Source organism: Streptomyces sp. LUP47B (assembly GCF_001746295.1).
Classification (GTDB): Bacteria; Actinomycetota; Actinomycetes; order Streptomycetales; family Streptomycetaceae; genus Streptomyces.
Map to the genome: position 1 here is coordinate 933,700 of NZ_MJAH01000006.1, position 57,671 is coordinate 991,370.

At 69.4% G+C, this 57,671-nt stretch carries 40 protein-coding genes and 1 pseudogene (2 of these 41 only partly in view); 28 read left to right on the plus strand and 13 right to left on the minus strand.

The annotated features are described in order from the left end of the window. Positions 1–1,600, minus strand: partial view of a putative T7SS-secreted protein gene (locus BFN33_RS22195; protein ID WP_069761813.1) — the 5' portion only. It extends 479 nt beyond the left edge of the window; only the first 1,600 of its 2,079 coding nucleotides appear in the window; its start codon is at positions 1,598–1,600; its stop codon lies off the left edge, out of view. Between the two features lie 158 nt (positions 1,601–1,758). On the opposite strand from BFN33_RS22195, the gene BFN33_RS22200 reads away from it, so the two are divergent. The 7 genes and pseudogenes from BFN33_RS22200 (at position 1,759) to BFN33_RS22230 (ending at position 11,508) form a co-directional block, all read left to right on the plus strand. Continuing rightward, entirely contained in the window at positions 1,759–3,201 is a 1,443-nt protein-coding gene (locus BFN33_RS22200; RefSeq protein ID WP_141757981.1) for a hypothetical protein, read from the plus strand. A gap of 61 nt (positions 3,202–3,262) precedes the next feature. Further along, positions 3,263–3,562, plus strand: a pseudogene (locus tag BFN33_RS22205) (integrase core domain-containing protein); the annotation flags it as partial. 402 nt (positions 3,563–3,964) lie between these two features. Further along, positions 3,965–4,690, plus strand: coding sequence for a response regulator transcription factor (locus BFN33_RS22210; protein WP_069761815.1), 726 nt, complete (start codon positions 3,965–3,967; stop codon positions 4,688–4,690). After that, on the plus strand, positions 4,687–6,192 hold the full coding sequence (locus BFN33_RS22215) for a cell wall metabolism sensor histidine kinase WalK (RefSeq protein WP_069761816.1): 1,506 nt from the start codon (positions 4,687–4,689) through the stop codon (positions 6,190–6,192). Before BFN33_RS22210 ends, BFN33_RS22215 begins: the two co-directional genes overlap by 4 nt. 246 nt (positions 6,193–6,438) lie before the next feature. Continuing rightward, on the plus strand, positions 6,439–6,645 hold the full coding sequence (locus BFN33_RS22220) for a hypothetical protein (protein ID WP_069761817.1): 207 nt from the start codon (positions 6,439–6,441) through the stop codon (positions 6,643–6,645). Between the two features lie 175 nt (positions 6,646–6,820). Next, on the plus strand, positions 6,821–7,885 hold the full coding sequence (locus BFN33_RS22225) for a lytic polysaccharide monooxygenase (protein ID WP_176742437.1): 1,065 nt from the start codon (positions 6,821–6,823) through the stop codon (positions 7,883–7,885). Between the two features lie 353 nt (positions 7,886–8,238). After that, positions 8,239–11,508: a GH92 family glycosyl hydrolase gene (locus BFN33_RS22230; protein WP_069761819.1), complete on the plus strand. Its 3,270-nt coding sequence runs from the start codon at positions 8,239–8,241 to the stop codon at positions 11,506–11,508. On the opposite strand, the gene BFN33_RS22235 is transcribed toward BFN33_RS22230, so the two are convergent. Further along, positions 11,489–12,502: an acetylxylan esterase gene (locus BFN33_RS22235; protein WP_069761820.1), complete on the minus strand. Its 1,014-nt coding sequence runs from the start codon at positions 12,500–12,502 to the stop codon at positions 11,489–11,491. The genes BFN33_RS22230 and BFN33_RS22235 overlap by 20 nt on opposite strands. A gap of 203 nt (positions 12,503–12,705) precedes the next feature. Between BFN33_RS22235 and BFN33_RS22240 the strand changes: the two genes are divergently transcribed. The 6 genes from BFN33_RS22240 to BFN33_RS22265 all read left to right on the plus strand — a co-directional run bounded on the left by BFN33_RS22240 (position 12,706) and on the right by BFN33_RS22265 (position 20,793). Next, on the plus strand, positions 12,706–13,686 hold the full coding sequence (locus BFN33_RS22240; protein WP_069761821.1) for a sugar ABC transporter permease: 981 nt from the start codon (positions 12,706–12,708) through the stop codon (positions 13,684–13,686). Next, positions 13,680–14,552 (plus strand): carbohydrate ABC transporter permease, encoded by an 873-nt coding sequence (locus BFN33_RS22245; RefSeq protein ID WP_069761822.1) that lies wholly within the window; start codon positions 13,680–13,682, stop codon positions 14,550–14,552. The genes BFN33_RS22240 and BFN33_RS22245 overlap by 7 nt, the downstream gene beginning before the upstream one ends. A gap of 37 nt (positions 14,553–14,589) precedes the next feature. Next, positions 14,590–16,245: an extracellular solute-binding protein gene (locus tag BFN33_RS22250; RefSeq protein ID WP_069761823.1), complete on the plus strand. Its 1,656-nt coding sequence runs from the start codon at positions 14,590–14,592 to the stop codon at positions 16,243–16,245. Next, positions 16,245–17,756, plus strand: coding sequence for a xylan 1,4-beta-xylosidase (locus BFN33_RS22255; RefSeq protein ID WP_069761911.1), 1,512 nt, complete (start codon positions 16,245–16,247; stop codon positions 17,754–17,756). The genes BFN33_RS22250 and BFN33_RS22255 overlap by 1 nt, the downstream gene beginning before the upstream one ends. Positions 17,757–18,076: 320 nt before the next feature. Further along, complete coding sequence (locus BFN33_RS22260; protein WP_069761912.1) at positions 18,077–18,787, plus strand: DUF624 domain-containing protein; 711 nt, start codon at positions 18,077–18,079, stop codon at positions 18,785–18,787. Beyond that, positions 18,784–20,793 (plus strand): beta-galactosidase, encoded by a 2,010-nt coding sequence (locus BFN33_RS22265; RefSeq protein ID WP_069761824.1) that lies wholly within the window; start codon positions 18,784–18,786, stop codon positions 20,791–20,793. The genes BFN33_RS22260 and BFN33_RS22265 overlap by 4 nt, the downstream gene beginning before the upstream one ends. Here the strand turns inward: BFN33_RS22265 and BFN33_RS22270 are convergent. Further along, a complete protein-coding gene (locus tag BFN33_RS22270) occupies positions 20,787–22,730 on the minus strand; it encodes an alpha-glucuronidase (RefSeq protein ID WP_069761825.1) in 1,944 nt (647 codons plus the stop codon). The genes BFN33_RS22265 and BFN33_RS22270 overlap by 7 nt on opposite strands. 20 nt (positions 22,731–22,750) lie before the next feature. Next, positions 22,751–26,479, minus strand: coding sequence for a GH92 family glycosyl hydrolase (locus BFN33_RS22275; protein ID WP_069761826.1), 3,729 nt, complete (start codon positions 26,477–26,479; stop codon positions 22,751–22,753). Positions 26,480–26,887: 408 nt separating this feature from the next. Between BFN33_RS22275 and ngcE the strand changes: the two genes are divergently transcribed. The 10 genes from ngcE (at position 26,888) to BFN33_RS22325 (ending at position 40,424) form a co-directional block, all read left to right on the plus strand. After that, positions 26,888–28,348, plus strand: a complete 1,461-nt coding sequence (ngcE, locus tag BFN33_RS22280) for an N-acetylglucosamine/diacetylchitobiose ABC transporter substrate-binding protein (protein WP_069761827.1) — start codon at positions 26,888–26,890, stop codon at positions 28,346–28,348. 16 nt (positions 28,349–28,364) lie between these two features. Then, a complete protein-coding gene (locus tag BFN33_RS22285) occupies positions 28,365–29,291 on the plus strand; it encodes a carbohydrate ABC transporter permease (protein WP_069761828.1) in 927 nt (308 codons plus the stop codon). Positions 29,292–29,295: 4 nt separating this feature from the next. Next, entirely contained in the window at positions 29,296–30,219 is a 924-nt protein-coding gene (locus BFN33_RS22290) for a carbohydrate ABC transporter permease (RefSeq protein ID WP_069761829.1), read from the plus strand. Between the two features lie 192 nt (positions 30,220–30,411). Beyond that, positions 30,412–31,611 (plus strand): ROK family transcriptional regulator, encoded by a 1,200-nt coding sequence (locus BFN33_RS22295; RefSeq protein ID WP_069761830.1) that lies wholly within the window; start codon positions 30,412–30,414, stop codon positions 31,609–31,611. A gap of 133 nt (positions 31,612–31,744) precedes the next feature. Beyond that, complete coding sequence (locus BFN33_RS22300) at positions 31,745–32,833, plus strand: sugar ABC transporter substrate-binding protein (protein ID WP_069761913.1); 1,089 nt, start codon at positions 31,745–31,747, stop codon at positions 32,831–32,833. A gap of 273 nt (positions 32,834–33,106) precedes the next feature. Then, complete coding sequence (locus BFN33_RS22305; RefSeq protein ID WP_069761831.1) at positions 33,107–33,898, plus strand: ATP-binding cassette domain-containing protein; 792 nt, start codon at positions 33,107–33,109, stop codon at positions 33,896–33,898. Beyond that, on the plus strand, positions 33,895–35,226 hold the full coding sequence (locus BFN33_RS22310) for a sugar ABC transporter permease (protein ID WP_069761832.1): 1,332 nt from the start codon (positions 33,895–33,897) through the stop codon (positions 35,224–35,226). The genes BFN33_RS22305 and BFN33_RS22310 overlap by 4 nt, the downstream gene beginning before the upstream one ends. A 131-nt stretch (positions 35,227–35,357) precedes the next feature. Then, positions 35,358–37,283, plus strand: coding sequence for a 1-deoxy-D-xylulose-5-phosphate synthase (gene dxs / locus BFN33_RS22315; protein WP_069761833.1), 1,926 nt, complete (start codon positions 35,358–35,360; stop codon positions 37,281–37,283). 136 nt (positions 37,284–37,419) lie between these two features. Then, complete coding sequence (locus tag BFN33_RS22320) at positions 37,420–38,919, plus strand: amino acid permease (RefSeq protein ID WP_069761834.1); 1,500 nt, start codon at positions 37,420–37,422, stop codon at positions 38,917–38,919. Positions 38,920–38,993: 74 nt separating this feature from the next. Continuing rightward, positions 38,994–40,424 carry a glycosyltransferase family 39 protein gene (locus tag BFN33_RS22325; protein WP_069761835.1) on the plus strand — a complete coding sequence of 477 codons (1,431 nt, stop codon included), beginning with the start codon at positions 38,994–38,996 and terminating at the stop codon, positions 40,422–40,424. A 175-nt stretch (positions 40,425–40,599) separates the two neighbouring features. Here BFN33_RS22325 and BFN33_RS22330 read toward each other — a convergent pair whose 3' ends face one another. Then, positions 40,600–40,965, minus strand: coding sequence for an NTP pyrophosphohydrolase (locus BFN33_RS22330; RefSeq protein WP_069761836.1), 366 nt, complete (start codon positions 40,963–40,965; stop codon positions 40,600–40,602). 70 nt (positions 40,966–41,035) lie between these two features. On the opposite strand from BFN33_RS22330, the gene BFN33_RS22335 reads away from it, so the two are divergent. Beyond that, positions 41,036–42,064 (plus strand): hypothetical protein, encoded by a 1,029-nt coding sequence (locus tag BFN33_RS22335; protein ID WP_079140927.1) that lies wholly within the window; start codon positions 41,036–41,038, stop codon positions 42,062–42,064. Positions 42,065–42,148: 84 nt separating this feature from the next. On the opposite strand, the gene BFN33_RS22340 is transcribed toward BFN33_RS22335, so the two are convergent. The 4 genes from BFN33_RS22340 to BFN33_RS22355 all read right to left on the minus strand — a co-directional run bounded on the left by BFN33_RS22340 (position 42,149) and on the right by BFN33_RS22355 (position 49,455). Next, a complete protein-coding gene (locus BFN33_RS22340) occupies positions 42,149–44,275 on the minus strand; it encodes a 3-hydroxyacyl-CoA dehydrogenase NAD-binding domain-containing protein (protein WP_069761837.1) in 2,127 nt (708 codons plus the stop codon). Then, a complete protein-coding gene (locus tag BFN33_RS22345; RefSeq protein ID WP_062036163.1) occupies positions 44,272–45,498 on the minus strand; it encodes an acetyl-CoA C-acyltransferase in 1,227 nt (408 codons plus the stop codon). Before BFN33_RS22345 ends, BFN33_RS22340 begins: the two co-directional genes overlap by 4 nt. A gap of 118 nt (positions 45,499–45,616) precedes the next feature. Continuing rightward, entirely contained in the window at positions 45,617–46,654 is a 1,038-nt protein-coding gene (locus tag BFN33_RS22350) for a LacI family DNA-binding transcriptional regulator (RefSeq protein WP_069761838.1), read from the minus strand. Then, positions 46,651–49,455, minus strand: coding sequence for a glycoside hydrolase family 2 protein (locus BFN33_RS22355; RefSeq protein WP_069761839.1), 2,805 nt, complete (start codon positions 49,453–49,455; stop codon positions 46,651–46,653). Before BFN33_RS22355 ends, BFN33_RS22350 begins: the two co-directional genes overlap by 4 nt. A gap of 163 nt (positions 49,456–49,618) precedes the next feature. Here BFN33_RS22355 and BFN33_RS22360 point away from each other — a divergent pair, with 163 nt between their 5' ends. The 3 genes from BFN33_RS22360 to BFN33_RS22370 are packed head-to-tail and all read left to right on the plus strand — an operon-like array spanning position 49,619 to position 52,700. Beyond that, positions 49,619–50,932 carry an ABC transporter substrate-binding protein gene (locus tag BFN33_RS22360; RefSeq protein ID WP_069761840.1) on the plus strand — a complete coding sequence of 438 codons (1,314 nt, stop codon included), beginning with the start codon at positions 49,619–49,621 and terminating at the stop codon, positions 50,930–50,932. Then, complete coding sequence (locus tag BFN33_RS22365; protein WP_069761841.1) at positions 50,932–51,873, plus strand: carbohydrate ABC transporter permease; 942 nt, start codon at positions 50,932–50,934, stop codon at positions 51,871–51,873. Before BFN33_RS22360 ends, BFN33_RS22365 begins: the two co-directional genes overlap by 1 nt. Then, on the plus strand, positions 51,870–52,700 hold the full coding sequence (locus BFN33_RS22370; protein ID WP_069761842.1) for a carbohydrate ABC transporter permease: 831 nt from the start codon (positions 51,870–51,872) through the stop codon (positions 52,698–52,700). Before BFN33_RS22365 ends, BFN33_RS22370 begins: the two co-directional genes overlap by 4 nt. Positions 52,701–52,782: 82 nt before the next feature. On the opposite strand, the gene BFN33_RS22375 is transcribed toward BFN33_RS22370, so the two are convergent. The 3 genes from BFN33_RS22375 to BFN33_RS22385 form a co-directional block, all read right to left on the minus strand. Next, positions 52,783–54,063, minus strand: coding sequence for a ribonuclease D (locus BFN33_RS22375; RefSeq protein WP_079140928.1), 1,281 nt, complete (start codon positions 54,061–54,063; stop codon positions 52,783–52,785). Positions 54,064–54,196: 133 nt separating this feature from the next. Next, on the minus strand, positions 54,197–54,859 hold the full coding sequence (locus BFN33_RS22380) for a response regulator transcription factor (RefSeq protein ID WP_019073943.1): 663 nt from the start codon (positions 54,857–54,859) through the stop codon (positions 54,197–54,199). A 211-nt stretch (positions 54,860–55,070) separates the two neighbouring features. Further along, complete coding sequence (locus BFN33_RS22385) at positions 55,071–55,739, minus strand: DUF3000 domain-containing protein (RefSeq protein ID WP_079140929.1); 669 nt, start codon at positions 55,737–55,739, stop codon at positions 55,071–55,073. 116 nt (positions 55,740–55,855) lie between these two features. Between BFN33_RS22385 and hemE the strand changes: the two genes are divergently transcribed. Continuing rightward, complete coding sequence (gene hemE / locus BFN33_RS22390; RefSeq protein WP_069761845.1) at positions 55,856–56,911, plus strand: uroporphyrinogen decarboxylase; 1,056 nt, start codon at positions 55,856–55,858, stop codon at positions 56,909–56,911. A gap of 1 nt (position 56,912) precedes the next feature. Here hemE and BFN33_RS22395 read toward each other — a convergent pair whose 3' ends face one another. Further along, positions 56,913–57,671: the 3' portion of a rhomboid family intramembrane serine protease gene (locus tag BFN33_RS22395; RefSeq protein ID WP_069761915.1), read on the minus strand. 69 nt of this gene lie beyond the right edge of the window; 759 of the gene's 828 nt are visible here — the last part of the coding sequence; its start codon lies beyond the right edge, outside the window; the stop codon is at positions 56,913–56,915.

Here is a 57,671-nt window from a genome sequence, read left to right on the forward strand (position 1 = left end):
GCCGTGTATCCACTGGAGACGGCGGAGGAGTCACCGGACTCGCGGGCCGCGTATCCACCGGAGACGGCACAGGAGTCGGAGTCACCGGACTCGCAGGCCGCGGGCCTGTCGGGGACGCCGGCGGGGTGACGTCCGGCGGAGTCGCCGCGGGCGCGGCATCCGGTCGGGGACGTCCCTTGAAGGGGATCTTGTCGGCGATGCTGTCGACGCCACGGCCCAGGCCGGCTTTGCCGAGCGCGCCCACAGCGAGTTTCGAGGCGCCATTGGCGATCTCCCCGGCCGCGACATCCTTGGCATCGCCGCCCTGAGCAACGCCGACCCCGATCTTCGTTCCGACGCTGGCGCCCTCCTCGAGGAAGCTGCCCAGTTGGTCGGACACCTTCTTGCCGAGGGAGTCGCCCACCGCGGGCGTCGTCGTGTTGCCGAACCGGCCACTCTGGCCTTCTTCCACCGACGGGACGCCCCGGTTTTTGCCGATGGTGCCCACCCCGCCCTTGAAGAGGGCTCCGGCAACAGCACCGGCTGCGGCTCCGCCGAGCACGCCGGCAAACGTGAGCTCGTCGTTGTTGGCTCTCTTGGCGGCCGCCTCGATGCCGGCGTTGACGGCGAATTTCTTGCCGGCGTCGACGAGGGCATCGCCGATGAACTTGCCGACGGGATTGCCGAGGAAGCCCCCGACAACCCTGTTGTCGGTGAGCGACTTGCCGATGTCGCCGATGCTGCCCGTGGCCTTTTTGATCAAGGGAAGGTTCTTCACTGTGGCGGCAAGGGCGGGACTGATGGCCTCCGCGACGCGGCCGCCGAACTTGAGGAGCGCGCCGCCGGGGATGATGCCCAGCAGGCCGGTGACGAAGTCACCGGCCTTGATTCCGCCTGTCTGACTTGCGACTACTTGGTTGAAGACGAACAACAGACCACCGAGCAGGGCTCCGACCACGGGGAAGAAGACCGCGAGAATCGCCACGAAGGCGGCCACCAGGACCTGCACGAACGGAAATTCCTTGAAGAAGTCGGCGATCTTCTGGAAGATGTTCCGCTCCGGGATCGCCTCCTCCGCTGCCCGGTCCAGCACCTGGGCGAGCCGGCGCTGCGCACTCTCCCGCAGCGTCCTCGCCTGCTCCGCCAGACTCCGGGCCGCACCCATCTCGGCCTGGCCCGCGTCGATGGAATCCTGGGACGAACGCGCCTGCGCCCTCTCCTCGTCGGTCGCGTCGGCGCCCAACTGCCGCGCAGTCTGGTTGGCTTGCGGCGCGGCGGCTCGCGCCCGGTCCACGGCCTGGTCGAAGACGCCCTGCGCCTCCTCCAGCCGGGGAACGTACTCGCTGTAGGCCTGAGCCGCGTCGTGGTACGACGTCTTGGTCTTGGTCAGCTTGTCCGGCAGGTCGTCGCCGACCTTCGCCCTGAGCGCGTCCATCGCGTCACCGGTGCCCTCGGAGATCGCCCCGTCCCGCTTCACGATGTTGAGCGCCCGCTCCGCGTCATCGCCGATGCTCCGGTAGCGCTGCACGATCTTCAAGATGATGTCGGGGTCGCCCGGTGCCGGGTCCGAGTCCATCCCGAGAAGCTGGAAGTCCTCGGGGCTGGCGTGCCGCCGTGCCATTGCGATTCCCCCGGTCCGGTGCGTTGACGTGCGATCGCGAGGTACACGGGGCCGGGCTCGCGGAAGGTTCAACAAATTCCGCGTCAGGTTCGAACTTTTTGGCCGGGCGGTCCCGTGTAGTCGGTGCAACGCAACACCGGACGACATGGGTGGACACGATGAGCAACTGCGCGGGCCAGGTGCCCGACCCTCGACCGAGAACCGTCACGGCACACCGCATCCCGCAGGCACTGCTGTTCGCCCTGACAACTCTGTTGGCGGCGTTCCTGGTGGCGATCGGCGCAGCCGGTTCCGCCGGGGCGGCAGCCCCCGGCGACGATCTGATCAAGGTGTTCGTGGTCCAGGATCCGGCGCAGACCGGCGGGCAGCTCGCCACTTTGCAGTCGATCGCCGCGACCACACTGGGAGACGCGGCGCGGGCCGACGAGATCTTCGACCTCAACCGCGGCCTGACGCAGAAGGACGGAGGTGCCCTGAGCAGTCCCGGCGACCAGCTGCACCCGGGCTGGGTACTGCGACTGCCGAAGGACGCCTCAGGACCCGGCGTGCAACTGGCCAGAGACACCGGAGGCCAAGGCAACGCCTCCACTTCCCCGGCCTCCGGGTCCACGGCTCCGCCGGGCACGGGCGACGAGCGGTCCACCACGCTCACCATCCCCCTGGCCGCCGCGATCGCGACACTCGGCGCCATCCTGCTCGCCCTGGTCACCGCGGGCATCGTGGGCCGGCGGAAGGTGCGTGCCGGATTCGCCGCCGTCCGCCGGGGTCTGAACAAACTGGGCGAGCCCGCACGCCGGCGCCGCAGGCTGGCGCAACGACAGGCGACCAGCCGCTGGTTCGACGCGGACGTCGACGCGGTACGGCGTGCCTACGGCACCCTCGGCGAGTTCGCCGCCACGGACCGGGAGCCCGAGAGGCCGGTGCACGCGCTGAGCGTCGACGACGCCGGCGTGACGGTGTGGCTGTCGGCGTCCGATGCGGCCGGCGCACCATGGACGAGCATCGACAGCACGCGCTGGCGCCGTCCCGCTGCCGTGCCGGGCCGGCCGGTCCCGGGCGACAGCGGCGTGAGCGAACCCGCTGTTCTCTCCGCGGCCTGTCTGGTCCGGCCAGGCACGGACGCCGACGGCCGGCCCGTGTTCGTCGACCTCAGCCGCCTGGACGGCGTCCTCAGCGTGACCGGTGAGAAGGTGGTGGCCCGTGACGTCGTGCAGAACCTGCTGGCGGAGATCGCCCGTACCCGTCCCGGCACTCCCGTGACCGTGCTGCGGGGAACAGCCGACGCTCCGTCGCTCGCCGTACCGCCGAGCCTCCAGCAGCTGCCGCAGGTCACCCCTCAGGCCGTGGCCGTTCCGGTCCCGGCGCAGTCGACGATCCGCGGCGCCGCCGCGCGCCGGCCACTCAGGGGACTGGTCGTGGTGGCGGGTACGCCGGGCTCGCGAGAGGCCGCCGAACTGGCAACCTTGTGCGGCCCGGGCGGTGCGGGTTGGACCGGACTCGTCTACGGGGAAGCCCAGGACGCGCACTGGCGCTGGTACACCGACAGTGACGGCCGCGTCGACATCCCCGTACTGGACCTGAAACTCACGGTGCCGGCCTGAGTAGGGTTCCGACCCGTCACCGGTGGCCGTCGTGATCTTCCGGCAGCGGGCTGGCACCATCACCGACAACGGCGCCGGGTTCCAGTCCGCCTTCCACTGGCATGCCCTGGACAAGGGCATCGCCCACACGTACATCAAGCCCCGCACCCCGCGGCTGAACGGCAAAGTCGAACGCTCCCACCGCATCGACGCCGAAGAGTTCTACCGGCTCCTCGACGGCGTCATCATCGACGACGCCGAGGTCTTCGACGACAAACTGCGCGGGTGGGAGGACTACTACAACTGCCATCGCCCTCACGGCGGCTTCGGCGGCCAGACCCCTTACGAACGCCTCAAGCAGAAGACCACGACCCAGGCGTAATCGGTGATCGTCAGTGGCGCATCGACACGGAACACGGGGCAACCGCCAACGAAGCACGTTGACTTGCCGTGCAGCGCGTGTCGAGTTGCTGCGTTAGCGGTAGGAAAACTCAGTCAGATGCGCTCTGCACGCCCGGAATCCATGGTCATTGCGGCGATCTGATGCGAGGATCACTGACAAAACGCCATCATCCTCGAAACCCCGCCGAACTACCGGGCAAGCGGCAGCACGTCTCAGTACGTGCTGCGCAGCCTGATCCGCAAGTAAGTCCTTACGGGCGCCTGAGGGCCGCACTCCCGGTGACGGGGGTGCGGCCCTTCGCCGTACCCCGTCACCGCAGGTCATCACCCACCCTCAGGTGGAGCACAGGATTCCCTCAGCCCTCGGGGACACGATCGGTACATGACTGGCAGCTCCGGGTCCCGAACCGGCCACGTAAGAGTGCTCATCGTCGACGACGAGCCCGCACTCAACGAAGTGCTGTCCGTCGCCGTCACCGAGGCGGGCTGGCGCCCCTATCCGGCGCTCGACGGGCGCAGCGCACTGAACACGGCGCGCGGCTGCGCACCGCACGCCGTCGTGCTCGACGGGATGCTGCCCGACCTGGACGGCCTCCAGGTGCTGCGCCGGCTGCGCCACGAGAACCCGAAGCTGCCCGTCCTCATGCTCACCGCCCGCGACGCCCTCGAACACCGCCTCGACGGCCTGGAGGCAGGCGCCGACGACTACGTCACCAAGCCCTTCTCCCTGGAAGAGGTCGTGCTGCGGCTGCGCGGACTGCTGCGCCGGGCCGCGTCCCGGGACGGCACCACCGACGACTCCGTCCATGTGCTCGGCGACCTCGTCATGACCGGGGACACCCGCGAGGTGCGCCGGGCCGGTGTGCCCGTCCAGCTCACCGCGAAGGAGTTCGACCTGCTCGGCCTGCTGCTCGGCCATCCACGCCAGGTGCTCAGCAAGGCGCAGATCCTCGACCACGTCTGGAGCAGCTCCTTCGACGGCGGCGGCAATCTCGTCGAGGTCTACATCTCCAGTCTGCGCAGGAAGATCGACAAGGGACGGGCACCGATGATCCACACCGTGCGCGGCCTCGGCTACGCCATCAGGGCCGCGGAGGACGGGAGATGAGCCGCCGGCCGAACGCGAGGTCGCGCACCCGGTCCATCCGTACCCGCCTGCTCGTCTTCGTCACCGCCACCCTGGTCGTCGTCTGTGTCGCCATGGGCCTGATCACCACGCTCTTCCAGCACGCCTATCTGATGGGCACCATGGACGACCGCGTCCTCGACACCGCCGAACGCGCCCTGGGAGGAGCCTCGTTGCACCGAGAGATCGAGGACGATCTGACGTTCCTGAGAGAGACCGGGCAGCCCGCCGGAATGCTCGCCGCCCGGCTCGACGAGGACGGCGCCATCGTCTCCGCTGCCGTCGTCGTCCAGGACGCCCCCACCCAGAGCCTCGGCACCGGCCAGCGTGCCGCCCTGGCCGGGATCGGGGCCGACGGCGCGATGCACACCCGGACCGTGCCCGGCCTCGGCACCTATCGGGTCACCGTCCTCGAGGACGGAGGCGTCCGGGTCCTCGCCGGCCTGCCCATGGACGACGTCCAGGACATGATCAGCGGACTCGTGATGATCGAGACGGGCGTCGCGGTGGCCGGGCTCGCCGCCGCCGGCTGCGTCTGCGCGGTGGTCATACGACGCCAACTGCGCCCCCTCGGCCGGGTCGCCGCCACCGCCGCCGAGGTCTCCCGCGCCCCGCTCGGACACGGCGAGGTCACCGGCCTGACCCGGGTGCCGGAACGGGACACCGACCCCGACAGCGAGGCCGGCCAGGTCGGCGCCGCGCTCAACCATCTGCTCGACCACGTGGAGTCCTCCCTGGCCGAACGGCAGCGCAGCGAGGAGCGGATGCGGCGGTTCCTGGCCGACGCCAGCCACGAACTCCGTACGCCCCTCGCCTCGATCGCCGGATACGCCGAGCTGATGAACCGGGGCACCGACCGGATCGAGCCGGTGCTGGCCTGGCGCCGGGTCTCGGCGGAGTCGGCACGGATGACGGGTCTGGTGGAGGACCTGCTCCTGCTCGCCCGCCTCGACGAGGGCCGCCCTCTTCAGTCCCGCGAGGTCGACCTGGCGGCGCTGGTCGCGGAGGCGGTGTGGGACGCGCGGGCGGCAGCCGGCGGTCACGACTGGCAGCTCGAACTGAGCCTGGATACACCGGTGTTGGTCACCGGCGACGAGGCCCGCCTGCACCAGGTGGTGGCCAACCTGCTGTCCAACGCGAGGATGCACACGCCGCGTGGCACGAGGGTGGTGGCGTCGGTGGAGTCGACGGACGAGCGCTGCGTGATCCGAGTCCGGGACGACGGCCCGGGCATACCGCCCGCCCTCCTCCCCACGGTCTTCGAACGCTTCACCCGAGCGGACACGTCCCGTTCCCGCGCCGACGCCAAGTCCGGTGGCTCCGGCCTCGGTCTGGCCATCGCGGCAGCGATCACGGGCGCCCACGGCGGCCGCATCCGGGTGGACAGTACCCCGGGCCGCACGGAGTTCACGATCGAACTTCCGACGGCTGTGGCAGCCGGGCTGGAGGAGTGGACGGTGCCAGGAAAACCTGCGTCGGTGTGACCCACCCGGGGGCGCGGAGCCGCACTCTGCCGCGGTGTTCGGCCCACGCGGCGCCGAGGTGAGGGCCTGGGCGGGCCGCTCGCCTGGCGGACTCACCGCCCAGCTCCACCGGAGTGCGTACTGCACCCAGTCAGAAGGCCCGCGCCCGCGGATCGGACCGGGCAGACCGCGCACGAAGCCTGACCGCCTCGCCGCCGACAGGGCTTACGGCAACCGCCCCTGCGCGCATGGCCTGCGGTTCCCGAAGTGTGGCTGGAAGCGATCTCGCAGAAGTACGCCTGTCTCACGCCGACGGTCAATTCCCGGGACCTCTACCAGGACGGACCGTCGCGGGACCACACGGTTCACGTGCAGGCCCGGGACCGGACCGGCGAGCAGATCGCCCGCGTCCACTGGCTCGCCGCTCAAGTGGGCGGCCGGTTCACCGGGAGGGTGGAGTTGGCGCCGCTGTAACGACCAAGGACCGTCAACTGTTTACAGTCGCCCCGGTTCGCGCTACCTTCCGCAACACGTGGGGTGGGAGCGCTCCCATACTGACGGACCGGAACCCGCCCGTATGCCGCCCCCACCCCACGGCTATCTCACACACCCGCAACGGCCCGTACCTCAAGGAACGGACTGCTCCGTCATGATCCTGACAAAGTTATCGAGGGTGACCCGCGCCAGAGCCCTCTTCCTGGTCCTCGTCTCCCTGCTCGCCACCATCCCCGCCCTCAGTCTCGTCCTCACCGCCGGCGGCAGGGCCGAGGCCCACGGCACCCCGATGAAGCCCGCCAGCCGCACCTTCCTGTGCTGGCAGGACGGGCTGACCGACACCGGTGAGATCAAGCCGGTCAACCCGGCCTGCAAGAACGCGCAGGCGGTCAGCGGCACCACACCGTTCTACAACTGGTTCTCCGTGCTCCGCTCTGACGGCGCCGGCCGCACCCGCGGCTTCGTGCCGGACGGCGAGCTGTGCAGCGGCGGCAACACCAACTTCACCGGCTTCAACGCCGCCCGCGACGACTGGCCGCTCACCCACCTCACGTCGGGCAAGACGGTCGACTTCTCCTACAACGCCTGGGCCGCCCACCCGGGTTGGTTCTACGTCTACGTCACCAAGGACGGCTTCGACCCGAAGAAGACGCTCACCTGGGACGACATGGAGGCCCAGCCGTTCCTGAGCGTCGACCACCCGCCGCTCAACGGCAGCCCGGGCACGGTCGAGGCCAACTACTCCTGGACGGGGCAGCTTCCGGCGAACAAGTCCGGCCGCCACATCATCTACATGGTCTGGCAGCGTTCGGACAGCGCGGAGACCTTCTACTCCTGCTCCGACGTCGTCTTCGACGGCGGCAACGGCGAGGTCACCGGCATCCACGAGCCGGGCAACCCGACCGAACCGGTGCCCGGCACCTGCACCGCCACCCGTAGGACCACGGGCACCTGGAGCGGCGGCTACCAGTCCGAGGTGACCGTCACCAACTCCGGCGACGTCCCGATGCTGGGCTGGATGGTCGACTGGGCCCTGCCTGCCGGCCAGAAGGTCGACAGTCTCTGGAACGGCAACGCCACCTACACCGGCCAGGACGTGATGGTCCACAACGCCAACTGGAACGGCTCGCTCAGTCCGGGGCAGAGTACGACGTTCGGCTACGTCGTCACCGGTTCCGGAGGCGACACGGCCACGACGCTTCCCTGTCGGGTCGGCTGAGTCACCGTCGGAACGCGCTCGGATCCTCCGCTCAGGGCGGACCCGGTGGCTGTGCGCCACCGGGTCCGCGAGCCGGGCCGGCGCAGGGGGGTGGTGGCCGGCACGGATGATGCATGGCTTGTGACGACGCGACGCGCGACAACGTTGTCGAGTGGTCTGTACATGACTCTACCGCCTCAACGGACAACGATGTCAAATAAGTTGGGGCAATCGGCTGGACCCGGCCGGGTGAACCCCCCGCGCGTTCCTTCGGCCGTGCGCGGTCTTCCGTGATACGCGTGGCGCACGTTACTGTCCCAGCGGCTTGTGCGACCTGTGGTGCGCGACCCGTCCGAAGGAGGAGGGGCCGCGTCATGCGTTTCCGTCCCACGTCCCTGCTGCTGGCTGCTGTACTCGCGGTCACCGGTGCCACCCCCGCCCTCGCGGCCACAGCCGCACCCCCCGGTCTCATCGGCGACCCGACCGCCTACGTGAACCCGCTCATCGGCACGGAGAACGGCGGCAACGTCTTCCCCGGCGCCGTCACCCCCTTCGGCATGTTCTCCCTCAGCCCCGAGAACACCCGCGGCGACGCCACCCGGACCGCGGCTCCCGGCGGTTATCTGTACGGCGCCACCCGCGTCCGCGGCTTCAGCCTCACCCACATGTCCGGCACGGGCTGCGCGGGTGGCAGCGGCGACATCCCGCTCCTCCCGTTCGCCGGCGAGGTCACCTCGTCCCCGGCGAGTGACACCAAGGACGCGGTGTACGCGGCCGACTTCAGCCACGCCGACGAGACCGCTGAGCCCGGCCACTACAAGGTGGGCCTCGCCTCCGGCGTCACCGCCGACCTCACCGCCACCGCCCGCACCGGATCGGCCCGCTTCACCTACCCCGCCGACAAGCCGGCCTCGCTGCTGTTCCGAACCGCCAACTCCGAGGTGGGCTCCACCGCGTCGACGGTCGAGATCGACCCGACGACCCGGACGGTCTCCGGCTCGGTCACCTCCGGCAACTTCTGCGGCTACCTCGACCCCGAAGGCCAACGCGCCTACTACACCGTTCACTTCACCGCCCACTTCGACCGCCCCTTCACGGCCACGGGTACCTGGCAGGACGACAGGCTCAGCCCCGGCTCGCTGGAGGCGTCCGGCGGCACGGGCGGCTTCTCGCAGGGCGGGCGTCCCGTGGCGGGCAAGGGGGCGGGCGGATACGTCCGGTTCGCGCCCGGCACCGAGCAGGTAGGCGTCAAGATCGGCATCTCGTACGTCAGCCGGGCGGGCGCCGAGGCCAACCTCGCCGCCGAGAACCCGCCCCGGCGCTCCTTCGACTCGGTGCGCGACGCGGCCCGCCGCGCCTGGCGCGACCGGCTCCGGGCGATCCGGGTAGGCGGCGGCACCGACGAGGACCGCACCACCTTCTACACCGCGCTCTACCACGCCCTCCTCCACCCCAACGTCATCAGCGACGCCGACGGCAGATACCGGGGGAGCGACGACGAGGTGCACCGCGTCGCCCGCGGGCACCGCGCCCAGTACGGCACCTTCTCCGGTTGGGACGTCTACCGCAGCCAGGTGCAACTGCTGACCCTGCTCGACCCGCGCACCGGCTCTGACGTGGCGCAGTCCCTGTACGAACTGGCCCGGCAGAACGGCGGCGTGTGGGACCGCTGGCTGCATGGCGCGAGCGGCACCCACGTCATGAACGGCGACCCCTCACCCATCGCCCTGGCCGGCATCCACGCCTTCGGCGGCACCGACTTCGACCTGCGCGGCGCACTGGACTCACTCGTCGAGGCGGCCACGGTTCCGACGGCACAGGACCTTTCGTCGGCGGGGAAGCCGGTGCTGTCCGTCGGTCAACGCCCCTCCCTCGACAAGTACCTGAAACTGCACTACATGCCGTCCGTCTCCAACGCCTGGGGCGGCGCCGCCGAGACCCTGGAGATGTCCGGCGCCGACTTCGCGCTCTCTCAACTGGCCCGCTCAGCAGGGGAGAAGGGCACTGCCGCGGCCTTCGCCAAGAGATCCCAGTGGTGGCAGAACAACTTCAACATCGCCGCCGACCCGAGCGGCGGTTACCTCGCCAACCGCAAGGCGGACGGCAGCTGGGTCACCGGTTTCACCCCGGCCACCGGCAACGGCTTCGTCGAGGGGACCGCGGCCCAGTACACCTGGATGGTCCAGCACGACCCGGCGGGCCTGTTCGCCGCGATGGGCGGCCGCGACAAGGCTCTCGCCCGCCTGGACACCTTCTTCCACGACGACAAGGGCGACTGGGCCTTCACGGGCAACGGCGGCGAGAAGTCCGAGCTGGACAACGAGCCGTCGACCAACGTCCCCTACCTGTACGCCTACGCGGGCGCCCCGTACAAGACACAGCAGACCGTCCGCGCCGCCATGCGGCAGCTCTGGTCGACCCGGCCGGGCGGCATCCCCGGCAACGACGACCTCGGCGCGATGTCCGCCTGGTACGTCTTCTCCGCGCTCGGCATGTATCCCCAGGTGCCGTCCCGGTCCGAACTGGTCCTCGCCTCACCGATGTTCCCGCGCATCGAGATCACCCGGCCCTCCGGAAACAACATCTCCGTACACGCGGAGGGCGCAGCCGCCGACGCGCCGTACGTCCACGGCCTGAAGGTCAACGGCCGCACGAGCCAAGCCCCTTGGCTGCCCGCCTCCTTCGTGCGGGACGGCGGCCGACTGGACTACACGCTGTCCACCGAGCCCGATCCCGCCTGGGGAGCGGACGCGGCCCCGCCGTCGTTCCGCGAGGGAGAGCAGCCGTACCAGATCGGCGTCGGCCCGACCACGGCGACGATCGCGCCGGGCGGCAGCACGAAGGTCGGCGTCCGCGCGCTGGCGCTGAGCGGCGACGGCACCGGCCCGCAGGTCCGCTTCCATGTCGAGGCACCCGGGGGCATCACGGCAACCCCGAGCGAGGGCACGGTGGCCGACGGCTCCCAGGAGATCACCCTGAGCTCCGCCGAGGGCACCGAGCAGGGCTTCTACGACGTCACGATCGCCGTCACCTCGGACGACACCGCGTACGAGCAACCCGTGTCCCTCACGGTTGCCGCACCCGGGACCCTACTCGCCGCCTACGACAGCACCGGAATCTCGGACGACTCCGGCGACCACGCCGAGGCCGACTACGACGGTGGCGGCTGGAGCTACTCCCGTCAGGCACTGGCGGCCGCGGGGCTCACCCCGGGCGCGCGGGGCACGGTGAACGGCCTGACGTTCACCTGGCCGAACTCGCCGGGCGGCCGGCCCGACAACGCCACTGCATCCGGCCAGACCGTGCAACTCAGCTCACCGACCGACCAGTTGTCCTTCGTCGGCAGTGCCGTCAACGGCAACCAGCAGAGCCGGGCCACGGTCACCTACACCGACGGCAGCACCGACACGATCGAGCTCGCCTTCACCGACTGGACGGTCGGCGGCGGGGGCGGCACCGTCCAGTACGGCAACGAGGTGGTCGCCCGCGCCGCCTATCGCAACGTCGCGGGAGCGGACCGGGACCCGGTGGCGACGTACGTCTTCGCCACGAAGCCGTTCAAGGCACCGGAAGGCAAGAGCATCGCCGGAGTGAAGCTGCCGGACGACACGGACCTGCACGTGTTCACCCTGGCTGTGAGCTGACCGGGCCGGGGCCCAAAGCCTCGGCCAGCCAGTCGAGTTGGCGTCGCACCTGCACCGCGTCGCCTCCCTCGTGGCCGTTGTAGGGATAGGCGTGGATCTCCTTGCGGGGGTCCACGCCGGTCAGCTCGCCGTAGCGGTTGAAGGCCGCGTACGCCCCGCTCGGCGGGCACACCGTGTCGCGCAGGCCGACCCCGAAGTGGGCCGGGGCGGCGGCGCGCCGTGCGAAGGAGACGCCCTCCATGTACGCGAGGGTGCGGTACGCGGCCTCCTCCAGGCCCCGGTGCACGGAGAGGTACGCGCTGATCTCGCCGTAAGGACTCGCGTCGGTCAGCTCCAGAGCCCGTCGGATACCGCACAGGAAAGGCGCGGTGACCAGGACCGCCGCCAGGTCCGGCACCAGTCCCGCGACGGCCAGCGCCAGCCCGCCGCCCTGGCTGTTGCCGACGGCCGCGACGCGGGACGCGTCCACACCCGGAAGGGCGCGCACAGCGGCCACCGCGCGCACCGCGTCCGTGATCAGCCGCCGGTAGTGGTAGTCGCGGGGGTCGGGCAGGCCGCGTGCCGCCGGTCCCGGGCCGCCCGGTGCCGAGGCGTGCGGGTCGGGGGTGGCTCCGCCGTTGCCGTACTGGTCGCCCTGCCCGCGGTTGTCCATCAGCAGATGGGCGTACCCGGCGTTCACCCAGGTCAGCCGCTCGTGCGGCAGGCCGCGCCCGCGGCCGTAACCGGCGTACTCGACGACCGCGGGCAGCGGCTCGCCCACTCCGGCCGGTCTGCTGTACCAGGCGCGCACGGGATCGCCGGCGAAGCCCCGGAACGTCACGTCCCAGGTCCGTGTCAGCCGCAGCCCGCTCTCCGCCGGGCGCACCGACACCAACACGTCGGCTTGTGCGGCCTCTTTGAGCGTGTCACGCCAGAACCCGTCGAAATCCGGGGGCTCCTGGACCTCGGGACGGTACCGCTCCAGCTCCCTCGTCGACAGGTCGAACGCAGGCACAGGGCACCTCGCATGAGTCGGTACAGACAATGAAACTTGCGGATGTCGCTGGGTCTTGGTCTCTCCGTCCTACCCCACTCCCGTCCCAGGTATCTCATGTCTGACCCATTGACAGCGCTTTCTTCGTGCCTCTAAGTTGCCGCGCAGTTACCGGTAAGAGCTCGAAAGTTTCGGTTCCGTGCCTCCGTCTGAGAGGACCGAGCATGAGCACCTCCGTCAAGTCGGCCTCTCCACCACCCGGCGTCGAGGACCCGCCCGCGGCAGTCGCCCGCCCGGCGCCGCGCAGTGGATGGCGCCGCGCCCTGCGCCGCGACTGGCAGCTGTACTCGCTGGCGGTCCTGCCGCTGCTGTTCTTCCTGGTCTTCCGCTATCTGCCGATGATCGGCAACGTGATCGCGTTCCGGCGCTTCGAGCCCGGCGGCTCGATGTTCGGCGAGGACTGGGTGGGGCTGCGCTATGTGCGCATGTTCCTCAGCGACCCGACCTTCTGGCAGGTGTTCCGCAACACCCTGTGGCTCGGCGGGCTCACGCTCGTGTTCTGCTTCCCGATCCCGATCGTCCTCGCCCTGCTGCTGAACGAGGTGCGCCGGCGCTCCCTGAAGCGGTTCGTGCAGTCGGTGTCGTACCTCCCGCACTTCCTGTCGATCGTGATCGTCGCGGGCCTCACCCTGCAGATGCTCGCCACGGACGGCCCGGTCAACCACGCCCTCGGATGGCTCGGCCACGACGAGATCCGCTTCATCCAGGAACCCGGCTGGTTCCGCACGATCTACGTCGGCTCGGAGATCTGGCAGACCGCGGGCTGGGGCACGATCCTCTACCTGGCCGCACTCACCACCATCGACGAGGACCTGTACGAGGCCGCGCGCATCGACGGAGCCAATCGCTGGCGGCAGATCTGGCACGTCACCCTGCCCGGTATCCGCCCCACCATGATCACGCTGCTGATCCTCAACGTCGGCACGTTCATGGCGGTCGGCTTCGAGAAGGTCCTGCTCCTGTACAACCCGCTGACCTACCCGACCGCCGACGTGATCTCGACGTATGTGTACCGGGCGGGCGTGGAGTCCAACAGCTTCAGCTACGCCGCCGCCATCGGGCTGTTCGAGGCGGTCATCGGCCTGGTCCTGATCACCACCGCCAACACGCTCTCGCGCCGCACAGTGGGGACCAGCCTGTGGTGAAGCCGAGCCGTTCCTACCGGGTCTTCCAGGGCGTCAACGGGGTGATCCTCACCCTCGTCGTGCTCGTGACCCTGTACCCCTTCGTGAACATCGTCGCGAGGTCGTTCAGCGGCGAGCGGCAGATCCGGGCCGGTGAAGTGACCCTGTGGCCCAAAGGGTTCAACCTCACCACATACAGGATCGTGTTCCAGGACTCGATGTTCTGGCGGAACTACGGCAACACCGTGTTCTACACCGTCGTGTCCACCGTCGTGGCCATGGTTCTGACGACCTGTTACGCCTACGTCCTGTCGAAGAAGCACCTCAGGGGGCGCGGACTGCTCGTCGGCGTCGCCGTGTTCACGATGTTCTTCACCGGCGGCCTGATCCCCAACTACATCCTGGTCACCGAGCTCGGACTGAAGAACAGCGTCTGGGCGATCGCGCTGCCCAACGCGATCAGCGTCTTCAACCTGCTGGTGATGAAGGCCTTCTTCGAGAGCCTGCCGACCGAGCTGGAGGAGGCCGCGCAGATCGACGGCCTCAGCACCTACGGCACCCTGCTCAGGATCGTGCTGCCGCTGTCCAAGGCGGTGGTGGCGACCATGGTGCTCTTCTACACGGTGTCCTTCTGGAACTCCTGGTTCAGCGCGTTCCTCTACATGGACCACTCCGACCTGATGCCGGTCACCGTCTATCTGCGCAATCTCATCGCGGGCGCCATCGGCGGCGGCAACGCGGGCGCCGGCACCGCGGAGCTCAGCCAGGTCGGCGCGAGCATCCAGGCCGTCACGATCGTGCTCACCGCGCTGCCGATCATCTGCGTGTACCCGTTCGTCCAGCGCTTCTTCGTCTCGGGCGTGATGCTCGGCGCGGTCAAGGGCTGACAGCCCGTCATCTCACTTACGGAACAAGGGAGTATCCGTGGAGAACACCGGACAGCTGTCACGGCGTCAGATCCTGGCCGCCGCAGGCTTTGTCGGACTCGCCACCCTCACCGGGTGCGGCAGCGGCGAGGACGGAGGCGACTCCAAGGACCTTTCCAAGAAGCAGAACGGCGCGATGAAGGAGTACCGGGCCGGCCAGCAGTTCAAGGCCACCAAGGCGCTGTCCTTCTCCATGCTGCACAACGACAACCCGGTCTACCCCCTCAAGAACGACTGGCTGTTCTGGAAGGAGGTCACCAAGCGCACCGGCATCACCGTCAAACCCCTCGACGTCCCGCTGGCCGACTACGAGAAGAAGCGCAGCGTCCTCATCGGCGCGGGTGACGCACCCTTTCTGATCCCGAAGACGTACCACCCCGCTGAGGTGGCGTTCGTGTCCTCCGGCGCGATCCTCCCGGTCAGCGAGTACGTCGACCTGATGCCCAACTTCCGCGACAAGGTGAGGAAGTGGCGGCTCGAGCCCGAGCTCGACTCCATCCGCCAGTCCGACGGCAAGTACTACCTGCTGCCCGGCCTGCACGAGCGGCCCAAGGCCGGCTACTCGCTGTCCTTCCGCACGGACATCCTCGACAAGCACGGACTGGCCCTGCCCACGACGTGGGACGAGGTGTACGACGTCCTCAAGGCGCTCAGGGCGGAGTACCCCGACAAATACCCCTGGACCGATCGCTGGAGCACCAACACCCCGTTCCCGTGTGGCGCGTTGTTCAGTTACCTCGGCCAGGCGTACGGCGTCAAAGCCGGGTGGTCGTACGACAACATCAGCTTCGACACCAAGGCGCAGAAGTTCGTCTTCACCGCGGCCCAGGACGCCTACCGGCAGATGATCGAGTACCTGAGAAAGATCGTCGCCGAGAAGCTGCTGGACCCCGAGAGCTTCACCCAGCAGGACGACCAGGCCATCCAGAAGCTGCTGGCCGAGAAGTCCTATGTGATCAGCGCCAATCCGCAGGAGCTGGTGCAGAACTACCGCTACAACCTGGGCAAGCAGGTCAAGGGCTCGAAGATCGAGATGGTCCCGGTGCCCCTCGGTCCGGCCGGTCCGATTCTGCTGAGCGGCATCCGGCTGGAGAACGGCGTCATGATCTCCAGCAAGGCCCTCAAGAGTGCCGACTTCGTCGCGATGATGCAGTTCGTGGACTGGCTCTGGTACTCCGACGAGGGCCAGAAGTTCTGCAAGTGGGGCGTGGAGGGCGTCACCTACACCGAGTCCGGCGGCACGTACACGCTGAAGCCCGGGATCTCACTCATGGGCTCCGACCCGGACGCCCCGAAGGACCTCCAGAAGGACTACGGCTTCTTCAACGGTGTGTTCACGTACGGCGGCAGCTGGGAGCTGGTGTCCTCCAACTTCAGTCCGGACGAGAAGAAGTTCCAGGACGTCATGTCCCAGCGCAAGGAACTGCCCGTCGACCCGGCCCACCCCCTGCAGTCCTTCGAGCAGGAACAGGCGACCCTCTGGGACACCCCGCTCAAGGACCACGCCATCCAGAACACCCTCCAGTTCGTGCTCGGCAAGCGCCCGATGTCCGAATGGGACGCGTTCGTCGCCGAGCTGAAGGCGAAGAACATGCAGCAACTCGTCGACCTGCACAACAAGGCGCACGACCGGTTCAAGAAGGAGAACGGGTGATCTTCCGCGTCCCCGCCGAGCCGTCCGGCCCCCTGTCCGACGCCTGGCGGCACTGCGTCGGTACCGGCCGGATCGAACTCGGCCTGCGCCGCGACTACCAGGACTCCCTGAAGCTGCTCCAGAGCGAGATCGGCTTCCGGTACATCCGGGGACACGGACTGCTGAGCGACGGCATGGGTGTGTACCGGCCGTACGACTGGCAGGGCACCCGCCGCGTCCGGCACTCCTTCACGTACGTCGACCAGGTCGTCGACGCCTACCTGGAACTCGGCATCCGGCCCTTCCTCGAACTCGGCTTCATGCCTAGGGAGTTGGCGTCGGGAGAGCAGACCGTGTTCTGGTGGCACGGGAACGTCACCCCGCCCCGGTCCGAGAAGGAGTGGGCCGACCTGGTCCGGGCGACCCTCACCCATCTCATCGACCGCTACGGCCTCGACGAGGTGCGCACCTGGCCCATCGAGGTGTGGAACGAGCCCAACCTGCCCGACTTCTGGCAGGGCGCGGACGAGAAGGCGTACCACCGCCTCTACGAGGTGACAGCCGGTGTGGTGAAGGACGTGGACCCGGAACTCCAGGTCGGCGGCCCCGCGATCTCACCGGCCGCGGACGAGTGGCTGGACCGCTTTGCCGAGTTCGCCGCACAACGCGACGTCCCGGTCGACTTCGTGTCGAAGCACGCCTACACCTCGGGCCCCGCCCAGCACGTCCCCTTCGGCACCCACCAGACCCTGGCACCGGCCCAGGACCTCCTGGACCAGTTCGCCACGCCCCGGGAGCGACTCAAGGGCACCGGGCTGGCCGCACTCCCGGTCCACATCACGGAGTTCAACTCCTCCTACCGCTCCGACAACCCGGTCCACGACACGGCCTTCCACGCGGCGTACCTGGCACCGGTCCTCGCCCGCGGCGGCGACCACGCGGACTCCTTCTCGTACTGGACCTTCAGCGACATGTTCGAGGAGGAAGGGCCCCCCACGGCTCTCTTCCACGGCGGCTTCGGTCTGCTCACCCACCGACAGGTGAAGAAGCCGACGTACCACCTGTACGCCTTCATGGCCCGCATGGGCCCCGACCTCCTCACCCGGGGTGCCGACCACCTGGTCACCCGGCACCCCGACGGCCGGGTGACCGTCCTCGCCTGGGCGCCGGTCGACGCGAGCGGGCAGACTCCCGGACCGTCCCGGCACCGGCTGCGCCTGTCCGTGCCGGTGCGGGGCGCGCGGGAGGCGTTCGTACGGCGGTCCGTGGTCGACGAGGAGCACGGCAACGCCCGCACGGCCTGGCAGCGGATGGGCAGCCCGCGCTCACCCGGCCCGTACCAGCTCGACGTACTCCACGAGGCCGCCGAGCCCGGCCGGCAGCACCTGCGGCTGCCGGTGGAGGACGACCGGACCGTACTGGACCTGACCCTGGCCCGCCACGAGATCACGCTCGTGGAGGTGACCCCGGTCGTGGAGGAGGCACCGGAGTGGTGGGACGAACGCCGACTGCTCGGGGCGGGGCCCCGGTGAGCGGAATGAGCCGAGCGCGGGCGGCGGCCGCTCGCCCCAGTACGGGGTCCCAAGCCGCCCCGGCCGCCGACCGACCCGGTCCCGCGCCGGTGAGCCGCGCGGGAGGGTCAGGACTGCGGCCGCCCGGTGTCCCTGCCACCGCCCCGGGGCCCGGCGTCACATCCACGGTGGTCGACGACCGGCCCGGCACCGCCGCACGTCGCGCTCCCGCCGGGCAGGGGCCGTCTGCCGCCGCGCCGGGGCCCGGCGCCACCTCCACGGTGGTCGACGACCGACCCGGCACCGCCCCACGCCTCTCACCCGCCAGGCAGCGGCCGCCGGTGAACCGTGAACCCCCCGCCTCCCACCCCGCCCACTCCGCCGCTCCCTCCTTCGGCACCGGCTCCCTCTCCCGCGCCGCCGCCCTCGTCCACACCCTCGTCACCGTCGAGGCCCTGCTCCTCGTCGCCGCCTCCCCGGGCCTCGCGGGGCTGCTCCTGCTGGGCCCCGCTCCCGCCAACCTCCCCCTGGCCGCCGTGTGCCTGCTGCCCCTCGGCCCGGCGACGGCCGCCGCCCTGTACGCCCTCCAGCACCGCGACCGCGACCTCACCGAGCTCCACCCGGCCCGTGCCTACTGGCGCGGCTGGCGCCTCAACGCCGTCCCCTCCCTGAAGCTGTGGGCACCCCTGCTGGCCTGGCTCACGGTCATCGCCTTCACCCTGACCCACTTCACCGCCACGGGCCTGCCCGGCTGGTGGGCGGTGCTGCTCGCGGCGATCGGCGCCGGCTCCCTGCTCTGGGGCGCGCACGCGCTGGTCCTCACCGCCCTGTTCGCCTTCCGGGCGAGGGACACCGCACGCCTGGCCGGTCACTTCCTGTTCCGGCACGGCAGCGCCACCCTCGGCGCCGCCTCGCTGCTCGTCCTGACCGCCGCCGGGACCGCCGTGCTGACCGAGGCCCTGCCCGCGCTGCTGGCCGCCCCGCTGCTGCTGTCCCTGCTGCACAGCAGCCGTCCGGTGATCGCCGAGACCCAGGAGGACTTCACCGCATGAGCCCGTCGAGCTCCAAGATCCCCTACGGCGGGGACTACAACCCCGAGCAGTGGCCACAGGAGATCTGGGACGCGGACCACCGGCTGTTCACCCGGGCCGGCATCGACACCCTCACCGTGGGCGTCTTCTCCTGGTCGCTCACCCAACCCGCCGAGGACACCTACGACTTCACGGTCCTGGATCGCGTCCTCGACCGGGCGGCGGCCGAGGGCCGACAGGTCTGTCTGGCCACCGGCACCGCAGCCCTGCCGCCCTGGCTGGCCAAGGCGTACCCCGAGGTGAACCGCACCGACTTCGAGGGCCGCCGGCACCGCTACGGCCAGCGCCACAACTTCTGCCCCAGCTCACCGGCGTACCGCGAACTCGCCACCGCGATGGCGGCACGGCTCGCCCAGCGGTACGCGCGGCACCCGGCGTTGCTCGCGTGGCACCTCAACAACGAGTACGGCGGCGTCTGTTACTGCGACCTGTGTGCCGACGCGTTCCGCGACTGGCTGCGGGACAGGTACGTCACCCTCGACGCCCTCAACGACGCCTGGTGGACGACCTTCTGGTCGCACCGCTACACGTCCTTCGAGGAGATCGAGCCGCCCAACGCCCTCACCGAGCACTGGCGGGGCCCGGACCACACCGCCTTCCAGGGCGTCACGCTCGACTACTTCCGCTTCACCACCGACGCGCTGCTCGGTTGCTTCCTGGCCGAGAAGGAGGTGATCCGCGCCCATGATCCGGTCACCCCCGTCACGACCAACTTCATGGGCATGTTTCGCCCCCTCGACTACCACCGCTGGGCACCCCACCTCGACTTCGCGTCCTGGGACAGCTACCCGCCCCTGGACGCCCCGCCGACCTGGCCCGCCCTGGCCCACGACCTGATGCGCGGCCTCAAGGACGGAGCCCCCTTCTGGCTCATGGAGCAGACCCCGTCCACGACAGCCTGCCGTGACGTCAACGCCCTGCGCAGGCCGGGGGAGTTGCGCCTGGCCACCTTCCAGGCGATCGCCCACGGCGCCGACGCGGCCCTCTACTTCCAGATGCGTGCCTCCCGGGGAGCCTGCGAGAAGTACCACGGGGCGGTCATCGGCCACGCGGGCCGCGACGACACCCGGGTGTTCCGGGAAGTGGCCGCACTGGGCGCAGAGTTGGAGACGCTCGGCGACGCGACCCTCGGCGCCCGCACGCCCGCCCGCACCGCCCTGCTCTTCGACTGGGACAGCTGGTGGGCCCTGGAGATCTCCGACGGCCCCTCGCGGCTGGTGAAGTACCAGGAGGTGGTCCACGCCTACTACCGCGCCGCCCGCGAGGCCGGCGCCGACGTGGACGTCGTCCCGCACACCGCCGACCTCACCCCGTACGACGTGGTCCTCGCCCCCGCCCTGCACATGGTCAAGGGAGACCTCGCCGCCCGCCTCGAAGCGGTGGCGGAACGCGGCGGCACGGTCCTGGCCACCTTCCTCTCCGGCCGCGTCGACGAACACGACCGGGCCTTCCTCACCGACGTCCCCGGCCCCCTCGCCCCGCTCATGGGCATCCGGATCGACGAATGGGACTCCCGCCGGGCGGAGTTCGCCCAGCCGATCCCGGAGCTCGCGTCAGAAGGACGGCTCGTCTTCGAGATCGTGCAGCCCCGGGGTGCCGAGACGGTCGCCACCTACGGCTCCGACTTCTACGCGGGGACCCCCGCCGTCACCCGCAACGCCTACGGGCGGGGCGAGGGCTGGTACGTCGCCACCGCCCTCGACCAGCCGGGCGTCGACCAGGTGGTCCGCCGCGTCCTGACCCGCCACGACCTCATCGGCCCGTACGCCGGCCACGAGGGCCTGGAGACGGCCGCCCGGGTCACCCCCGACGGCACCCGTCTGCTCTTCCTCCTCAACCACTCGCCACAGCCGGCCGGGCTGACGGCCCACACGGCCGCGACCGACCTGCTCACGGGCAAGAAGGTGGAGGCGGGCGACCCTCTCACCCTCGCCCCGCTGGGCGTCGCCGTACTCCGCGCTCAGTAGATCGTCCGCCCCCGCTCGTCCGCCACCCCCGACTTCCGGAAGAAGTAGCTGTTGATCTGATCGCGCCACTCGCGGGCGCTGCGCAGCTGCTCCTCGAACCGCTCCGCCACCCGTGCGTGGCGCGCCGGGTCCACGAGGTCCACCAGCGAGGTCCACCGCTCCCGGGCCGCCTCGACCTCCGCCACGCCCTCGAAGTGCGTGTCGTAGATGTGCTGGATCACCGTCTTGCCGCTGCGCAGCATGTGCCCGTACGACACGTGGTGGAAGAACAGCAGCAGCTCGTCGGGGCACGAGAGAGGCGATTCGTACACGTCGGCCCAGGGTTTCGCGTACTGCCCCGCGTACCCGGTCCCGCTCGCCACGCTCCGGTCGACACCGACGCCGTCGCGATCGGCGAAGTGATAGGTGCCCCAGGGGCTGTATTCGTAGCCGTCGACGCTCGGCCCGTAGTGGTGCCCCGGCTGGACCATGAACCCCACGCCGAGGGGAGCGGTGTACTTCTCGTACGTCCGCCACGAGCCGTCCAGGATCGAGCGCAGCCCCGCCGCGAGCCCGGGCTCCGGCCCGAAGGTGAGCCGGATCCACTCGTCGAGGACGTGATGCGGGTCGGCGTCCGGATCCCAGGCCAGCCGGCCGAAGGTGTACAGGTTCGCCTGAGCCAGCGGATGACCCGTCCAGAACGGATCGTCCCCGACGTTCGCGACCGCGACGAGCCCGCCGCGCGCCAGCGAGCCCACCGAGGACTCCCCGTCGATCCCGAACCGCAGCACCTCGCTCCACATCGGCCCCAGCCAGCACACGTGCCGCTGCTGCCCGGTGTACTCCTGCGTCGCCTGCAGCTCCACGGCCAGCCGGGTGCCCGGCATCGCCCCGATCAGCGGGGAGACCGGCTCGCGCACCTGGAAGTCCATCGGCCCGTGCTTGACCTGGAGGACGGCGTTGTCGGCGAACTCCCCGTCCAGCGGCACGAAATGGTCGTACGCGGCCCGCGCCCGGTCCGTCGAGCGGTCCCGCCAGTCCTGGTGGTGGTTGTAGACGAAGGCCCGCCAGTGGACCGTACCGCCGTGCGGTGCGAGCGCGGCGGCGAGCATGTTCGCGCCGTCCGCGTGACTGCGTCCGTACGCGAACGGGCCCGGCTGTCCCTCGGAGTCGGCCTTCACCACGAACCCGCCGAAGTCGGGGATCGCCGCGTACACCCGGGCGGTCGCCTCGGCCCACCAGCCCCGCACCGACTCGTCCAGCGGATCCGCGCTCGCCGACCCGCCCAGCACGACCGGCGCGGCGAAGGTGACCGACAGATGCGTCCGGATGCCGTACGGCCGCAACGCGCCCGCGAGGTCCGCGACTTCACCGATCCGGTCGGTCAGCAGCCGTGCCTCGGTCGCGTGCACGTTGACGTTGTTGACGGCCACGGCGTTGATCCCGCAGGCCGCCAGCAGCCTGCCGTAGGCCCGCACCCGCTCCAGGTCCCCACGCGCCCGCCCGTCCTCCCAGAACAGCGACCCGCCGGCGTACCCGCGCTCCACCTGCCCCATGACCGGATGCACGGCCACGTTGTCCCAGTGGTCGAGCATCCGCAGCGCCGACGTGGGCCGATACGTGGCGCGTCGAGCGTCCTCGAGGAACGCCGTCTCACCGAGCCGTACGACATGGAAGAACCCGTACAGCAGCCCGCGCGCGCCGGACGCGGTGACGGTCGTACACCCGTCACCGCGCCCGTACACGAACCCCTCGGTGCCGTCGTCGCCGTCCAGCTCCAACACCAGGTCGTACGGCCCGGATTCGCGCGAGACGCTCCCTCCGAACCGCTCGCAGGCCCTGGCCACCTCCCCGTGCACCGTGTCCACCAGCGGACCCGAGCCACGGATCAGTGTCCGCCGGGTGCCGATCGGCCGGAACGCCCGGTCCGGCAGCCAGGCCGGATCGACACCCTGCATGAGACCCCCAACGCTGCTGCTCAGGCGAGCAGTTCGACTTCCGACACCACCGCCTCGCCGTCGAGCACCAGACGGTACTTCCCGTACGTACCCGGAGATCTCACGGTGAACGCCCGTGTCTGCCGGTCCCAGGCGAAGGACTCCCCGGACCGCCGGTCCAGGGTCTTCCACGTGGTCCCGTCGTCCGAGCCCTGGAGGGTCCAGCCGCTCGGCGCCTTAGTGTGGTCCGAGGACGACGTGACCGTGTACTGAACGCCCTTGACCTGCTGGGACACCGGCAGATCCACCGAGGTCACGGCCGCGTCCGTCGCCGAGGTGTTGTCGAACAACGCCCCGTCGCCGACGAGCACGTCCGCACGCGGCGTGGGCACCTCGTCGTCCTGGGTGATCGACACCGGAGCCGCGTTCTTCCCCGTGCCCCACTTCGACGGACGGGAACCCATGTCGAAGTCCAGGACACCGCCGCGAGCCAGCAGGGAGTGCGGCAGTGAGGTCGACGTCCAGGCACGGCCGTTGACCTTCAGATCTTGCACATACACGTTCCGCGCGCTGTTCTTGGGCGCCCTGACCACCAGGTCCCGCCCGTTCTCCAGATGGACCGTCGCCTTGGTGAACAGCGGTGAGCCGACCGCGTATTCGCCGCTGCCCATCACCAACGGGTAGAAGCCCAGCGCCGAGAACAGATACCAGGCCGACTGCTCGCCGTTGTCCTCGTCACCGTGATAGCCCTGACCGATGTCGCTGCCGACGTACAACCGGGACAGCACCTCACGGACGTTGCGCTGCGTCTTCCACGGCTGACCGGCCGCGTCGTACATGTAGTTGACGTGGTGGGCGACCTGGTTGGAGTGCCCGTACATGCCCATCCGGACGTCCCGTGCCTCCGTCATCTCGTGGATGACCCCGCCGTAGGAGCCGACGAAGTCCGGCGAGGCCGTCTCGGGCGTCGCGAAGTACTCGTCCAGCTTCTCCGCGAGCCCGGAGCGGCCGCCGTACAGGTTGGCGAGACCCCGGCTGTCCTGCGGGGCGGTGAAGGCGTAGCCCCAGCCGTTGGTCTCGGTGTAGTCGTAGCCCCACACTCGCGGGTCGTAACTCGACGAATCCACACGCCATTTGCCGTCGGCGTCCCGGCCCTGGAAGAAGCCCGCCTTCGTGTCGAAGAGGTTCACGTAGTCGCGGGCCCGGTTGAGGAAGTACTCCGACTCCTCCTTGTAGCGCTTCTCGCCGGTCTTCGCGTAGAGCGCCTGTCCCATCCGCGCGATGCCGTAGTCGTTGAGGTAGCCCTCCAGCGCCCAGGACAGGCCCTCGTGGGTGTCGGTGCTGGTGTAGCCGAGGAAGGGCGAGGTGTCCATGCCCTTGCGTCCCACGCCGGACGACGGGGGCGCGACGGTCGCGTTCTTCAGGGCCGCGTCGTAGGCCGACTTCGCGTCGAAGTCGACTCCCTTGACGTATGCGTCCGCGAAGGCCACGTCCGAGGAGGTGCCGGTCATCAGGTCCGCGTACCCGGGGGAGGACCAGCGCGAGGTCCAGCCGCCGTCCTTGTACTGCTGGACGAACCCGTCGACCATCTCACCGGCCTGAGAGGGCGTCAGAAGCGAGTACGCCGGCCAGGTCGTCCGATAGGTGTCCCAGAAACCGTTGTTGACGTACACCTTGCCGTCCACGATCTTCGCCCCGGTGTGCGTCGGGGTGTCGGGGCCCGGCATCGGGGAGAAGGGCGAGGCGTACTGGTACGTCGAACCGACCTTCTCGAAGCCCGAGTTGGGGTACAGGTACAGCCGGTACAGGCTGGAGTACAGCGTGGTCAGCTGGTCCTGCGTGGCGCCCTCCACCTCGACCTTGCCGAGCAGCCGGTCCCACTGCCCCCGGGCCCGGTCCCGGACCTTCTCGAAGGAGGTGCCGTCCGGGATCTCCTGGCGCAGGTTGTCCTTCGCCTGGTCGAGGCTGATGAGCGAGGTCGCGAGCCGCAGGGTGACGGTCCGGTCCGCACCGGCGTCGAAGCGCAGATAGCCCTTGACCCCGGCGGCGGAACCGTCCTTCACCGGCTTGTCGAAGACGCCGTACACGAAGAGCCGGGTCGCCCCGGTGGACAGGCCGGACTTCACGTCCGAGTACCCCGTGATCACCCCGGCGTCCTTGTCGAGCGTCAGCCCCGCCTGGTCCGTCACGTTGTCGAAGAGCACGCTCGCGTCGTCACCCGGGTAGGTGAAGCGCAGGGCCGCCGCGTGGTCGGTCGGCGTCATCTCCGCCTTCAGCCCGTTCTCGAACCGCACCCCGTAGTAGTACGGCCGCGCCGTCTCGTTCTCGTGCCGGAACGCCAGCTCGCGTGCCTCACGGCCGGTGTCCGGGGTGCCCGACACGGCCGACGGCATCACCTGGAAGGTCTGCCGGTCGCCCATCCACGGACTCGGCTCGTGGCTCGCGCTGAACGCCTGGACCGTTGGCAGATTGTCCGGATTGTTCGCACGGGCGTAGTCATAGAGCCAGCTCAGCGAGGACGCGTTGGTCACCGGCGTCCAGAAGTTGAAGCCGTGCGGCACGGCCGTCGCCGGGAAGTCGTTGCCGCGCGAGAAGCCGCCGCTGGAGTTGGTGCCACGGGTGGTGAGCGCGTAGTCCGACAGATGCGCCTTCGGCTTCTCCGGCGCGGCCCGCTCCAGCGTCACGTCGTCCAGCCAGCCCCGGAACTTCGCCGGCCCGCTCGGGGAGTCGTACGCGACGAGGATCCGGTCGACGGTCTTCCCGGCCGCGACCGACCCGATCCGCGAGACCACGTTGTTCCACTGGTTGACGTAGAGCACCTTGGCGGCGCCCTGCCCCTGGGGTGAGACCGTAAATCCGTGCTGGTCACGCGCCCCGAGGTCGCTCAGGAAGGTGCCGTCGGTGAAGGCCAGGTCCACGGAGACGTTCGTCGCGTCGTAGTCCCGGTCGCCGTCCGCCATCGACGGGAAGATCCGGTACGACAGCCGGGTCAGCGGATCCACCGCCACGTTCACGTCGAAGACCTTGTTGGTCGAGTACGCCCGCCCGTCCGCGGTGTGCCGTCCGGCGTAACGCAGAGCTCTCTTTCCGGTGAATCCGGCGCCCGCCTTCGCGGTGGGCGATCCGCTCGGACCGCGGTCGACCAGCGAGAGCATGTCCGGCGGGACCGGCCCCTCGCCGCCGCCCGTGGACAACTGCACATCGGCCAGCTGGAGGATGCCGGAGGCGCCGTTGTTCTTCGTGATTTCGAGCCGGAAGTGCTGGTATTCGGCCGGATCCGCGATGTCGTACGACTTTGTCCGGAACCGTTCGTCGAACGATTCGCCGGAGCGGGTGTCGAGGGTCTTCCAGTCCTTGCCGTCCGTCGAGCCCTTCAGCGTCCAGTCCCGGGGATCACGCTCGGCGGCGTCATTGGCCGAGGTCAGCGCGTACGTGACCACCTTGAGCGGCTTGGCCAGGTCGAACTCGGCCCAGCCGGTGGACTCGAAGGCCAGCCACTTGGTGCCGGGCTCGCCGTCGACGAGGTTCTCCTTCACCTCGCCGCCGCCGGTGTTCTCGGCGCTCGCCCGGACGTCCGTGACCTGGTCGGTGACATTGCCCGGGATGCCGGTGCTGTAGCCGCCGTCGACGCCGGAAGCCCTGCCGCCGTCGACGCTGCTGGTCCAGTCGGGCGCCGGTTCGCCGGCCTCGAAAGAGGAGGTGAACCCCCGGTCCGCCGGTGCCGGGGCCTCGGGCAGGGCGACCGCCGCGCCCTGCGAGCCCACGGTCACGCAAAAGGCGGCCGTGATCACGACCGCCGTACTTCGTCTGAGTCGAGTTCTGTACCGATCCATCGGCGAGTACCCTCCCTGCACAAGGACGGACAACGTTGTCACACAATCCGTGCAAGGATCAGTAGTGGCCCAAGTGAACAGTGATGTCAAGAGGGTTGGGTGCGGCATTCGGGGCGTATGTCGCGGATTTTTCCGGCAAGCTTCGCACAGGGCGCTCATATTTCCGCGAGGTCTCAACTAGAGAACACCCAAGGCCAACATTGCGTTCGATCTTGCTCCGCCGACCGGAAGTGGACTATACCTGTCGGCGATTCACCCCTCTTGCACGAACCTGCTTGACCTGACCGCGGTGCCGGGGAGGATCCGGTTCACCGCCTGAGTCCTGGAGAAGGCGAGGACTTGAGCATGGGATCCACTTCCGCCGAGAACAGCAACAACGGCAGCGCGGGTGTAGGCCGCCGCGATCTGATCAAGCGGTCGGCCGCACTCGGTCTGATCTCCGTCCCGACGATGAGTTTTCTGTCGGCGTGCGCCAGCAGCGGCGGCGACGACAGCGGCGACAAGGCCAAGGCGGGCAAGAAGACCGCCAAGAACCCCCTGGCCGTCAACGACACCGCGCAGATGGAGTTCGTCCTGTTCGACGGCGGCTTCGGCAAGGAGTACGCCGAGGACGCCGTGAAGATCTACGAGAAGAACTTCCCGAAGGCCAAGGTGAAGTTCTCCGCCACCCAGAAGATCCAGTCCACGCTCCAGCCCCGCTTCAACCAGGGCACCCCGCCGGACCTCATCGACAACTCCGGCGCCGAGCAGATGGACATGGGCGTCCTGGTCGGCAAGAGCCAGCTCGCCGACCTCACCCCGCTCCTGGACGCCCCGTCCTACGACGACCCGAGCAAGAAGGTCCGCGACACCCTGCGCCCCGGCATCGTCGAGATGGGCCAGTTCGACGGCGACCCGGTGTGGATCATGTACTACGCCTACACGGTCTACGGCGTCTGGTACTCCCAGAAGGCCCTCGACTCGCTCGACGAGCAGTACCCGGAGACCTGGGACCAGATGCTCGCGGTGTGCGAGAAGGCCAAGAAGAAGGGCATGGCGGGCTGGACGTACGCGGGCAAGTACCCGTACTACCTCCCCTTCTCGCTCTACCCGATGATCGGCAAGGTCGGCGGTGTCGAGGTCCTCGACGCCATCGACAACCTGGAGCCGAACGCCTGGAAGAACCCGGCGGTCAAGGCGTGTTTCGAGGCCTACTACGAGCTCTACAAGAAGGGCTACGTCCTCAAGGGCACCCCCGGTCTCGACCACATCCAGTCGCAGACCGCCTGGGCCCAGGGCAAGGCGCTGTTCATCCCGAACGGCTCCTGGGTGGAGAACGAGTCGGCCAACGTCATCCCCAAGGACTTCGACCTCGCGGTCTCGGCGCCCACCGGCATCGACTCCTCCGACAAGATGCCCTTCGGCACCATCTGGGCCTCCGGCGGTGAGCCCTTCATCGTCCCGGCCAAGGCGAAGAACACCGCGGGCGGCATGGAGCAGCTGCGCATCATGCTCAGCGAGGCGTCCTCGAAGAACTTCACGGCCAAGGTCAAGTCCCTGACCGCCTTCAACGGCGGCACCGACGGCATCACCCTCACCCCGGGCCTCAAGTCCGGTGTGGCCGCGCTGGAGAAGGCCGGCGACAACGTGGTGAACCCGCGTCTGCAGGACTGGTACGTCCAGCTCCAGAAGGAGCAGATCGGTGTGGCGGGCCTCGGCGAGATGATGGCCGGGCGGCTCACTCCCGCGGAGGCCATCAAGAAGATCCAGGGCTTCGCCGACGCGGCCGCGAAGGACTCGTCGATCAAGCACTACAAGCACCAGTAACGGCAACGGAGCGGCGATGCAGCACGGCAAGTACCGGTTCATCGTGGGGTTTCTGGCGCTGCCCCTGGGACTGTACGCGCTATTCGTGGTCTGGCCGTTCATCCAGTCCATCTACTACTCGTTCACGGACTGGACCGGCCTGAGCCCCGAATTCAAGATGGTCGGCCTGGACAACTACCGGAGGATGCTGGACGACCCGATCTTCTGGAAGTCCTTGCAGCACAGCTTGATCTTCGCGCTCGTGCTGCCGCTGGTGACGATCAGCCTCGCGCTGTTCTTCTCCTTCATGATCAATGTCGGCGGACGGAAGAGAAGGGGGGGCCCGGTCGTCACCGGTGTCCGGGGCTCCTCCTTCTACAAGATCGTGTATTTCTTCCCGCAGGTCCTCTCGATCGCGATCGTCGCCCTGTTGTTCGCCTTCGCGTACAACCCGGACAGCGGTGCCATCAACTCGATCCTGCGCGGCATCGGGCTCGGCAGCATCCAGCCGTTGTGGCTGGGCGACCCGAGCCTCGCCCTGTGGGCCGTGATGGCGGTCCTCGTGTGGTCCACGGTCGGCTTCTTCGTGGTCCTGTTCAGCGCCGGTATGGCCTCCATCCCGGCGGACCTGTACGAGGCGGCACTGCTCGACGGGGCGGGGCGGGCCAGCACGTTCTTCCGGATCACCCTGCCGCTGCTGTGGGACACGGTGCAGTCCGGCTGGGTCTACATGGGCATCCTGGCTCTCGGTGCCGAGTCGTTCGCGGTCGTACAGATCATGACGACCGGACCCGGCGGCCCCGACTACTCGACCACCGTCATGGTCCTGTACGTGTACCAGAAGGCGTTCCGTGACGGACAGGCCGCCTATGCCACCACCATCGGCGTCGCCCTGCTCGTCGTCACGCTGGCGTTCGCCGCCCTGGTGATGCGGCTGGGCCGGCGCGAGCGGCTGGAGTACTGATCCGATGAAGACGACCGAAACCCCTGCCCCCGTACCGGCCGAGTCCGGTGTTCCCGTCGCCAAGACCGAGACCCGAGGCGACCCTGCCCGGAAGGAGAAGAAGGAGGGCGGCGTCCTCAACGTCTTCTCGCACGGCATGCTCATCCTGTGGGCGTTCATGGTCGTGCTGCCGCTGCTGTGGGCGGTGATGACGTCCTTCAAGGACGACAGCTCCATCTTCAACTCGCCCTGGGCGCTGCCGGACAAGCTGCACTTCGACAACTGGTCGCGGGCCTGGACCGACGCCAACATGAGCGACTACTTCCTCAACACCATTCTGGTGGTGGCGGGTTCGCTCATCGGCACGCTGGTGCTCGGCTCGATGGCGGCGTATGTGCTGGCCCGGTTCGATTTCCCGGGCAACCGTTTCATCTACTTCCTGTTCATCGGCGGCATGAGTTTTCCGATCATGCTGGCGCTGGTCCCGCTGTTCTACGTCGTGAACAACATGGGCCTGCTGAACACGATCCACGGGCTGATCCTGGTCTACATCGCCTACTCGCTGCCGTTCACGGTCTTCTTCCTGACCGCGTTCTTCCGCACCCTGCCGACCTCGGTGGCGGAGGCGGCCTTCGTGGACGGCGCCTCGCACTCCAGGACGTTCTTCCAGATCATGCTGCCGATGGCCAAGCCGGGCCTGATCAGCGTGGGGATCTTCAACTTCCTGGGCCAGTGGAACCAGTACATGCTGCCGACGGTGCTCAACACCGACCCGGACAAACGGGTGCTGACCCAGGGGCTGGTCCAACTCGCGGCCAGCCAGGGCTACAAGGGCGACTGGTCGGGCCTGTTCGCCGGTCTGGTGATGGCGATGATCCCGGTCCTCGTGGCCTACATCATCTTCCAGCGACAGGTGGTGGCAGGACTGACGGCGGGTGCCCTGAAGTAGCCTCGGCCGTCCGCACGGGCGTCACCCCTTCAAGGTCCGGATCTTGAACGGGCGGCGCCCCTTCGCCATGGACAAGAACGCGGATACTGTTCAACCTCTTGACGGGAGGCGACCCTAACGGCTCATCTTAGAGTTCACTAGTTGGACATAGACGGGGCCTCATCGCTGCGGTCCCGCGCGCAGGAGGTCGTCGTGGAGACTCCGGGGTCGCAGTCGTCGCTGCACCGAGCCAACCTGGAGCGGGTCGTACGTGCCGTCCGGCTGGCCGGGTCGCTCACGCAGGCGGAGATCGCACGCACCACGGGACTGTCCGCCGCGACCGTCTCCAACATCGTCCGCGAGCTCAAGGACGGCGGAACCGTCGAGGTCACGCCCACGTCGGCGGGCGGCAGGCGGGCGCGCGCGGTCTCCCTGAGCGGGGACGCCGGCATCGTCATAGGGGTGGATTTCGGGCACACCCATCTGCGCGTCGCGGTCGGGAACCTCGCCCACCAGGTGCTGGCCGAGGAGTCCGAGCCGCTGGACGTGGACGCCTCCTCCACCCAGGGCTTCGACCGGGCGGAACAGCTGGTCACCCGGCTGATCGAGGCGACCGGCGTGGACCGCTCGAAGATCGCCGGGGTGGGCCTCGGCGTGCCCGGCCCCATCGACCTGGAGTCCGGCTCCCTGGGTTCCTCCGCCATCCTGCCGGGCTGGATCGGCACCAAGCCCGCCGAGGAGCTCCAGGGGCGCCTCGGCGTGCCCGTGCACGTGGACAACGACGCCAACCTGGGCGCCCTCGGAGAGCTGGTATGGGGCAGTGGCCGGGGGGTGCGGGACCTGGCATACATCAAGGTCGCGAGCGGTGTGGGTGCCGGGCTGGTCATCAGCGGCAAGATCTACCGGGGCCCGGGTGGCACAGCGGGAGAAATCGGGCATATTACTCTTGATGAGTCCGGTCCCGTCTGCCGTTGCGGCAACCGCGGTTGTCTGGAGACCTTCGCGGCCGCGCGCTATGTGCTCCCGCTGCTCCAGTCCAGCCACGGCACCGATCTCACCATGGAGGGCGTTGTTCGACTCGCACGGGACGGAGATCCTGGCTGTCGTCGGGTGATCGCCGACGTCGGCCGACACATCGGCAGTGGAGTCGCCAATCTCTGCAACTTGCTGAACCCGAGCCGAGTCGTCCTGGGCGGTGATCTCGCCGAGGCCGGTGAGCTGGTGCTCGGGCCGATCAGGGAGTCCGTCGGCCGCTATGCGATCCCCAGTGCGGCACGCCAACTGAGCGTGCTTCCCGGGGCACTTGGAGGTCGTGCGGAGGTGCTCGGAGCACTCGCCCTCGCGCTCAGCGAGATGGGTGATTCGACCCTTTTGGACAGCACGCTGCACGCAGCGACACCTGCCTTCACTTAGAGAACGCAGGACGCCGTTGCCATCTCGTTAAGTATTTACTTCTTGACGTCGCACGTGCGGCCGAGTTGACTTCCAGCCACCTCGGCCGCAACGACGCGGCCTCGTCAGGGAGGTTTCAAAAGTGAACACGCTCATGCGTCGTGTGGCCGTATCCGTCGCGATCTCGGCGCTCGCTGTCTCGGCCGCCGCTTGTGGCAAGGCCGGTGACGACAACGGCAGTGACAGCAGCAGCTCGGGCTCGGGCAGCAAGTCGATCGGTCTGCTCCTGCCCGACAACGTCACGGCGCGGTACGAGAAGTTCGACAAGCCGTACTTCGAGGACAAGGTCAAGGAGCTGTGCAGCGACTGCACCGTCTCCTACGCCAACGCCGCGGCCGACCCGGCCAAGCAGGCCCAGCAGATGAGCAGCATGGTGACCAAGGGCGTCAAGGTCATCGTGATCTCGGCGCAGGACTCGGCCGCCATCAAGTCCTCCATCGCCTCCGCGGTGAGCAAGGGCGTCAAGGTCGTCGCGTACGACCGTCTGGCCCAGGGCCCGGTCTCCGCGTACGTCTCCTTCGACAACGTCAAGGTCGGCGAGCTCCAGGGTCAGGCCCTGCTCGACGCCCTCGGCTCCAAGGCGACGCCCAAGGCGAACGTCGTCATGATCAACGGTGACGACGCCGACCCGAACGCCGCGCAGTTCAAGGAGGGCGCGCACAAGGTCCTCGACGGCAAGGTCAAGATCGCCTACGAGCAGTCCGGCCTGTGGAAGGACACCGTCGCCGCGCAGAAGGTGTCCGCGGCCATCACCCAGCTGGGCGCCAAGAACATCGCGGGCGTCTACGCCGCCAACGACGGCATGGCCGGTGGTATCGCCAACACCCTCAAGGGCGCGGGCATCAGCACCATCCCGCTGACCGGTCAGGACGCCGAGCTCGCGGCCATCCAGCGGATCGTCGCCGGCACCCAGTCGGCCACCATCTACAAGCCCTACAAGGGCGAGGCCGACAACGCCGCCGAGCTCGCGGTCAACCTGCTGCAGGGCAAGGACATCAAGTCCCTGGCCGACACCCAGGTCACCAGCGGCTCCGGTGACAAGGTCCAGGCCAAGCTGCTGACCCCGGTCTCGGTGACCGTCAAGAACATCAAGGACACGGTCGTCAAGGACGGTCTGTACACCGTCGCCGACATCTGCACCGCGGACTACGCCGCCGCGTGCAAGAAGGCCGGCCTTCAGTAAGAGCCGCTGAGCCCCGGGGCGAGTCCTTCGACGGACCCGCCCCGACAGGCAGGCACAGAGCCTGTCCGGCGCCCGCACCGCCTTCATACCCCGCTGCGGGCGGGCGCCGGACGGAAGCATTGCGGACCGAGCCGTTGCCAACGGGCACCGGCCGCGCGCATGTTCGACTTGTAAATCCGTGCTGACAGCACCACTCGTAAGTAAGTGCTAAAAGCACAACCCCTCCGCGCCTACCCCAAGCGCGGCATCCCCGCCGGTCAGGCGGCGAAGGAGATGGTTAACGTGTCCGCTACGCCCGTGCTGGCGTTGCGCGGAGTCTCCAAGCGATTCGGTGCGGTGCAGGCCCTCACCGATGTCGAACTGGAGGTCCACGCCGGTGAAGTGGTCGCCCTCGTCGGCGACAACGGCGCTGGAAAGTCCACGCTGGTCAAGACGATCGCCGGTGTGCATCCCATCGATGAGGGCCTCATCGAGTGGGACGGCAGCCCGGTCAGCATCAACAAGCCGCACGACGCCCAGGGACTCGGCGTCGCGACGGTCTACCAGGACCTCGCCCTGTGCGACAACCTCGACGTGGTGGGCAACCTCTACCTCGGACGCGAGCTGCTGCGCCGCGGCATCATCGACGAGGTCACGATGGAGCAGAAGGCCCGCGAGCTGCTGAGCACGCTCTCCATCCGCATCCCGAGTGTGCGCATCCCGATCGCGAGCCTCTCCGGCGGTCAGCGCCAGGTCGTCGCCATCGCGCGCGCCCTGATCGGTGACCCCAAGGTCGTGATCCTGGACGAGCCCACCGCCGCCCTCGGTGTCGAGCAGACCGCACAGGTCCTCGACCTCGTCGAGCGGCTGCGCGAGCGCAACCTCGCCGTCATCCTCATCAGCCACAACATGGCCGACGTGAAGGCCGTCGCCGACACCGTCGCCGTGCTGCGACTGGGCAGGAACAACGGTTCCTTCTCGGTGAAGGACACCAGTCAGGAAGAGATCATCTCCGCGATCACGGGTGCCACGGACAACGCCGTGACCCGTCGTGCGGGGCGTCGCAGCACGGAGGCCGCGAAGTGAGCGACACATCCAAGGTTTCCAAGGCGGACGCCGGGACGAAGGGGCAGGCGTCGCAGTCGACGGGTGCCCCCACCGACGATCCCACCGCCGCGCCGGTCGCGACGGTCGACCCCCGTTTGCTGGTCCGCGAAGAGGGCCTCAAGGGCTACTGGACCGAGTTCACCCGCAAGGTCAAGGGCGGTGAGCTGGGCTCCCTGCCGGTCGTCATCGGCCTGATCGTCATCTGGGCGATCTTCCAGTTCAAGAACGACCGCTTCCTGAGCGCCGACAACCTCTCGAACATCAGCTACTACATGTCGGCCACCGGCATGATCGCCATCGGCCTGGTGTTCGTACTGCTGCTCGGCGAGATCGACCTGTCGGTCGGCTCGGTCAGCGGCCTGGCCTCCACCCTGTTCGCCGTGTGGGTGGTGCAGCACGGTATGAACGCCTGGCTCTCGCTGATCCTGGCGATCCTCGTCGGCATCGCCATCGGCGCACTGCAGGGCTGGTTCTTCGCCAAGATCGGGGTGCCGGCGTTCGTCGTCACCCTGGCAGGCCTCCTCGGCTGGAACGGCCTGATGCTGTGGCTGCTGGGCTCCAGCGGCACCATCAACATCCCGTCCGACTCGGGTCCGGTCCACCTGCTCGGCCAGAACTCCTTCTTCATGGACCAGGCCGTCATCGGCGGGTACCTGCTGGCCGGCCTCGCCGTCGTGCTGACCCTCGTCGGCAACTTCGGCGAGCAGCGGCGCCGCAAGGCCGCGGGCGTTCCCTTCCGGCCGACCGGCGAGATCCTGGTGCGCGTCGGTGCCCTCGCCGTCGCGTCCTTCGTGGCCGCCGCCGTGCTCAACAACGCGAACGGTGTCTCCAACTCGCTGGTGATCTTCCTGGCGGCGCTGGTGGTCGTGGACTTCGTGCTGCGCCGTACCACGTACGGCCGCAAGGTCTTCGCGGTCGGCGGCGGCATCGAGGCGGCCCGTCGTGCCGGTATCAACGTGCCGATGGTCCGCATCACCGTCTTCGCCATCTCCGGCGGGTTCGCGGCGATCGGCGGTATGTTCTTCGCCGGTCAGACCGCGAGCGCGACGCTCAGCGCCGGCGGCGGCAACACCCTGATGCTCGCCATCGCGGCGGCCGTCATCGGCGGTACGAGCCTCTTCGGCGGCCGCGGTTCGGTCTGGTCCGCCCTCCTGGGCATGCTGGTCATCCAGTCCATCACGACCGGTCTGGACCTGCTGAACATGAACGCCTCGATCCAGTACATGATCACCGGTGGTGTTCTGCTGGGCGCGGTCGTCATCGACTCGGTGTCCCGTAGGTCCCAGAAGGCGGCGGGTCGCGGATAGCGCCTGGCCGCACCCCTTCAGGTCGATCCCTTGCCCGGCACCCACAAGGTGCCGGGCAGGGTTGTTCTCGTGGAACATTAGACTCGACACGCCCGGCAAAGCTCGATCAGCTCTACTGCAAGGAGGCACGGGTGCCGCTGCTGACCCGCATCAGGGGACCGCGTGATCTGGACCGGCTCAGCCTTGAGGAGCTGGACCAGCTGGCCGACGAGATCAGGAACTTCCTCGTCGGCGCGGTCTCCAAGACCGGCGGCCACCTCGGCCCCAACCTCGGTGTGGTCGAGCTGACCATCGCCCTGCACCGGGTGTTCGACTCGCCCAGGGACCGGGTGCTCTTCGACACCGGCCACCAGGCCTATGTCCACAAGCTGCTCACCGGGCGGCAGGACTTCTCCAAGCTGCGCTCCAAGGGCGGGCTGTCCGGCTACCCCTCGCGCGCCGAGTCCGAGCACGACGTCATCGAGAACAGCCACGCCTCGACCGTCCTCGGATGGGCCGACGGGCTCGCCAAAGCCAACCAGGTGCTCCAACGGGACGACCACGTCGTCGCCGTGATCGGTGACGGTGCCCTGACCGGCGGCATGGCCTGGGAGGCGCTGAACAACATCGCCGACGCCAGGGACCGGCCGCTGGTCATCGTCGTCAACGACAACGAGCGGTCCTACGCACCGACCATCGGCGGCCTCGCCAACCACCTCGCCACCCTGCGCACCACCGACGGCTACGAGCGCTTCCTCGCCCGCGGCAAGGACCTGCTGGAGCGCACCCCCGTCGTCGGCAGGCCCCTCTACGAGACCCTGCACGGGGCCAAGAAGGGCCTCAAGGACTTCATCGCGCCCCAGGGCATGTTCGAGGACCTCGGCCTGAAGTACGTCGGTCCCATCGACGGCCACGACCTCGAGGCACTGGAGTCGGCGCTGGCCCGCGCCAAGCGCTTCGGCGGCCCGGTCATCGTGCACTGCCTCACCCAGAAGGGCCGCGGCTACGAGCCCGCCGAGCAGGACGAGGCCGACCGCTTCCACGGCATCGGCCCCATCCACCCGGACACCGGCCTGCCGATCAAGGCCTCCGCCGCCAGCTGGACCTCCGTCTTCGGCGACGAGATGGTCAAGCTGGGCCGGGAGCGCGAGGACATCGTCGCCATCACCGCGGCCATGCTCCAGCCGGTCGGCCTGAAGAAGTTCGCGGACACCTTCCCGGGGCGCATCTACGACGTCGGCATCGCCGAGCAGCACGCGGCCGTGTCGGCGGCCGGCCTCGCGACCGGCGGCCTGCACCCCGTCTTCGCCGTGTACGCCACCTTCCTCAACCGTGCCTTCGACCAGGTCCTCATGGACGTCGCCCTGCACAAGTGCGGTGTGACCTTCGTGCTCGACCGGGCCGGCGTCACCGGCGACGACGGCGCCTCGCACAACGGCATGTGGGACATGTCGATGCTCCAGGTCATCCCCACGCTCCGGCTCGCCGCCCCGCGCGACGCCGAACAGCTGCGCGCCCAGCTGCGGGAGGCCGTCCAGGTCGACGACGCGCCGACCGTGCTGCGCTACTCCAAGGGCGTCGTGGGTCCCGCCGTACCCGCCGTGGGCACCGTCGGCGGCATGGACGTCCTGCGCGAGCCGGGGACCGACACGCCCGACGTGCTCCTCGTCTCCGTCGGCGCCCTCGCCCCCATGTGCCTGGAGATCGCCACGCTCCTCGACAAGCAGGGCATCTCCACCACCGTCGTCGACCCGCGCTGGGTCAAGCCCGTCGACGAGGCCATGGCCCCGCTCGCCGAGCGGCACCGCGTGATCGTCACCGTCGAGGACAACTCCCGCGTCGGCGGTGTCGGCTCGGCGATCGCGCAGGCCCTGCGTGACGCGGGCGTCGACGTCCCGCTGCGCGACTTCGGCATCCCGCCGCGCTTCCTCGACCACGCCTCCCGTGCCGAGATCATGGCGGAGATCGGCCTCACCGCCCCCGACATCGCCCGCCAGGTCACCGGCCTGGTCTCCAAGCTGGACGGGCGGTACAGCGACAGCGCGGCCGAGGCGGAGCAAGCAACCGCCCGCGACTGACACGGCCGAACGGGCCGGCCGTACCACTCGTGACAGTGGTACGGCCGGCCCGTTCGCGTGAATCCCCCCGCGCCGGGGCATACGACCTACGCCCCCTCTCGATCATGTCGAGGACGACACAGCGTGGGAGGTACCCGTGAGCAGCACCCTCTTCCGGACGAAGAAGGTCGAGCAGTCCATCCTCGACACCGAGGAGCCAGAGCACGCGCTCAAGAAGTCCTTGTCCGCGCTGGATCTGACCGTCTTCGGTGTCGGCGTCATCATCGGCACCGGCATCTTCGTCCTGACCGGCACCGTCGCCAAGAACAACGCCGGACCGGCGGTGGCCCTGGCCTTCGTCGTGGCCGGTGTCGTCTGCGCGCTCGCCGCGCTCTGCTACGCCGAGTTCGCCTCCACCGTCCCGGTGGCGGGATCGGCGTACACGTTCTCCTACGCCTCCCTCGGCGAACTGCCCGCCTGGATCATCGGCTGGGACCTGGTCCTGGAGTTCGCGCTGGGCACGGCGGTGGTGTCCGTCGGCTGGTCCGGCTACATCGCCTCGCTGCTGGACAACGCGGGCTGGCATCTGCCGGCGGCGCTCGGCAGCCGCGACGGGGCCGACGGCTTCGGCTTCGACATCCTCGCCGCCGCGCTCGTCCTGGTGCTGACCGGCATCCTCGTGCTCGGCACCAAGCTCTCCGCGCGCGTGACCTCGATCGTCGTCGCCATCAAGGTGACGGTCGTGCTGACCGTGATCATCGCGGGCGCCTTCTTCGTCAAGAGCGACCACTACGACCCGTTCATCCCCAAGGCGCAGAAGGTGCCGGCCGGTGACAGTCTCCAGTCACCGCTGATCCAGTTGATGTTCGGCTGGGCGCCCTCCAACTTCGGCGTCATGGGCATCTTCACCGCCGCCTCCGTCGTCTTCTTCGCCTTCATCGGCTTCGACGTCGTGGCCACGGCCGCCGAGGAGACCAGGAATCCGCAGCGCGACATGCCCCGCGGCATCCTCGGCTCCCTCCTCATCTGCACGACCCTCTACGTCGCCGTCTCGATCGTCGTGACGGGCATGCAGAAGTACACCGACCTGTCGGTCACGGCCCCGCTCGCCGACGCGTTCAAGGCCACCGGCCACCCCTGGTTCGCGGGCTTCATCAGCTTCGGCGCCGCCGTCGGCCTGACCACGGTCTGCATGATCCTGCTCCTCGGCCAGACCCGGGTGTTCTTCGCGATGAGCCGCGACGGACTGCTGCCGACGTTCTTCTCCCACGTCCACCCGAAGTTCAGGACCCCGCACCGTCCGACCATCCTGCTCGGCGTCATCATCGCGATCGTCGCCGGCTTCACACCCCTGAGCGAACTCGCCGAACTGGTCAACATCGGCACCCTGTTCGCGTTCGTGGTGGTCGCCATGGGCGTGGTCATCCTCCGCAAGTCCCGCCCCGACCTGCCCCGCGCCTTCCGCACCCCCTGGGTGCCGGTCGTCCCGATCCTGTCGGTCCTCGCCTCCCTCTGGCTGATGCTCAACCTGCCGACAGAGACCTGGCTGCGGTTCGCGATCTGGATGGTCATCGGCTTCCTCGTCTACTTCCTCTACGGCCGCAGCCACAGCCGTCTCGGCCGGAGCACGGCGGCGACGGCCGACAACACGGAGTAACACATACGTTCCACCTCGACGGCCCCGTATGTCCCGTTCGGTCGGGATGTGCGGGGCCGGATAGCGTGCTGCCCATGCCCGCAGAGCTCCTGCTCCCGTCACGTTCCGTACCCGGCTCCCGGGCGGCGTACTGGAGCCGACTGCTGCCCCCGCTCGCGGCCCTGGCCTGTGTGACGCGAGTCCCGTCCTTCACGCGCCCCCTCTGGAACCCGGACGAGGGCTATCTCGCCGTACAGGCACGGCTGTTGGCGCAGGGCGGGCAGCTCTACGAGACGGTCGTCGACCGCAAGCCGCCCTTCGTGCCGTGGCTCTACGAGGCCGCGTTCGCGGTGACGGGCTCCGGCACGCTGGCCGGGGTGCGGGTCCTGGCGGTCCTGGCCCAACTCCTCACCGCCGCCCTGCTGGCTTCCCTGGCCCGCCGCCGCTGGGGCGACACGTCCGGCCGTACCGCCGGAGCGCTGTATCTGCTGATCTCCGTCGGCCTGAACCCTGAGGACGCGCAGGCCGCGACCTTCGAGGTGTTCCTCCTGCCCTGCACGGCCGCCGCGATGTGGTGCGCGGACCGGCGGCGCTGGGGCGCGGCGGGAACGGCGGTCGCGTGCGCGTTCCTCACGAAGCAGACGGGCGGGGCGGTGCTCCTGCCGGTCCTCTGGCTGTACATCGCCTCGGGCGCGGGGCGTCGGGGTGTGCGGTGGCTCATGGCGGGGGCGTTGGCGCCGGTGCTGTCCGCGGCGCTGGCGACGGACCCGGCGGGTCTCCTGTTCTGGACGGTGACGGGTTCGGGAGCGTACGCGACGCTGACCGGCTCCGAACTCCACGTACTGGCGAGGGGTTTGGCCAACACCGGGATCGTGGCGGTGGCCTGCGCGGGCCTGATCGCTCCTGTCGTACGGGCCCGGCGCGCACCGACCGCCGATCTGTGGCTGTGGCTGCTCGCGTCGGCGGGAGCGGTGCTGCTCGGCCTCCACTTCTTCGGCCACTACTACCTCCAACTCCTCCCGCCGGCCGCGCTCCTGGCCGCGGGGGCGCTGCGCGCGCTGCCGTACGACCGCACGATCACGGCGCTGCTCACTTCGGCCTGCGCGTGCGCGCTGTTCCTGACGTGGGGTGTGCTGGCCCCTCGCACCGACCTCGACCACGCACGCCGTGTCGCGCAAGCGGTGTCGTCCCGAACGCCGCCGGACGATCCGGTCCTGATCTGGGGAATGCACCCGGAGACGTACTGGCTGGCGGACCGGGCCCCGGCCACCCGCTATCTGACGGCGGGTCTCCTCACGAACTACAGCGGGGGCCGGGACGGCGGGCGGGTGGGGGAGCGGTATGCCGTGCGGGGTACGTGGACGGTGTTCCGGCGGGAGGCGGTCTCGGCGGCCCTGGTGGTGGACGACTCCCGCGGCAAGCCGTACGCGCCGGAACGGGTGCGGGGCCTCCGGCGGTTGTTGGCGGCGGGGTACGAGGAGGTGGGGACGGTGGATGGGGCGGTGCTGTATGTGAAACGGCGGTAGGGGTGCGTTGTCGGCTGCGGGCCGGTGGGGGCTGGTCGCGCAGTGTGCTGCCCTTCGGCCCCGCGCCCCTGAGGTACGTGGACTGGACCCACCTTGAGGGGCGCGGGGAACTGCGCGACCAGCCACGGCGAACCCGCAGCCGCCGGACCACACAGCGCGGCACATCGGACGGCGCTCAGGGACGAACCGTCCGCGGCCCCGCCACTTCCGCCCCCAACTCCCCGACCCTGCGCCGAAGTTCACGATCAGCGGTGACCACCAGCACGGGACGCGCACCCGCCTCCGCGACCAGTTCCACCATCCGGTCGTCGCCGCTCCCCGGCGCCGACTCCACCCGAACCCCCGGTACGGACTCCACTCCCCGGGCCGCCCCCTCCACCACCAGCACGATCTCCACCGGACCGTCCCGCCCCGGCAGCCCGTCCACCGCGAGCCGGTCCCGCAACCGCTCCGCCGCGCCCCGTCGGTCCCGCCACCACCCGTCCGGCACCGACCCGACGACATTCGCGCCATCCACGACGACCAGCAGCACGTCACTCATACGCCCAGCGTCCCACGACCGGCCCACCCGAAGACGGCACCGACCGCCCGATTAGAGTGGACCCGTGTCAATGGTCCGTACAGTGAACGGCGACTGGCTCATCCGCGCCCGTGACGGCCGACTCGGCGTCTACGCCACCCGCGACGAGGGCGTGTGGTGCCGGGCGGAGCGCCGCCCGGGCGGCGACACCTGGCTGCCCTGGCACAAGGTCGGCGGCGACCAGCGCCTGCACCCCGGACTCGCCGTGGGACACGGCGCCGACGGCTACGCACACCTCGTCTCCTGGCGTCCCACCAAGGCCGCGGAAGCGGGCCTCGTGCACTCCACCCACTTCCGCGTCCACCTCGCCGCCCTCGACTGGAGCCCGGTCGGCCACCCCGACAGGGCGGGCGCCCGCACCGGCGTCCCCGCCGTGGCCGTCGACGCGGAGGGCCGGGCGCATGTCTTCGTCGGCAACCGCGGCAACGGCGTGCACGCCCGCATCCAGAAGGAACGCGGCGGCTGGAACGCCTGGTCCGACCTCAAGGGCTCCGACGTGCACGAGCAACTGACCGCCGTGGCAGGGGAGTCGGGCCGGGTCGAGCTGTACGGCACCGGCCCGGACGGCATCCTGCGCTGGCTCCAGGAGGAAGCGGGCGCGCCTCCCGTACCGGCCGGCCCGCTGCCCGTCCGGGTCGAGCCGGGCACCCTCAGCGCGCTGCCCACCTCCAAGGAACACACCACGCTGTTCTTCGCGGACCCCGAGGGCATGCTCTACGCCTGGCGCCCGGACACCGAGCCGACGCCCCTGCTCGCGGCGGCCGGCCCCGGCCCGGCGGCCCTGCTCCGCTGCACCCTGGACGGCCATGACTGCACGCTGCTCGCCCAGCGTTCGGCCTCCGGCCGGGTCGCCTTCGCCGCGTGTCCGACCGAGCAGGAGTCGGCGGGCCTGTGGTGGACGGAGTCCGGGCCGCAGTTGCCGGTGGGCACGGCCGTGGCTCTCGCCGAGGACGCGGACGGCCGTATCGTCGCCGCGACGGTGACCCCCGAGGGAGAGCTCCGGATCGCCCGGCAGAAGGACGAGCCGGGTCTGGCACTGGCGGCCTGGCGGGAAGTCTGAGCGCTCGCGCACCTGGAGACAGGGAACGCCGAAAAGAGGGCCCCCGCCGCCGCGGAGGCCCTCTTCACCGTCGTAGACCGGTCGTTACGCCGGAACCGACGCCAGGCCCGGAGCCAGGAACTTCTTGCCGTTCACGCGCTCGGAGACACCCTCGCGGTCCAGGTACGGCGTGATGCCGCCCAGGTGGAAGGGCCAGCCGGCGCCCGTGATCAGGCAGAGGTCGATGTCCTGGGCCTCGGCGACGACACCCTCGTCGAGCATGAGCCCGATCTCCTGGGCGACGGCGTCGAGGACGCGGTCGCGGACCTGCTCCTCGGTCAGCACGGAGTCGCCCTGCTGCAGCAGTGCGGCGACCTCCGGGTCCAGCTCCGGCTTGCCGGAGTCGTAGACGTAGAAGCCGCGCTTGCCCGCCTTGACGACGGCCGCGAGGTTCGGGGAGACCGTGAAGCGGTCCGGGAAGGCCCGGTTGAGGGTCTCCGAGACGTGCAGACCGATCGCGGGACCGACCAGCTCGAGGAGGACGAGGGGAGACATCGGCAGGCCCAGGGGCTCCACCGCCTTCTCCGCCACCGCGACCGGGGTGCCCTCGTCGATGACGTTCTGGATCTCGCCCATGAAGCGGGTGAGGATGCGGTTCACGACGAACGCCGGGGCGTCCTTGACCAGCACCGCGGTCTTCTTCAGCTTCTTGGCCACGGCGAAGGCGGTGGCCAGCGACGCGTCGTCGGTCTGCTCGCCGCGGACGATCTCCAGGAGGGGGAGGATTGCGACCGGGTTGAAGAAGTGGAAGCCGACGACCCGCTCGGGGTTCTTCAGCTTCGACGCCATCTCGGTGACCGACAGCGAGGAGGTGTTGGTGGCGAGGATCGCGTGCGCCGGGGCGACCGCCTCGACCTCCGCGAACACCTGCTGCTTGACGCCGATCTCCTCGAACACGGCCTCGATGATGAAGTCCGCGTCGGAGAAGCCCTCCGCCTTGTCCAGCACACCGGTGACCAGGGCCTTGAGACGGTTGGCCTTGTCCTGGTTGATACGGCCCTTGCCGAGCAGCTTCTCGATCTCGGCGTGGACGTAGCCCACACCCTTGTCGACGCGCTCCTGGTCGATGTCGGTCAGCACGACCGGCACCTCGAGGCGGCGCAGGAAGAGCAGCGCGAGCTGGGAGGCCATCAGACCGGCGCCGACGACACCGACCTTGGTGACCGGGCGGGCCAGGTTCTTGTCCGGGGCGCCCGCGGGACGCTTGCCGCGCTTCTGCACCAGGTTGAACGCGTAGATGCCCGAGCGCAGTTCGCCACCCATGATCAGGTCGGCGAGGGCCTGGTCCTCGGCGTCGTAGCCCTGCTGGAGGTCGCCGTTCTTGGCGGCGGCGATGATGTCGAGGGCGCGGTAGGCGGCCGGAGCGGCCCCGTGCACCTTGGAGTCCGCGATGAAACGGCCCTTGGCGGCGGCCTGGTCCCAGGCCTCACCGCGGTCGATCACCGGGCGGTCGATGACGATCTCGCCCTTGAGGACGGACGCCGTCCAGAGCAGGGACTGCTCCAGGAAGTCCGCGCCCTCGAACAGCGCGTCGGCGATGCCCAGTTCGTAGACCTGCGCGCCCTTGAGCTGCTTGTTCTGGTTGAGGGAGTTCTCGATGATCACCGAGACGGCCTTGTCGGCGCCGATCAGGTTCGGCAGCAGGGTGCAGCCGCCCCAGCCGGGGACCAGACCGAGGAAGACCTCGGGGAGCGAGAAGGCGGGCAGGGCCGCGGACACCGTGCGGTAGGTGCAGTGCAGACCGACCTCGACGCCACCGCCCATGGCCGCGCCGTTGTAGTACGCGAAGGTCGGCACCGCGATACCCGCGAGGCGCTTGAAGACCTCGTGGCCGCCCTTGCCGATGGCCAGCGCGTCCTTGTGCTCCTTGAGCAGCTCGACGCCCTTGAGGTCGGCGCCGACGGCGAAGATGAACGGCTTGCCGGTGATGCCGACACCGACGATCTCGCCCGCCGAGGCCTCCTTCTCGACCTGGTCGATGGCGGTGTTCAGGTTCGCCAGCGAGGCCGGGCCGAAGGTGGTCGGCTTGGTGTGGTCGAGGCCGTTGTCCAGCGTGATGAGCGCGAAGCGGCCCGCGTTGAACGGCAGGTCCAGGTGGCGTACGTGCGCCTGGGTGACTACCTCGTCCGGGAACAGCTCGGCCGCACCCTTCAAGAGCTCAGTGGTGCTCACTTGCTGCCTCCGGCGTCCTTGTGGTTCGGGTTCTCCCAGATGACCGTCGCGCCCATGCCGAAGCCGACACACATGGTGGTCAGGCCGTAGCGGACCTCGGGCTGCTCCTCGAACTGGCGGGCCAGCTGCGTCATCAGACGCACACCCGAGGAGGCCAGCGGGTGACCGAAGGCGATCGCGCCGCCGTACTGGTTGACGCGCTCGTCGTCGTCCGCGATGCCGTAGTGGTCGAGGAAGGCGAGGACCTGGACGGCGAAGGCCTCGTTGATCTCGAACAGGCCGATGTCGGAGATGGACAGGCCCGCCTGGGCGAGCGCCTTCTCGGTGGCCGGGATCGGGCCGTAGCCCATGACCTCCGGCTCGACACCCACGAAGGAGTACGAGACGAGGCGCATCTTCACCGGCAGGTCGTTCTCGCGGGCGAAGTCCTCGGACGCGATCAGGGAGGCGGTGGCACCGTCGTTCAGACCGGCCGCGTTACCCGCGGTGACCCGGCCGTGCACGCGGAACGGCGTCTTCAGCCCGGAGAGGTTCTCCAGGGTGGTGCCGGGACGCATCGGCTCATCGGCCGTCACCAGACCCCAGCCGGTCTCGCCGGCCTCCGGGTTGGTGCGGCGCACGGAGATCGGGACCAGGTCGGCCTGGATCTTGCCGTTGGCGTACGCCTTGGCGGCCTTCTCCTGGGAGCGCACGGCGTACTCGTCGGCGCGCTGCTTGGTGATGTGCGGGTAGCGGTCGTGCAGGTTCTCGGCGGTCATGCCCATGAACAGAGCCGACTCGTCGACCAGCTTCTCGCTGACGAACCGCGGGTTCGGGTCCACGCCCTCACCCATGGGGTGGCGGCCCATGTGCTCGACACCGCCGGCGATGGCGATGTCGTAGGCACCGAAGGCGACCGATCCGGCGACCGTGGTGACGGCGGTCAGGGCGCCGGCGCACATGCGGTCGATGGAGTAGCCCGGGACGGACTGCGGCAGACCGGCGAGGATCCCGGCGGTACGGCCGATGGTGAGCCCCTGGTCACCGATCTGCGTGGTCGCGGCGATGGCGACCTCGTCGATCTTCTTGGGGTCGAGACCCGGGTTGCGGCGCAGCAGCTCCCGGATCGCCTTCACGACGAGGTCGTCGGCGCGGGTCTCGTGGTAGATGCCCTTCGGGCCCGCCTTGCCGAACGGGGTGCGGACGCCGTCGACGAAGACGACGTCCCTGACGGTACGAGGCACGATGGCTCTCCTCCAGATGCGGGATCTGCACTGCTGCGATGCGCTGAGCGCGCGCTCAGAACCCATGCTACTTATGAGTAACGTGACTGCCCACCCCTGGAGGCCGGAGCGGTGAAGGTCACACCGCGGGAGGCGCTGTGGAGCCCCTCGGGGTCAGTACCGGAGTGGGCACGGCGTGCGATCCCGGCCCCTCCCCGGTGATCACCCCGAACAGCGTCCGAGCCGCCTCCGCACCGAATCCGTGCACGTCATGGCTCATCGCGGAGAGCGTGGGATGGGTGAGCCGACACAGCTGGGAGTCGTCCCAGGCGAGCAGGGAGACGTCGCGCGGAACGTTCAGCCCCATCTCCGCCGCGACCGACAGTCCGGCCACCGCCATGATGTCGTTGTCGTAGACGATCGCCGTGGGCCGGTCCGCCGACGGGGCGGTCAGCAGGGACCGGGTGGCCCGTCCGCCGGCCTCTCCCGAGTAGTCGGTGGTCACCTGCCAGGCCCCCGCCAGTTCCAGGCTCCGCGCCGCCTCGTCGAACGCGGCCGTCCTCATCGCCGTGTGCCCGAGCGCCGCCGCGCCCCCCACCCGGGCGATCCGCCGGTGCCCCAGCGCCGCGAGATACCGCACGGCCTCCGTCACGGCGGTGGCGTCGTCGGTCCACACGGACGTGAGGCCGCCGGTGAACGCGGGATGCCCCACCGCCACCACCGGCAGGCCCAGCCGCTCGGTCGCCGCGACGCGCGGGTCGTCCGCCCGGAAGTCGACCAGGATCGACCCCCCGACCTGCCGTCCCCGCCACCACGACTCCTGCAGCCCGACCTCCTCCTCCACGTTCCGCACGAGCCGCAGCAGCAGCGAGCAGTTCCGCTCGATCAGCACGCTCTCCACGCCCGACACGAACTCCATGTAGAAGGGTTCCAGCCCGAGCAACCGCGCAGGGCGGCAGATCGCGAGTCCCACCACGTCCACCCGCGACCCGGCCAGCGTCCGTGCGGTGAGGTTCGGCGCCCACCCCAGTTCCCGGGCCGCCTCGAAGATCCGGTCCCGGGTCGCCTCGGACAGCCCGGGCTTGTGGTTGAAGGCGAGCGACACGGCCCCCTTGGACACACCGGCCCGCGCGGCGACGTCCTTGATGGTGACGCGCGAGGTCGGCTGAGCTGTCATCGGCTGGGCTCCAGGCAGTACAGGGCGGACCGGGCGGCATCGGGATCAGGAGTCTTCCAGCCGCTGACCCCGATGGTCACCCGCTCCCCGGGCAACAACGTGACCAGCCCCCGGTCGGCCCGCGCCGCCGGATCCAGCCGGTCCGCCTGCAGCAGCAGATCCCGTACGAGGGTCCGTGCCGTCACGGTCACGCCCCCCGCCGCCACGACCACGTCGAACTCCGGCCGCGGGTAGGGGATCTCCCGGTCAGACGAGGGGAAGTACAGAGCCCGCAAACCGCCTGCCCTCACCCCGGCATCCGCACCGAGCCTCGCGCCCGATTCCGCGCCCGCACCGTGAACTGCGCTCGCGCCCGCAGCCGCACTGACTTCGGTGCCGGCGTCTTGGCCGTCGCCCACGCCCGCGTCCTGACTTGCGCTCGATTCCGTGCCCGAGCCGTGACTTGCGCCCGCGCCCCCAGCCGCACTGACTTCGGTGCCGGCGCCGTGGCCCGCCCCCGCGCCGGTTCCTGCCTCCGAGCCGYGGCCCGCGCCCGCTACGGCGGCCGCACCGACGTCCGTGCCCGCGGCCCCTYCCCAGCCCGCGCTCGCGCCSCCAGCTGAGCCCTGACCCGTGCCCGCGGCCCCTCCCCAGCCCGCGCTCGCGCCCCCAGCTGAGCCCGGACCCGTGCCCAGAGCCCCTCCCCGGTCCGCACCACCGTCCCCGCCCGCATCCGCCACCAGGAACTCCTTCGTCCCCACCGGTACCAGCTCCGGCGGTACCGTCACATCGGTGACCGTGCGTCGGGCCGCGTGGAAGTCCAGTTCCGCCTCGTCGATCACCGTGCCGTCCACCGACATCCGCCGCAGCCGCAGCACCCCCGCCCACGGCTCGCCCGCTTGGTTGACGGCAGCCAACACCAGCTGCTGCCCGCGCTTCTGGACCGTCAGCAACCGGTCCGCGTACAGGCGCCGCAGCTCGTGGTACAGCGGTTTCTCCCGCCCGTCCCCGTCGATCGCGGCCCAACTCGTCACCGGCCAGCAGTCGTTGAGCTGCCACACCACCGTCCCCGCGCACACCGGCCAGTGCGACCGCCAGTGCTCGATCCCGGCGGCCACGGCCCGCGCCTGGTTGACCTGCATGAGGTAGTGCCAGCGGTCGAAGTCCCCCTCGGGGAAGGCGAAATGCCGCTCCAGCCCACGCCGAAGCTTGCCGTTCCCGTCGTCGGCCTTCTGGTGGTGCAGCACACCGGGGGAGTCCGCCGCGAGCACCTCCCCGGGCAGCGCACCCGCCAGCGTGGCGTACGCGGGCGGCGCCTGCCAGCCGAACTCGGCCACGAAACGCGGCACTTCGGCGCGGTACTCGGCGTAGTCCTCCCGGTTCCACACCTCCCAGGAGTGGTGCGTCCCGTGCGCCGGATCGTTCGGGTGATGCTCCCACGACCCGGACCAGGGGCTCCCCGCCGTATAGGGCCGCGTGGGATCCAACTCGGCCACCACCCGCGGCAGTACGCCCAGGTAGTACCCCTCGCCCCAGGAGTCCCCGGCGAGCCCCGCCTCCCATCCCCAGTCCCGGAACCCCCACAGGTTCTCGTTGTTGCCGTTCCACAGCACGAGCGAGGGATGCGGCATCAGCCGTACGACGTTCTCCCGGGCCTCCGCCTCCACCTCGCCCCGCAGCGGCTGCTCCTCCGGGTAGGCGGCGCACGCGAACGGGAAGTCCTGCCAGACCAGCAGCCCGAGTTCGTCGCAGGCGTCGTAGAAGTCCTCGCTCTCGTAGATCCCGCCGCCCCAGACCCGCACCAGGTCCACCCCGGCGTCGGCCGCCTGCTCCAGCCGCTCCCGGTACCGCTCCCGGGTGATCCGGGAGGGGAACACGTCGTCCGGGATCCAGTTCACGCCGCGCGCGAAGAGCCGCTCGCCGTTGACGACGAGGGTGAACCCGGTGCCGTGCGCGTCGGCCGAGCGGTCCAGCTCGACGCTTCGGAAGCCCACCCGGCGCCGCCACACGTCCAGCGGACGCCCCTCGTGCATAAGCGTCAACTCCACTTCGTACAGAGGCTGTTCACCGTACCCACGCGGCCACCAAAGCCCCGCGTCGGGCACTTCGAGGCGTACGACCCCCTCGGTGCCGTCAATGGAAGCGCTCGCCCGCACCCCACCCACGGAAGCCTCGACCCTCAGCGGCGCCTCGACCCGGGCCCGCTCGACCTCGACCGCCAACTCCACGACGCCCACGCCCTGTTCGACGGTCACGAGCGGCCGCACCCGGGCGATCCGGGCCGTCGACCACCGCTCGAGCCGCACCGGCCGCCAGATCCCGGCCGTCACCAGCGTGGGCCCCCAGTCCCAGCCGAACGAGCAGGCCATCTTGCGGAGGTACTGATACGGCTCGGCATACGCGGCGGGCCGCTCACCCAGCTTCCCGCGCACCGCCTCGGCCTCGGCGTAGGCGGAGACGAACCGCACCGCGAGCCGCCCCGACATACCGGTCACGTCGAAGCGGTACGAGCGGTGCATGTTCCTCGTCCGGCCCAGGAGCCGGCCGTCCAGAAGAATCTCGGCCACGGTGTCCAGACCGTCGAAGACGAGGTCGGTCTGCTCATGCCCGTCCATGGGCACGAGGTCGGTCTCGTAGGTCCAGTCCCGCCGCCCCACCCACGCGACCTCGGTCTCGTTGCGCCCGAGAAAGGGATCCGGGATCACTCCCGCCGCCAGCAGATCGGTGTGCACGCATCCCGGCACGACAGCGGGGAGTTCGTCCACCGTGCCGTCGGAGTGTCGCAGGATCCATCCCTCGGTGAGCGGTGTGGCCTGAAGCATGTACACACTCCCTAAACCGATCAAGTCCTGTGCTGCGGGCACTTTTTGAGTTGGCTGGCATCGTTGGCGAGATAGGGACTTTACCGGTTAAGAAAACGTTGTCAGAGTACCGAACCAGCCAACCCGCTCGTGCTCGTCCGTCCCCTGAACGGAGCTGATGCACATGAACCGCCGTACAGCCCTGGCCATGGTCGTGGGAGCCGCCCTGCTGATCCCAGGGTGCACCGGCACCGGTGGGTCGTCGAAGGGCGCCGACGCCAAGGCGCCTGACGATCCGTCGAAGGTCTCCGGCACCATCAAGGTCCTCACCGTCCGCACCGACCTCGTGCAGGACGGCACGCTGAAGAAGTACGCCGCCGAGTTCAGCAAGACCTATCCGAAGGTGAAGGTCGAGTTCGAGGGCATCACGGACTACGAGGCCGAGGTCAAGATCCGGATGAACACCGAGAACTACGGCGATGTCCTGCTGATCCCGGCCGTCATCAAGAAGAGCGACTACCCGAAGTTCTTCGCCTCGCTGGGCACCCAGCAGGAGCGCGCCCGGAAGTACCGCTTCACCGACTTCACCGCCGTCGACGGCAAGGTGTACGGGCAGAGCCCCGTCGCCGTGAGCCCCGGGTTCGTCTACAACAAACGGATCTGGAAGGAGGCCGGGATCACCGAATGGCCCACCACACCGGCCGAGTTCGTCGCCGACCTCAAGGCCATCAAGGCGAAGACCGACGCGATCCCGTACTACACCAACTTCTCGGCGGGCTGGCCGCTGTCCTCGTGGACGTCCGTCGACGGCGCGGTGACCTGTGACCCGAAGGCGACCGACAAGCTCGCCGAGGGCGACCCCTGGGCGAAGGGCGCGGACCTGCGCGTCGGCGACCAGCTCCTGTACGACATCGTCCACGAGGGGCTGATCGAGAAGGACCCGACCACCAGCAACTGGGAGGAGTCCAAGCCCCGCACCGCCAAGGGTGAGATCGCCACACAGTGGCTCGGCACCTGGGCGATCGTGCAGTTCCAGGACGCGGCGAAGAAGGCCGGCGTGAACCCCGACGACATCGGCTTCATGCCCTTCCCGGCCCGGACGGGCGGAAAGTTCTGCGCGACCATCGCCCCCGACTACAACCAGGCGGTCAACGTCCACTCCGCGCACAAGGAGGCGGCCCGGGCCTGGATCGACTGGTTCACCGACAAGTCGGGCTATGTCGAGGACAACCTCGCCCTGTCCCCGCTCAAGGACGCGCCACTGCCGTCGGTCCTCAAGCCGTACGAGGACCAGGGCGTGAAGTTCATCGAACTGGACGACGCCCAGGGCGCGAAGGTCAAGCAGATCGACAACGAGTCAGAGGTCGGCCTCTACGCCCCCGAGTACCGCCAGAAGCTCGTCGACCTCGCCCGCGGCGCCCGCAAGGGCAGCCTCGACGACTTCCTCGCGGACCTCAGCAAGCGCTGGACGGACACCCAGAAGAACCTGGGGTCCTGATGACGGACACCACACAGAAGGCGGCCGTGGAGGTGATCCCGGCCGCCCCCGTCCCGGCACCGCCCACGCGCCGGACCCGCGTCCGGCGGGGCGTGACCCCCTGGCTGTTCCTGATCGCGCCGCTCGCCCTGCTGATCACCTTCACCTACGCGCCGATCGCCAACATGATCGCGTACAGCTTCACCGACTGGGACGGTGTCAGCCCCGAACTGCGCTACACGGGCGTCGAGAACTACCGGGAGGTGTTCACCCGCCCGGATCTCTTCGAGGTCTTCTGGGTCAGCGGCTACTACCTCGCCGCCTCCGTGGTCCAGATCGCCCTCGCGCTCTACTTCGCGACGATCCTGAGCTTCAACGTCCGCTTCCGGAACTTCTTCAAGGGCGTGCTCTTCTTCCCGTACCTGATCAACGGCGTCGCGATCGGCTTCGTGTTCCTCTACTTCTTCCAGGACGGCGGCACCCTCGACTCGGTGCTGAGCCTGTTCGGAGTGCGGACCGACCACGCCTGGCTCGGCACCCCGGTCTCCGCGAACACCTCGCTGGCCGGCGTCTCGGTCTGGCGCTATCTCGGACTGAACTTCGTGCTCTTCCTGGGCGCGATCCAGTCCATCCCGGGGGAGTTGTACGAGGCCTCGGAGCTGGACGGCGCGAACCGCTGGCACCAGTTCCGCCACATCATCGCGCCGGGCATCAAACCGGTCCTGACCCTGACGGTGATCCTCTCGATCTCCGGCTCGCTGTCGGTCTTCGAGATCCCGTACATCATGACCGGCGGCGCGACCGGCACCGAGACCTTCGTGATCCAGACGGTCAACCTGGCCTTCCGCTTCAACAAGACGGGCCTGGCCTCGGCGGCCGCCGTCGTCCTCCTGCTGATCATCCTGCTGGTGACCTGGGTGCAGCGGCGCCTGGTCCCCGACGACAAGGTGGACCTCGTATGACACGCCGTACGATCGCCCGCGCACTTGTCTACTTGTCGCTGATCGCCGCGACGCTGGTCGTCCTGCTGCCGCTCGTGGTCGTCCTCCTCACCTCCCTCAAGTCGGAGAGGGAGATGGCCGACACGAGCGGGGCCCTGGAGCTCCCGCACGACCTGCTGAACTTCCACAACTACGTGACGGCGTTCCAGGACGGCGAGATGCTCTCCGCCTTCACCAACACGTCGATCATCCTGCTGATCTCGATCGGCGGCACGGTCCTCATCGGCTCGATGACGGCTTACGCCATCGACCGGTTCACCTTCCGCTTCAAGAAACTGGTGGTCGTGCTCTTCCTGACGGCCGCCTTGGTGCCCGGCGTCACCACCCAGGTGGCCACGTTCCAGATCGTCAACAGCTTCGGCATGTTCGACAGCCTCTGGGCGCCGATCGCCCTCTACATGGGCACGGACATCGTCTCGATCTACATCTTTCTGCAGTTCGTCCGCTCGATCCCGGTCTCCCTGGACGAATCGGCCCGCCTGGACGGCGCCAACGCCTTCACGATCTACCGGAAGATCATCTTCCCGCTGCTGAAGCCGGCGACCGCGACCGTGGTGATCGTGAAGGGGATCACCGTTTACAACGACTTCTACATCCCCTTCCTCTACATGCCCTCGGAAGATCTTGGCGTGATCTCGACGTCGCTGTTCCGCTTCCGCGGCCCCTACGCGGCCCACTGGGAGGTCATTTCGGCAGGAGCGGTGCTGGTGATCCTGCCGACCCTGATCGTTTTCCTGAGCCTGCAAAGGTTCATCTACAACGGTTTCATGCGAGGCGCGACCAGGTAAGCGCCCCTTCAGGGGTGCGGGGAACTGCGCGAGCAACCACAGACAACCCGCAGCCGCCGTACGTCAAAGACCCCTACGGCGGCTAGGCGGACAAAGCGGCAACAAGAACCGGGGTGACCTGCTCGACCTGCCACGCCCGCGCCCCGTGACCGGCCAACGCCGCCGCGACCGACTCCGCACTGACCACGGCCGGCGGCTCCCAGCAGACCCGCCGCACGGTGTCCGGAGTGATCAGGTTCTCCTGGGGCATGTTCAGCGACTCGGCCAACGCGGAAACGGCGGCCCGTGCGGCGGACAACCTCGCGGCCGCCGCGGGATCCTTGTCGGCCCAGGCCCGCGGCGGCGGCGGGCCGGTGAGCGGCTGCCCGGGCTGCGGCAGCTGTACCTCGGCAAGGGCCCTGGCCCGGTCCACCGCGGCCTGCCACTGCTCCAGCTGCCGTCGTCCCATCCGATGCCCGAACCCGTTCAACGCGGCCAGCGCGTGCACGTTGACCGGCAGGGCGAGCGCCGCCTCGACGATCGCCGCGTCGGACAGCACCTTGCCCGGCGACACGTCCCGCCGCTGGGCGATCCGGTCCCGCGCCTCCCACAGTTCCCGCACGACGGCCAGCTGCCGGCGCCGCCGTACCTTGTGCATGCCGGAGGTCCGCCGCCAGGGGTCCTTGCGCGGCTCGGCCGGCGGAGCCGAAGCGATCGCGTCGAACTCCTGAAGCGCCCACTCCAGCTTCCCCTGCCGGTCGAGCTCCTTCTCCAGCGCGTCCCGCAGGTCGACGAGAAGCTCCACGTCGAGGGCTGCGTACCGCAGCCACGGCTCGGGCAGCGGACGGGTCGACCAGTCGACGGCGGAGTGCCCCTTCTCGAGTACGAAGCCCAGCACTCCTTCGACCATCGCGCCGAGTCCGACCCGGGGGAACCCGGCGATCCGCCCGGCCAGCTCGGTGTCGAACAGGCGCGAGGGCACCATGCCTATCTCGCGGAGACACGGAAGATCCTGCGTGGCGGCGTGCAGCACCCACTCCACACCGGACAGGGCCTCGCCGAGACCCGAGAGATCGGGGCAGGCCACGGGGTCGATCAGTGCGGTCCCCGCACCCGCGCGGCGCAGCTGCACGAGATACGCGCGCTGTCCGTAGCGGTAGCCGGACGCCCGCTCGGCGTCGACGGCGACGGGGCCGGAGCCCGCGGCGAACGCGGCGATCACCTCGGCGAGCGAATCCTCGTCGGCGATCACGGGCGGAATGCCCTCGCGCGGCTCCAGCAGGGGGATCGGCGCCTCCGCCGCAGCAGATCCGCCATCGTCCGGAGGGCCGCCTCCGGTGGTTCGCAGTGAAACGTCTGCTGCGGTCTCTTGGGCGTCGGTCACATGTCAAGGGTATCTGTGTATGGACAGCGCCTGCCGACGGAACGTTCCGTCGGCAGGCGCCTGGGGGTCGTAAACCAGTCAGCCCGGTGAAAGCTCTGGTTCACGTCCGTGAATCGTGAGGCTCGAACGAGCCTCAGTGGATGATGCCGGTACGGAGGGCCACCGCCACCATTCCGGCGCGGTCTCCCGTGCCGAGCTTGCGGGCGATCCGGGCGAGGTGGCTCTTGACGGTCAGTGCGGACAGGCCCATCGAGACGCCGATCGCCTTGTTGGACTGCCCTTCGGCGACCAGCCGCAGTACTTCGACCTCACGGCCGGAGAGCTCGCGGTAGCCACCCGGGTGACTCGGGGCACCCGGGGGGCGGCGGTGCATACGGGCGGCGGCGGAGCCGATGGGGGCGGCACCAGGCCGGGTGGGGAGCCCGACGTTGGTGCGGGTGCCGGTGACGACGTAGCCCTTGACGCCACCCGCGAGGGCGTTGCGCACGGCGCCGATGTCGTCGGCCGCGGAGAGGGCGAGGCCGTTGGGCCAGCCCGCGGCGCGGGTCTCGGACAGCAGCGTCAGGCCGGAGCCGTCGGGAAGGTGGACGTCGGCGACGCAGATGTCTCTGGGGTTGCCGATTCGGGGACGGGCCTCCGCCACGGACGAGGCTTCGATGACATCGCGCACACCGAGCGCCCAGAGGTGACGGGTGACGGTGGATCGTACGCGCGGGTCGGCCACGACCACCATGGCGGTGGGCTTGTTCGGGCGGTAGGCGACCAGGCTTGCGGGCTGCTCGAGGAGAACGGACACCGGGCCTCCTGGGGTGCGGGACGGCTTGGAAGGTCACAGACGTCTTCGGCACCGAACCCGGCGTCCTTTAGAGAATGATCACGATCTAGTGAGTAACAATTAGTGCAATTCGGACGTACGGTCGATCGTTCGGTGAACATATCGGTTCGTTCGATGGCTCACTCCTGACTGAAAGTGGCCGTATCGACAAATTGATGCTCCGTGTGGGTGGTCAGCGCGCCTGCGGGTCCCGTCGCTGTGGCAACGTCACGATCGACGCGTCACCCGGACCGGCCGGCGGCAGACCCGCGACCTGGGCCAGCAGATCGCACCAGGAGGCGAGGTGCCCCGCCGTGTCCGGCACGCCGCCGAGGCCCTCGCGGGGCGTCCAGGAGGCCCGGATCTCGATCTGCGAGGTCGCGGGGCGCTCCGACAGACCGCCGAAGTAGTGCGAGCTCGCGCGCGTGACGGTGCCGCTCGGTTCGCCGTACGACAGCCCGCGCGCCGAGAGCGCGCCGGTCAGCCACGACCAGCACACCTCGGGCAGCAGCGGGTCGGCGGCCATCTCCGCCTCCAGCTCCGCGCGCACGAGTGTCACCAGCCGGAAGGTGCCCCGCCAGGCGTCGTGGCCGTCCGGGTCGTGCAGCAGCACGAGCCGCCCGTCGGCGAGGTCCTGGTCGCCGTCGACGACGGTGGCCTCCAGCGCGTACGCGTGCGGGGCCAGCCGCTGTGGCGCCCGGGTGGGCTCGATCTCGATCTGCGGCCGCAGCCGACTCCCGCGCAGGGCCTGAACCGCGGCCTGGAAAGCCGGCGGAGCCGCACCGCCGCCATCCCGATCCCCTTCCTTCGCGTCGTCCATCCCACCAGCGCCGTCCGACAGTCGTCCTTGAGCCGCAGCCATGCGGGAAGGTTAAAGGGAAGGGCGCCGTGGTGCCGCCCTAGACACCCGGACTTGGCTCCATGCCCACACAGACACCGCGCACTCGGCACTCATCGCACCGTGCGAGACTTTCCGACGTGAGTGCACCTGAGACGCCGCCGTCAGCCACCTACGACTCCGCCTTCCTCAAGGCGTGTCGCCGTGAGCCCGTCCCGCATACCCCCGTGTGGTTCATGCGGCAGGCCGGGCGCTCGCTGCCGGAGTACCGCAAGGTCCGCGAGGGCATCCCGATGCTCGAGTCCTGCATGCGGCCCGAGCTGGTCACCGAGATCACCCTCCAGCCGGTCCGCCGGCACAACGTGGACGCGGCGATCTACTACAGCGACATCGTCGTCCCGCTGAAGGCCATCGGCGTCGACCTCGACATCAGGCCCGGCGTCGGCCCGGTCGTCGAGAACCCGATCCGCACCCGCGCCGACCTGGCTCAACTGCGTGACCTCACCCCCGAGGACGTCTCCTACGTCACCGAGGCCATCGGCCTGCTGACCCGCGAGCTCGGCCCGACCCCCCTCATCGGTTTCGCGGGCGCACCGTTCACCCTCGCGAGTTACCTCGTCGAGGGCGGCCCGTCCCGCACGTACGAGAACGCCAAGGCGATGATGTACGGCGACCCCGAACTGTGGGCCGACCTGCTCGACCGCCTCGCGGAGATCACCGCCGTCTTCCTGAAGGTCCAGATCGAGGCCGGCGCCTCCGCGGTCCAGCTCTTCGACTCGTGGGCCGGCGCCCTCGCCCCCGCCGACTACCGCCGCTCGGTCCTGCCCGCCTCCGCGAAGGTCTTCGAGGCGGTCGAGGGGTACGGCGTGCCCCGCATCCACTTCGGCGTCGGCTGCGGCGAGCTGCTGAAGCTCATGGGCGAGGCCGGCGCGGACGTCGTCGGCGTCGACTGGCGCGTCCCGCTCGACGAGGCCGCCCGCCGCGTCGGCCCCGGCAAGGCGCTCCAGGGCAACCTCGACCCGACGGTCCTGTTCGCCTCCACGGAGGCGGTCGAGGCCAAGACCCGCGAGGTCCTGGACTCGGCCGAGGGCCTGGAGGGTCACGTCTTCAACCTCGGCCACGGCGTCATGCCGTCCACCGACCCGGACGCCCTGACCCGCCTCGTGGAGTACGTCCACACGCGCACCGCCCGCTGACTCACCAGGTGTGCCGGGGCCGTGCCTTCCTGCCGAACAGCAGGCCGCGCGGTTCCGGCGGCGGGGGAGTGCCCGCCTTGAGCGGCCAGGCCAGCAGCATCCCGACGAGGAAGCCAACGACGTGCGCCGCGTACGCCACCGTGCCGGCGGCGGAGACGCCCTCGCCGGAGGAGTACACCGCCTGCAGCACGAACCAGAAGCCCAGCACCAGCCAGGCCGGCAGTCTGAGCGGCAGGAAGACCAGGAAGGGCACCAGGACCCACACCCTGGCCTTCGGGTAGAGCACCAGATAGGCGCCGAGGACCCCGGCGATGGCCCCCGAGGCGCCGATCAGCGGGTCGCCCGAGTCGGAGTTGAGGAGCGCGAAGCCGTACGACGCCGCGTAGCCGCAGACGACGTAGAACAGCGCGAAGCGCACATGCCCCATGCGGTCCTCGACGTTGTTGCCGAAGATCAGCAGGAACAGCATGTTGCCCAGCAGGTGCAGCCAGCCGCCGTGCAGGAACATCGCCGTGAGGACCGACAGCGGCGGGGACTTGTCGTAGTCCGGCGGGGCCACCACACAGCCCGCCGAGCCCTGCGCGCTCGTGCCGACGTCGCCCGTGGGCACCAGTCGCGGCATCTGATGGTGGATCAACTCCTGTGGGACCGCCGCGTAATGGTCCAGGAACGCCTGGAGATGGCACAGCTGGGACAGGCTGCTGTCGCCCGCCACGGAGCCGGCCAGGCCGGGCGTGAACAGGAACACGAGGACGTTCGC

Excerpts from the sequence above, each read along its gene's own strand:
- BFN33_RS22265 (WP_069761824.1), top strand. The coding sequence starts at position 18,784 with ATGAGCCCGTCGAGCTCCAAGATCCCCTACGGCGGGGACTACAACCCC.
- BFN33_RS22200 (WP_141757981.1), top strand. The coding sequence starts at position 1,759 with ATGAGCAACTGCGCGGGCCAGGTGCCCGACCCTCGACCGAGAACCGTC.
- BFN33_RS22370 (WP_069761842.1), top strand. The coding sequence starts at position 51,870 with ATGACACGCCGTACGATCGCCCGCGCACTTGTCTACTTGTCGCTGATC.
- BFN33_RS22215 (WP_069761816.1), top strand. The coding sequence starts at position 4,687 with ATGAGCCGCCGGCCGAACGCGAGGTCGCGCACCCGGTCCATCCGTACC.
- BFN33_RS22230 (WP_069761819.1), top strand. The coding sequence starts at position 8,239 with ATGCGTTTCCGTCCCACGTCCCTGCTGCTGGCTGCTGTACTCGCGGTC.
- BFN33_RS22365 (WP_069761841.1), top strand. The coding sequence starts at position 50,932 with ATGACGGACACCACACAGAAGGCGGCCGTGGAGGTGATCCCGGCCGCC.
- BFN33_RS22350 (WP_069761838.1), bottom strand. The coding sequence starts at position 46,654 with ATGACAGCTCAGCCGACCTCGCGCGTCACCATCAAGGACGTCGCCGCG.
- BFN33_RS22270 (WP_069761825.1), bottom strand. The coding sequence starts at position 22,730 with ATGCAGGGTGTCGATCCGGCCTGGCTGCCGGACCGGGCGTTCCGGCCG.
- BFN33_RS22385 (WP_079140929.1), bottom strand. The coding sequence starts at position 55,739 with ATGGCTGCGGCTCAAGGACGACTGTCGGACGGCGCTGGTGGGATGGAC.
- BFN33_RS22330 (WP_069761836.1), bottom strand. The coding sequence starts at position 40,965 with ATGAGTGACGTGCTGCTGGTCGTCGTGGATGGCGCGAATGTCGTCGGG.
- ngcE (WP_069761827.1), top strand. The coding sequence starts at position 26,888 with ATGGGATCCACTTCCGCCGAGAACAGCAACAACGGCAGCGCGGGTGTA.
- BFN33_RS22335 (WP_079140927.1), top strand. The coding sequence starts at position 41,036 with ATGGTCCGTACAGTGAACGGCGACTGGCTCATCCGCGCCCGTGACGGC.
- BFN33_RS22360 (WP_069761840.1), top strand. The coding sequence starts at position 49,619 with ATGAACCGCCGTACAGCCCTGGCCATGGTCGTGGGAGCCGCCCTGCTG.
- BFN33_RS22225 (WP_176742437.1), top strand. The coding sequence starts at position 6,821 with ATGATCCTGACAAAGTTATCGAGGGTGACCCGCGCCAGAGCCCTCTTC.
- BFN33_RS22210 (WP_069761815.1), top strand. The coding sequence starts at position 3,965 with ATGACTGGCAGCTCCGGGTCCCGAACCGGCCACGTAAGAGTGCTCATC.
- BFN33_RS22290 (WP_069761829.1), top strand. The coding sequence starts at position 29,296 with ATGAAGACGACCGAAACCCCTGCCCCCGTACCGGCCGAGTCCGGTGTT.
- BFN33_RS22305 (WP_069761831.1), top strand. The coding sequence starts at position 33,107 with ATGGTTAACGTGTCCGCTACGCCCGTGCTGGCGTTGCGCGGAGTCTCC.
- BFN33_RS22300 (WP_069761913.1), top strand. The coding sequence starts at position 31,745 with ATGCGTCGTGTGGCCGTATCCGTCGCGATCTCGGCGCTCGCTGTCTCG.
- BFN33_RS22285 (WP_069761828.1), top strand. The coding sequence starts at position 28,365 with ATGCAGCACGGCAAGTACCGGTTCATCGTGGGGTTTCTGGCGCTGCCC.
- BFN33_RS22325 (WP_069761835.1), top strand. The coding sequence starts at position 38,994 with ATGCCCGCAGAGCTCCTGCTCCCGTCACGTTCCGTACCCGGCTCCCGG.
- BFN33_RS22240 (WP_069761821.1), top strand. The coding sequence starts at position 12,706 with ATGAGCACCTCCGTCAAGTCGGCCTCTCCACCACCCGGCGTCGAGGAC.